At 60.2% G+C, this 55,367-nt stretch carries 60 protein-coding genes and 1 riboswitch (1 of these 61 running past the window's edge); of the genes, 28 read left to right on the top strand and 32 right to left on the bottom strand.

Annotation, left to right across the window (positions count from 1 at the left end; all coding sequences use genetic code 11):
• The 8 genes from nadD to sufT all read right to left on the bottom strand — a co-directional run.
• Window positions 1–122: the 5' portion of a nicotinate-nucleotide adenylyltransferase gene (gene nadD / locus WB650_RS03380; RefSeq protein ID WP_423959415.1), read on the bottom strand. It extends 517 nt beyond the left edge of the window; 122 of the gene's 639 nt are visible here — the first part of the coding sequence; the start codon lies at window positions 120–122; its stop codon lies off the left edge, out of view.
• A gap of 23 nt (window positions 123–145) precedes the next feature.
• Window positions 146–1,399, bottom strand: coding sequence for a glutamate-5-semialdehyde dehydrogenase (locus WB650_RS03375; protein WP_422304738.1), 1,254 nt, complete (start codon window positions 1,397–1,399; stop codon window positions 146–148).
• Between the two features lie 121 nt (window positions 1,400–1,520).
• The gene (gene proB, locus WB650_RS03370; protein WP_422304736.1) at window positions 1,521–2,666 is read right to left on the bottom strand and encodes a glutamate 5-kinase; all 1,146 of its coding nucleotides are present in this window, start codon (window positions 2,664–2,666) and stop codon (window positions 1,521–1,523) included.
• Window positions 2,647–3,666: a GTPase ObgE gene (gene obgE / locus WB650_RS03365; RefSeq protein ID WP_422304734.1), complete on the bottom strand. Its 1,020-nt coding sequence runs from the start codon at window positions 3,664–3,666 to the stop codon at window positions 2,647–2,649. The genes proB and obgE overlap by 20 nt, the downstream gene beginning before the upstream one ends.
• Before the next feature lie 28 nt (window positions 3,667–3,694).
• Window positions 3,695–4,723 carry an LLM class F420-dependent oxidoreductase gene (locus WB650_RS03360; protein ID WP_423959412.1) on the bottom strand — a complete coding sequence of 343 codons (1,029 nt, stop codon included), beginning with the start codon at window positions 4,721–4,723 and terminating at the stop codon, window positions 3,695–3,697.
• A 106-nt stretch (window positions 4,724–4,829) separates the two neighbouring features.
• Entirely contained in the window at window positions 4,830–5,111 is a 282-nt protein-coding gene (gene rpmA, locus WB650_RS03355; protein WP_422302027.1) for a 50S ribosomal protein L27, read from the bottom strand.
• A gap of 62 nt (window positions 5,112–5,173) precedes the next feature.
• Window positions 5,174–5,488, bottom strand: a complete 315-nt coding sequence (rplU, locus tag WB650_RS03350) for a 50S ribosomal protein L21 (protein ID WP_422302025.1) — start codon at window positions 5,486–5,488, stop codon at window positions 5,174–5,176.
• Window positions 5,489–5,922: 434 nt separating this feature from the next.
• On the bottom strand, window positions 5,923–6,462 hold the full coding sequence (sufT, locus tag WB650_RS03345) for a putative Fe-S cluster assembly protein SufT (RefSeq protein WP_423959409.1): 540 nt from the start codon (window positions 6,460–6,462) through the stop codon (window positions 5,923–5,925).
• Window positions 6,463–6,796: 334 nt separating this feature from the next.
• Here sufT and WB650_RS03340 point away from each other — a divergent pair, with 334 nt between their 5' ends.
• Window positions 6,797–8,695 carry an exonuclease domain-containing protein gene (locus WB650_RS03340; protein ID WP_422306126.1) on the top strand — a complete coding sequence of 633 codons (1,899 nt, stop codon included), beginning with the start codon at window positions 6,797–6,799 and terminating at the stop codon, window positions 8,693–8,695.
• A 69-nt stretch (window positions 8,696–8,764) separates the two neighbouring features.
• Here the strand turns inward: WB650_RS03340 and WB650_RS03335 are convergent, their stop codons facing one another.
• A complete protein-coding gene (locus WB650_RS03335) occupies window positions 8,765–12,487 on the bottom strand; it encodes a choice-of-anchor D domain-containing protein (protein WP_423959408.1) in 3,723 nt (1,240 codons plus the stop codon).
• Between the two features lie 222 nt (window positions 12,488–12,709).
• On the opposite strand from WB650_RS03335, the gene WB650_RS03330 reads away from it, so the two are divergent.
• Window positions 12,710–13,003, top strand: coding sequence for a type II toxin-antitoxin system Phd/YefM family antitoxin (locus WB650_RS03330; protein WP_422306122.1), 294 nt, complete (start codon window positions 12,710–12,712; stop codon window positions 13,001–13,003).
• 8 nt (window positions 13,004–13,011) lie between these two features.
• On the opposite strand, the gene WB650_RS03325 is transcribed toward WB650_RS03330, so the two are convergent.
• Both WB650_RS03325 and WB650_RS03320 read right to left on the bottom strand, forming a co-directional pair.
• Window positions 13,012–13,719: a dienelactone hydrolase family protein gene (locus WB650_RS03325; protein ID WP_422306120.1), complete on the bottom strand. Its 708-nt coding sequence runs from the start codon at window positions 13,717–13,719 to the stop codon at window positions 13,012–13,014.
• Window positions 13,720–13,768: 49 nt separating this feature from the next.
• Window positions 13,769–14,668: a tetratricopeptide repeat protein gene (locus WB650_RS03320; protein ID WP_422306118.1), complete on the bottom strand. Its 900-nt coding sequence runs from the start codon at window positions 14,666–14,668 to the stop codon at window positions 13,769–13,771.
• A gap of 232 nt (window positions 14,669–14,900) precedes the next feature.
• Between WB650_RS03320 and cofC the strand changes: the two genes are divergently transcribed.
• The 6 genes from cofC to WB650_RS03290 all read left to right on the top strand — a co-directional run bounded on the left by cofC (window position 14,901) and on the right by WB650_RS03290 (window position 19,333).
• A complete protein-coding gene (cofC, locus tag WB650_RS03315; RefSeq protein WP_422306116.1) occupies window positions 14,901–15,545 on the top strand; it encodes a 2-phospho-L-lactate guanylyltransferase in 645 nt (214 codons plus the stop codon).
• A gap of 17 nt (window positions 15,546–15,562) precedes the next feature.
• Window positions 15,563–16,339 carry an MlaE family ABC transporter permease gene (locus WB650_RS03310; protein WP_422306114.1) on the top strand — a complete coding sequence of 259 codons (777 nt, stop codon included), beginning with the start codon at window positions 15,563–15,565 and terminating at the stop codon, window positions 16,337–16,339.
• Window positions 16,340–16,367: 28 nt separating this feature from the next.
• On the top strand, window positions 16,368–17,195 hold the full coding sequence (locus tag WB650_RS03305; RefSeq protein WP_423959405.1) for an ABC transporter ATP-binding protein: 828 nt from the start codon (window positions 16,368–16,370) through the stop codon (window positions 17,193–17,195).
• Window positions 17,196–17,206: 11 nt separating this feature from the next.
• Window positions 17,207–17,749, top strand: coding sequence for an outer membrane lipid asymmetry maintenance protein MlaD (mlaD, locus tag WB650_RS03300; RefSeq protein WP_423959404.1), 543 nt, complete (start codon window positions 17,207–17,209; stop codon window positions 17,747–17,749).
• 56 nt (window positions 17,750–17,805) lie between these two features.
• Window positions 17,806–18,441 carry an MlaC/ttg2D family ABC transporter substrate-binding protein gene (locus WB650_RS03295; RefSeq protein WP_422303266.1) on the top strand — a complete coding sequence of 212 codons (636 nt, stop codon included), beginning with the start codon at window positions 17,806–17,808 and terminating at the stop codon, window positions 18,439–18,441.
• A 76-nt stretch (window positions 18,442–18,517) separates the two neighbouring features.
• On the top strand, window positions 18,518–19,333 hold the full coding sequence (locus WB650_RS03290) for an MlaA family lipoprotein (RefSeq protein WP_423959401.1): 816 nt from the start codon (window positions 18,518–18,520) through the stop codon (window positions 19,331–19,333).
• Window positions 19,334–19,585: 252 nt separating this feature from the next.
• Here WB650_RS03290 and lipA read toward each other — a convergent pair whose 3' ends face one another.
• From lipA to WB650_RS03260, 6 genes are all read right to left on the bottom strand, one after another.
• Window positions 19,586–20,446, bottom strand: coding sequence for a lipoyl synthase (gene lipA, locus WB650_RS03285; protein WP_423959399.1), 861 nt, complete (start codon window positions 20,444–20,446; stop codon window positions 19,586–19,588).
• Window positions 20,439–21,197 carry a lipoyl(octanoyl) transferase LipB gene (gene lipB, locus WB650_RS03280; RefSeq protein ID WP_423959397.1) on the bottom strand — a complete coding sequence of 253 codons (759 nt, stop codon included), beginning with the start codon at window positions 21,195–21,197 and terminating at the stop codon, window positions 20,439–20,441. The genes lipA and lipB overlap by 8 nt, the downstream gene beginning before the upstream one ends.
• A gap of 126 nt (window positions 21,198–21,323) precedes the next feature.
• A complete protein-coding gene (gene lpdA, locus WB650_RS03275; protein ID WP_422303262.1) occupies window positions 21,324–22,736 on the bottom strand; it encodes a dihydrolipoyl dehydrogenase in 1,413 nt (470 codons plus the stop codon).
• 230 nt (window positions 22,737–22,966) lie between these two features.
• Complete coding sequence (locus WB650_RS03270; protein WP_423959395.1) at window positions 22,967–23,572, bottom strand: hypothetical protein; 606 nt, start codon at window positions 23,570–23,572, stop codon at window positions 22,967–22,969.
• Window positions 23,565–24,317, bottom strand: coding sequence for a hypothetical protein (locus tag WB650_RS03265; RefSeq protein ID WP_422303296.1), 753 nt, complete (start codon window positions 24,315–24,317; stop codon window positions 23,565–23,567). Before WB650_RS03265 ends, WB650_RS03270 begins: the two co-directional genes overlap by 8 nt.
• 101 nt (window positions 24,318–24,418) lie before the next feature.
• A complete protein-coding gene (locus WB650_RS03260) occupies window positions 24,419–25,228 on the bottom strand; it encodes a hypothetical protein (protein ID WP_422303295.1) in 810 nt (269 codons plus the stop codon).
• 164 nt (window positions 25,229–25,392) lie between these two features.
• Between WB650_RS03260 and WB650_RS03255 the strand changes: the two genes are divergently transcribed.
• The 4 genes from WB650_RS03255 (at window position 25,393) to WB650_RS03240 (ending at window position 28,682) form a co-directional block, all read left to right on the top strand.
• Window positions 25,393–25,989 (top strand): TetR/AcrR family transcriptional regulator, encoded by a 597-nt coding sequence (locus WB650_RS03255; RefSeq protein ID WP_422303294.1) that lies wholly within the window; start codon window positions 25,393–25,395, stop codon window positions 25,987–25,989.
• A complete protein-coding gene (locus tag WB650_RS03250; RefSeq protein ID WP_423959393.1) occupies window positions 25,986–27,224 on the top strand; it encodes a serine hydrolase domain-containing protein in 1,239 nt (412 codons plus the stop codon). Before WB650_RS03255 ends, WB650_RS03250 begins: the two co-directional genes overlap by 4 nt.
• A 156-nt stretch (window positions 27,225–27,380) precedes the next feature.
• Complete coding sequence (locus WB650_RS03245) at window positions 27,381–28,121, top strand: DUF3313 domain-containing protein (protein ID WP_422303570.1); 741 nt, start codon at window positions 27,381–27,383, stop codon at window positions 28,119–28,121.
• A 75-nt stretch (window positions 28,122–28,196) separates the two neighbouring features.
• Entirely contained in the window at window positions 28,197–28,682 is a 486-nt protein-coding gene (locus tag WB650_RS03240) for a hypothetical protein (protein ID WP_423959391.1), read from the top strand.
• Window positions 28,683–28,695: 13 nt separating this feature from the next.
• Here WB650_RS03240 and WB650_RS03235 read toward each other — a convergent pair whose 3' ends face one another.
• From WB650_RS03235 to WB650_RS03215, 5 genes are all read right to left on the bottom strand, one after another.
• The gene (locus tag WB650_RS03235; RefSeq protein WP_423959389.1) at window positions 28,696–30,162 is read right to left on the bottom strand and encodes a dihydrolipoamide acetyltransferase family protein; all 1,467 of its coding nucleotides are present in this window, start codon (window positions 30,160–30,162) and stop codon (window positions 28,696–28,698) included.
• Between the two features lie 19 nt (window positions 30,163–30,181).
• Complete coding sequence (locus WB650_RS03230; RefSeq protein ID WP_422307082.1) at window positions 30,182–31,156, bottom strand: alpha-ketoacid dehydrogenase subunit beta; 975 nt, start codon at window positions 31,154–31,156, stop codon at window positions 30,182–30,184.
• Complete coding sequence (gene pdhA / locus WB650_RS03225) at window positions 31,156–32,169, bottom strand: pyruvate dehydrogenase (acetyl-transferring) E1 component subunit alpha (RefSeq protein WP_422307080.1); 1,014 nt, start codon at window positions 32,167–32,169, stop codon at window positions 31,156–31,158. The genes WB650_RS03230 and pdhA overlap by 1 nt, the downstream gene beginning before the upstream one ends.
• A gap of 113 nt (window positions 32,170–32,282) precedes the next feature.
• Entirely contained in the window at window positions 32,283–32,909 is a 627-nt protein-coding gene (locus tag WB650_RS03220) for a ribonuclease HII (protein WP_422307078.1), read from the bottom strand.
• Window positions 32,910–32,914: 5 nt separating this feature from the next.
• Window positions 32,915–33,454 (bottom strand): PH domain-containing protein, encoded by a 540-nt coding sequence (locus tag WB650_RS03215; RefSeq protein ID WP_422307076.1) that lies wholly within the window; start codon window positions 33,452–33,454, stop codon window positions 32,915–32,917.
• 252 nt (window positions 33,455–33,706) lie between these two features.
• Here WB650_RS03215 and WB650_RS03210 point away from each other — a divergent pair, with 252 nt between their 5' ends.
• From WB650_RS03210 to WB650_RS03195, 4 genes are all read left to right on the top strand, one after another.
• Window positions 33,707–34,555, top strand: a complete 849-nt coding sequence (locus tag WB650_RS03210) for an LLM class F420-dependent oxidoreductase (protein WP_422307074.1) — start codon at window positions 33,707–33,709, stop codon at window positions 34,553–34,555.
• Between the two features lie 282 nt (window positions 34,556–34,837).
• On the top strand, window positions 34,838–35,032 hold the full coding sequence (locus WB650_RS03205) for a helix-turn-helix domain-containing protein (protein ID WP_422297497.1): 195 nt from the start codon (window positions 34,838–34,840) through the stop codon (window positions 35,030–35,032).
• 144 nt (window positions 35,033–35,176) lie between these two features.
• Window positions 35,177–35,380, top strand: a complete 204-nt coding sequence (locus WB650_RS03200) for a hypothetical protein (RefSeq protein WP_422304311.1) — start codon at window positions 35,177–35,179, stop codon at window positions 35,378–35,380.
• Between the two features lie 141 nt (window positions 35,381–35,521).
• The gene (locus WB650_RS03195; protein ID WP_422304310.1) at window positions 35,522–36,274 is read left to right on the top strand and encodes a hypothetical protein; all 753 of its coding nucleotides are present in this window, start codon (window positions 35,522–35,524) and stop codon (window positions 36,272–36,274) included.
• Between the two features lie 268 nt (window positions 36,275–36,542).
• Here the strand turns inward: WB650_RS03195 and WB650_RS03190 are convergent, their stop codons facing one another.
• Window positions 36,543–38,327, bottom strand: coding sequence for an AMP-dependent synthetase/ligase (locus WB650_RS03190; RefSeq protein WP_422304309.1), 1,785 nt, complete (start codon window positions 38,325–38,327; stop codon window positions 36,543–36,545).
• 444 nt (window positions 38,328–38,771) lie between these two features.
• Between WB650_RS03190 and coxB the strand changes: the two genes are divergently transcribed.
• Genes coxB through WB650_RS03140 form a run of 10 tightly spaced genes read left to right on the top strand, consistent with a single transcriptional unit; the run spans window position 38,772 to window position 45,815 of the window.
• Window positions 38,772–39,437 carry a cytochrome c oxidase subunit II gene (coxB, locus tag WB650_RS03185; protein ID WP_422303753.1) on the top strand — a complete coding sequence of 222 codons (666 nt, stop codon included), beginning with the start codon at window positions 38,772–38,774 and terminating at the stop codon, window positions 39,435–39,437.
• Between the two features lie 44 nt (window positions 39,438–39,481).
• On the top strand, window positions 39,482–41,236 hold the full coding sequence (locus tag WB650_RS03180; protein ID WP_422303754.1) for a cytochrome c oxidase subunit I: 1,755 nt from the start codon (window positions 39,482–39,484) through the stop codon (window positions 41,234–41,236).
• Between the two features lie 21 nt (window positions 41,237–41,257).
• Window positions 41,258–42,247 carry a COX15/CtaA family protein gene (locus WB650_RS03175; RefSeq protein ID WP_423959384.1) on the top strand — a complete coding sequence of 330 codons (990 nt, stop codon included), beginning with the start codon at window positions 41,258–41,260 and terminating at the stop codon, window positions 42,245–42,247.
• Window positions 42,244–43,149 carry a heme o synthase gene (cyoE, locus tag WB650_RS03170; protein ID WP_422303756.1) on the top strand — a complete coding sequence of 302 codons (906 nt, stop codon included), beginning with the start codon at window positions 42,244–42,246 and terminating at the stop codon, window positions 43,147–43,149. The genes WB650_RS03175 and cyoE overlap by 4 nt, the downstream gene beginning before the upstream one ends.
• A gap of 9 nt (window positions 43,150–43,158) precedes the next feature.
• Window positions 43,159–43,284 (top strand): hypothetical protein, encoded by a 126-nt coding sequence (locus WB650_RS03165; RefSeq protein WP_422303757.1) that lies wholly within the window; start codon window positions 43,159–43,161, stop codon window positions 43,282–43,284.
• A gap of 1 nt (window position 43,285) precedes the next feature.
• Window positions 43,286–43,945, top strand: coding sequence for a cytochrome c oxidase subunit 3 (locus tag WB650_RS03160; RefSeq protein ID WP_422303758.1), 660 nt, complete (start codon window positions 43,286–43,288; stop codon window positions 43,943–43,945).
• 26 nt (window positions 43,946–43,971) lie between these two features.
• Window positions 43,972–44,214: a hypothetical protein gene (locus WB650_RS03155; protein WP_422303759.1), complete on the top strand. Its 243-nt coding sequence runs from the start codon at window positions 43,972–43,974 to the stop codon at window positions 44,212–44,214.
• Between the two features lie 53 nt (window positions 44,215–44,267).
• Window positions 44,268–44,891 carry a cytochrome c oxidase subunit 3 gene (locus WB650_RS03150; RefSeq protein ID WP_422303760.1) on the top strand — a complete coding sequence of 208 codons (624 nt, stop codon included), beginning with the start codon at window positions 44,268–44,270 and terminating at the stop codon, window positions 44,889–44,891.
• 45 nt (window positions 44,892–44,936) lie between these two features.
• Complete coding sequence (locus WB650_RS03145; RefSeq protein WP_422303761.1) at window positions 44,937–45,329, top strand: cytochrome C oxidase subunit IV family protein; 393 nt, start codon at window positions 44,937–44,939, stop codon at window positions 45,327–45,329.
• Window positions 45,330–45,344: 15 nt separating this feature from the next.
• Complete coding sequence (locus WB650_RS03140; RefSeq protein WP_422303762.1) at window positions 45,345–45,815, top strand: DUF420 domain-containing protein; 471 nt, start codon at window positions 45,345–45,347, stop codon at window positions 45,813–45,815.
• Window positions 45,816–45,917: 102 nt separating this feature from the next.
• Here the strand turns inward: WB650_RS03140 and WB650_RS03135 are convergent, their stop codons facing one another.
• The 9 genes from WB650_RS03135 to WB650_RS03095 all read right to left on the bottom strand — a co-directional run bounded on the left by WB650_RS03135 (window position 45,918) and on the right by WB650_RS03095 (window position 53,828).
• The gene (locus tag WB650_RS03135; protein WP_423959381.1) at window positions 45,918–46,529 is read right to left on the bottom strand and encodes a glutathione S-transferase family protein; all 612 of its coding nucleotides are present in this window, start codon (window positions 46,527–46,529) and stop codon (window positions 45,918–45,920) included.
• 249 nt (window positions 46,530–46,778) lie between these two features.
• Window positions 46,779–47,390: a glutathione S-transferase family protein gene (locus WB650_RS03130; RefSeq protein ID WP_422303766.1), complete on the bottom strand. Its 612-nt coding sequence runs from the start codon at window positions 47,388–47,390 to the stop codon at window positions 46,779–46,781.
• Between the two features lie 50 nt (window positions 47,391–47,440).
• A complete protein-coding gene (locus WB650_RS03125) occupies window positions 47,441–48,826 on the bottom strand; it encodes a phenylacetate--CoA ligase family protein (protein ID WP_422303767.1) in 1,386 nt (461 codons plus the stop codon).
• A gap of 32 nt (window positions 48,827–48,858) precedes the next feature.
• A complete protein-coding gene (locus tag WB650_RS03120) occupies window positions 48,859–49,275 on the bottom strand; it encodes a hypothetical protein (RefSeq protein WP_423959378.1) in 417 nt (138 codons plus the stop codon).
• Window positions 49,276–49,376: 101 nt separating this feature from the next.
• Complete coding sequence (locus WB650_RS03115) at window positions 49,377–50,162, bottom strand: alpha/beta fold hydrolase (protein ID WP_422301459.1); 786 nt, start codon at window positions 50,160–50,162, stop codon at window positions 49,377–49,379.
• Window positions 50,159–51,463, bottom strand: coding sequence for an LLM class flavin-dependent oxidoreductase (locus tag WB650_RS03110; RefSeq protein WP_422301457.1), 1,305 nt, complete (start codon window positions 51,461–51,463; stop codon window positions 50,159–50,161). Before WB650_RS03110 ends, WB650_RS03115 begins: the two co-directional genes overlap by 4 nt.
• Window positions 51,464–51,508: 45 nt before the next feature.
• Complete coding sequence (locus WB650_RS03105) at window positions 51,509–52,207, bottom strand: TetR/AcrR family transcriptional regulator (RefSeq protein ID WP_422301455.1); 699 nt, start codon at window positions 52,205–52,207, stop codon at window positions 51,509–51,511.
• 527 nt (window positions 52,208–52,734) lie between these two features.
• Entirely contained in the window at window positions 52,735–53,073 is a 339-nt protein-coding gene (locus WB650_RS03100; protein ID WP_423959376.1) for a hypothetical protein, read from the bottom strand.
• Between the two features lie 257 nt (window positions 53,074–53,330).
• Window positions 53,331–53,828, bottom strand: coding sequence for a DUF2321 domain-containing protein (locus WB650_RS03095; protein WP_422305919.1), 498 nt, complete (start codon window positions 53,826–53,828; stop codon window positions 53,331–53,333).
• Window positions 53,829–54,080: 252 nt separating this feature from the next.
• Between WB650_RS03095 and WB650_RS03090 the strand changes: the two genes are divergently transcribed.
• Window positions 54,081–54,773 carry a hypothetical protein gene (locus tag WB650_RS03090; protein WP_422305913.1) on the top strand — a complete coding sequence of 231 codons (693 nt, stop codon included), beginning with the start codon at window positions 54,081–54,083 and terminating at the stop codon, window positions 54,771–54,773.
• A gap of 98 nt (window positions 54,774–54,871) precedes the next feature.
• A riboswitch (cobalamin riboswitch) is annotated at window positions 54,872–55,035 on the top strand.
• A 122-nt stretch (window positions 55,036–55,157) separates the two neighbouring features.
• A partial coding sequence (locus tag WB650_RS03085; protein WP_423959374.1) for a hypothetical protein occupies window positions 55,158–55,367 on the top strand: 210 nt, incomplete at its 3' end.

Raw genomic sequence — 55,367 nt, 5'->3', positions numbered from 1 at the left:
GGCGACGCGGCCGGGATAAAATAGACCAGGTCGAGCTTCAGCGCCTCGCGAACTTCCTCGGCCGCGCGCAGATGCCCGAGATGAATCGGATTGAAACTGCCGCCGAACAAACCTACTCGCATTTGATTTTGATTTCGCGCCGCGTTCAGGCGCGGACTTGCCCGGTCCCGCGCAGCACGTACTTATACGTTGTCAACTCGTTGAGCCCCATCGGTCCGCGCGCGTGCAGCCGATTGGTCGAGATTCCTGTCTCAGCTCCGAACCCGAATTCGAAGCCGTCGGTGAAACGCGTCGACGCATTGACGTAAACCGTAGCCGAATCGACCTCCCGTTCAAAGCGCTCCGAAGTCTTCGCGTCATTAGTGACGATCGCGTCGGCAAGATGAGACCCGTGGCGCGCGATAAATTCGATCGCTTCGTCAACCGAATCCACGACTTTCACCGACAATATCAGGTCGAGATATTCCGTGTCCCAGTCTTCGTCAGTCGCAGTGCGCGCGGAGTTCACGTATTTGCGGGTCGCCTCGTCGCCGCGAATCTCGACCCCGGCTGCCGTCAATCGTGAGGCGAGCGCAGGCAGAAACCTTTCCGCGACTTCGCGATGCACGAGCAAATTTTCCATCGAATTGCAGACCGAAGGCCGCGAGCACTTTGCGTTGATACAAATTTCTTCCGCCATCGTCAGATCCGCCGCGCGATCGACGTAAGTGTGACATTTGCCATCGAAATGCGGCAGCAGCGGCACCTCCGATCCTTGCAGCGCGTCCTTCAACGCATTGCCGCCGCGCGGAATTATCAAATCGATCAGCTCGCGGCTGTGCTTCATTACCTGGATCACTTCGCGATCAGGATCGCGAATAAAAGTAGCGGCGTCGGGATTCAAGCCGGTTTCCCCGAGCGCACGCGCGATCAATCCCGCCAGGAATCCGTTGCTGCTGAGCGCCTCGCTGCCACCTCGCAGGACCACGGCGTTGCCGGACTTCAGCGTCAGCGCAGCCGCATCGACAGTGACGTTGGGGCGGGATTCGTAAATCATTGCGATCACGCCTATCGGCACCCTGATCTTTTCTATCTTCAGGCCATTGGGTCGCGTCCATTTCTCGATCGCAGTGCCGACCGGATCGTCGAGCGCCGCGACTTGAAAGACGCCCGCGGCCATCGCCTCGATACGCTCGTCGTCGAGTGTGAGGCGCTCGACGAACGCGCCGCCGCGTCCGCTTTTGCGCGCACGCTCGAGGTCAGTCGCGTTTGCGCGAACGATTTCCGCGCGCGAACCGCGAATCGTATCAGCCAGCCGCCGCAGAAAATCATTTTTCTCCGCAGTGGTCGCAAGCGCCATCCGTTGCGCCGCCGCCCGCGCGCGCCTCAGCGCAGCAATAGTATCGGCCTCAGCATTCATCCAACTTCGAGAATATATCCCGACTACATTCAAATAAACTCGACGCCTAGGTTCCAAATACCGGGTGCAGGGGTCACCCCTGCCCAAGGAAGCGTGAAACACAGGCGGGTTTCACATTAAATCAATTGATTTCTTTCATCAGCACGAAATTATCGCGATGGATAATTTCGTCGGCAACTTTATAGCCGAGCAGAGTCGGAATCTCAGTCGAGCGCCTGCCCGCCACTTTCAGCACATCCGATGCCGGATAATTCACCAGCCCGCGGCCGAACTCGACGCCGTCGGGATCGAGCAGGCTCACGCAATCGCCGCCGCCGAAGTCTCCGCGCACTTCCTTCACGCCCGACGGTAACAGCGAGCGTCCGCGATTGCGCAGCGCGTCGGCGGCGCCTTTGTCGACCGCGAGCGATCCCGCGGGCCGCAGCGCGAACGCGATCCAATGTTTTCGGCTCTTGAGCCGTACCCCCGCCGGCACGATCAACGTGCCCGCTTCGCGCGTGGGATCCAGCGCGGCGGTGACGATTCCGGCTTCGCGTCCTCGCGCGATAATCACGGCGATTCCTGCGCGCGCCGCCTGCCGCGCCGCCTTCAACTTCGTTGCCATCCCGCCGACTCCAAGAGGACCGGCCTTCTCGGCCACCAGCCCGCGCATCTCGGCTTCGGGATCGTTGATCACAGGAATCAATCGCGCGTCCTCGCGCTTGCGAGGGTCGCCGGTCAGGACGCCGTCGACATCGCTCAAAATAATCAGGAGACCAGCTTGCACCAGGCTCGCGACCAGCGACGACAGCACGTCGTTGTCGCCGAGGCGGATTTCTTCGACCGCGACGGTATCGTTCTCGTTGACGATCGGAATCACGCCCGCACCGAGCAGTTCAGTGATCGTTTGAGTCGCATTCTGACGTCGCCGGCGCTCCGCCAAATCCTGATGCGTCAGCAAAATCTGCGCGATACTGCGGCCGTGACCTTCGAAGGCACGCGCCCACGCCGACATCAGATCGATCTGCCCGGTAGCGGCGGCAGCTTGCCGCGCCGCGATCGTCGCGCCTTGCAGTTTCGAGAGTCGCGCACGTCCCGCAGCGACCGCGCCCGACGTGACGATAACGATTTCCTGTCCCGCGCGAACCGCGGACTCGATCTGCGCCGCGAGCTGCTCGATCACGTCGATACGCAGGCCGTCGACGTCCGACAACACGGCGCTGCCGACCTTGATCACGACGCGGCGCGCTCGTGCGACGGTCGATTCCTTATAGTTCAGTTGGGACATGCGCCGGCTGCTCTATCGTATGAAGTATTCGCGCGATCGATCCGACCAGCGGCGCAAGTTTCTCGCTCTTATCCGCCGAGATCGGAAACACTTCGAGGCCGGTGAGCTTGCGTAGCTTGCGGACGATCTTGGTCACCTCGGGCGCCGTGAGGAGATCGATCTTGTTGAGTGCGACCAGCGCGAGCCGCTCAGCGAGCATCGGATCGAATGCCGCAATCTCGGCGCGCACCGTCGTAAACGCCGCCGCAGGATCGTCCGCAGCGTCGAGCACATAGACAATCAGCCGCGTGCGCATGATATGCCGCAGAAAACGAATCCCGAGCCCGAGCCCCTTGTGCGCTCCTTCGATCAGCCCGGGAATATCGGCGAGCGTGAAACTCTCCGCGTCGGAAATCGACACGCGGCCGATATTGGGCGCGAGCGTGGTGAAAGGGTAGGGCGCGATCTTCGGTCGCGCCGCGCTGAGCGCGGTCAGCAGCGTCGATTTGCCGGCGTTCGGAAGTCCCACCAGGCCGGCCTCCGCGACCAGCCGCAGCTCCATCCGAATCCATCGCTGCTCGCCCGCGGTTCCCGGAGTCGCGATTCGCGGCGATCGGCGCGTCGACGACGCGAAATGCATATTGCCGGTGCCGCCTTCGCCGCCCTGCGCGATCACCGCCGTCTCACCCGGCATCACGAGGTCCGCGAGCGTCGCGCCGCTTTCCTCATCGAACACGATCGTGCCGGGCGGGACTCGCACGACGATGTCGTCGGCGCCGTGTCCGTATTGTTCCTTGCCGCGGCCCGGCTCGCCGTCTTTTGCGATCAGCCGCGGCTGATATTTAAAATCGAGCAGCGTGGACAGGCCTTCATCGACCTGGAAGATTACGCTGCCGCCGCGACCGCCGTTGCCGCCCGCCGGTCCGCCGAACGGCCGATACTTCTCGCGCAGAAACGCGATCGCACCGTCGCCGCCCTTCCCGGCGTGCACGAATACCCTGGCTTCATCGATAAATCGCATTTTTCAGGGTCTGTTCGCGTGGCGAAACCTACAGACATATTTCCGCGAGCGCGCGGACCGTGTTGATATCGCCGGTGCCTATCAGCATCGTCTTTACCGGCGACGCCTTCCACGCCTTGAGCCGGTCTGCGATTCGCTCGCGATTTCCGACCAGCGCGACCTCGTCGACCAGCTTGTCCGGCACCATCGCCATCGCCTCGGCCTTCTTGCCCGCGAGGAACGCGTCCTGGATTTTTCCCGCGACGTCTTCGTAGCCGAGCCGCTTGGCGTAATCGTTGTAGAAATTTTTCGAGCGTGCGCCCATCCCGCCGATGTACAGCGCGAGCATCCCTTTCACCGGCATCCGGCACTTCTCGACGTCCGGCCCCATGATACAGGTGACGAACGGCGCGACGTCGAAATTGTCGAGGCTCTTTTTGCCGCCGGTCTTCGCGAAGCCTTCCTTGAGCGGCGCGTCATAGATGTCCCATCGCTCCGGATTCATCCAGACCGGGATAACGCCGTCGGCAATTTCACCGGCGAGCGCGATTCCCTTGGGACTGATCGACGCGGTGTAAATCGGCATGTCCTTGCGCCCGTGCAGGATACTCTTGAGCGGCTTGCCGAGACCCGACGCGCCGGGCCCGGTATATGGTATGTCGAATTCCTTGCCGTGATGCTCGACGGGAACTTCGCGCGCGAGAATCGTGCGGACGATCTCGATGTACTCACGCGTGCGCTGCAGCGGCTTGCCGTACGACACGCCGTGCCAGCCTTCGACCACCTGCGGTCCCGAAGGCCCGATACCCAGGATGAAGCGGCCGCCCGACAGCGCGTCGATCGTCATCGCGGTCATCGCAGTCATCGCTGGCGTGCGCCCCGGCATCTGCATGATCCCGGTGCCGAGCCGGATCTTTTTGGTCATCGCGCCGATCCACGCCAGCGGCGTGATCGCGTCGGAGCCGTACGCCTCCGCGGTCCACACTGAGTCGAAGCCGGCGCGCTCGGCCTCGAGAATCGTGTCCATCGGCAGGCCCATCTGCGCGCCCGAATAACCGGAGAGTAAACCTAATCGCATCGAAATTTCCTCCATCGCGGAAATATCCGCGTTACGTATCGTTCAAAACAAAGAAGCCCTACGGCAATGCCGCAGGGCTTCAGCTAAAATCTCGCTGGATAACGATCTACGCAGACGCCCCTGCGGTATCACCGGCGGGGAGCGGCTCGACGCTCACTTGCCGCTTCTCACCCTTCGGCTCGTACTTAACCACACCGTCGATGAGCGCGTAAATCGTGTAGTCGCGGCCAAGCCCGACGTTGCGGCCCGGATGCACCCGAGTGCCGCATTGACGGACGAGGATATTGCCGGCCTTGACGGTCTGGCCCGCGTAAATCTTGATACCACGACGCTGGCCCGGACTGTCGCGGCCATTGCGCGTCGAACCCTGTCCTTTTTTGTGCGCCACGCAGTGTCTCCTGGGATGAGCGGCCTTCCGGGCCGCAGTTCAGTGAAAAAATCTCGAGACGACTATGCGCCCGCGGAAATTTCCTCGATTTTGAGAACGGTCAGTTCCTGGCGATGCCCGCGCTTTCGCCGATAGTTCTTGCGGCGCTTTTTCTTGAACACGATTATCTTGGTGCCACGCGGCTGCTGGACGATTTTCGCCGTCACCGACGCGCCCGCGACCACCGGAGTGCCGACCTTGGGCGCATCGCCGCCGACCGCGAGCACCTGGTCAAGTGAGATAGCCGCGCCAACCTCGCCGGCGAGCCGCTCGACCGTAATCTGGTCGCCGACGCCGACGCGGTACTGTTTTCCGCCTGTCTTTATTATTGCAAACATCGATATGCCGAACGAACACAATTATCGGACGCAGTCAGGCAAGTCAACGCGCCCGGGTGGTTGCGAGCAGTGTGAGGTTTTTGAACCGCCTTCAAATCTTGGCGTTCAGATCCCGCGGGCCCTTTAGCTCTGCTACCTCTTTCTCCAGCGCTGCAAGTTTCTGGTTGGTCTCCCCTTGAAATCTGCCGTAACCCAACACGAAATCGACAATACAAATCGCGACCATGATCCAAATGAAAACCGTCCAGTGTGCCCTTAACCATGATTCGAGTCCCCTGACGGATACGGGAACATTTGCCGGATCAAGGAATATAACTGTGAAGCAAATGAAAGCAGTCGAACAGATCAATACAAAGTAAGCATCGCGATAGAATGGTTTCCTGCTCGCCACCTTCAGAATTTCGCTAGTTTAGCAATTACGGGCCTTTGCGAAGTCAGTCGATCCCCAGCCGTTCGCGGCCCTCAGGCGAGATCATCTGCGGAGTCCACGGCGGATCCCACACCAAATCGACGTCGGCCTCCGACACTCCCGGCAGGCTCATAATCTTGTGGCGCGCGTCGGTTGCGATCGAGGCGCCCATGCCGCAGCCTTGCGCCGTCAGCGTCATCTTGACTTCGACTTTCTTGGTGCCGTCATCGGCGTCCTTCACTTCCATGCCATAGACGAGGCCGAGGTCGACGATATTAACGGGAATCTCGGGATCGAAGCAGGTCTTGAGCTGCTCCCAGACCATCGCTTCGAGGTCGCCACCGCCGGAAGCCGACACGACGCCGGCGTCTGCCGGCGTTTTGCCGAGTGCGTCGGCATCTTTGCCCGCGACGCGGAACAGCCCGCCGTACGCGGGAACTTGCAGGGTAAAGGTTCCGCCGAGCGATTGCGTGATAAAGGCCTCGAGGCCCTTTTCGAGCATCATCTTGTTTCCGGCCGGGACCTGGACGCCTTCGATTTCGCGGGCCAATTCAACGCGTTCCATATGACGAATACCTTCCTTGTCAGACCTGCCTATTCTAACCACCCGATCCCCTTGTGTCATCCCAACGAGCGTGTGACGTGGCACTGGCTTCAGTCTGTGACTCTTGTTTGGAAACATAGACCAGAAAATCACAGGCTAAAGCCTGTGCCACCAAAACCGCGTTTTCCTATCACTGGGTGCAGAGCCTGTCCTGAGCGAAGCCGAAGGAGGTCACCCCTGCCGAAGGAAGCTTGAAACCCACCGCGGGTTTCACATTCAATTTAGTGAATTCCTCTCTGGGTTTGCTGTTGCGGCACTCTCCTGCTAAAGCGAAGAAAGGACGAAGGAGGCGGCGGTGGAGGAAGCGGTAATACCGGGCGGGAATCAGGCTCAATTCGGGCTTTCGGCCAAGCAGAAGCTTTATCATTTCCTGTGCTCGCGGCCGGCTGGCGCGGAGGCGGGCGAGCTGATCGGGCTGTTGCTCAGCGGGGTCGGTTCTGACCCTGAACTGGGTGCGCGGTTGGTTCGCCAGATTCTCGACGGCGATCCGAATTTCATCTTCGATGCGGACACGGCGCAGTGGCGACTTGCGCAGAGCGATCGCCTCCGCGTCGAACTCGACCAGGCCGAGTTCACGGTGGTTGATCTCGAAACCACCGGAGGCCGCATCGGTCCCGGCAATATCATTGAAATCGGCGCCTACCGGATGGTCGGTAAGCGGCTGACCGAGACCTTCTCGCAACTGGTTCGACCGCAAGGCGGTGTCGTGCCGCGGTTTATCACGGGGCTGACGTCGATTACGACCGAGATGATTTGCGAGGCGCCGCCTATTGAGCACGTGCTGCCGGCGTTTCGCGAGTTCCTGGGCGACCGCGTGATGGTCGCGCACAACGCGGCCTTCGATTTTGGATTTCTCGATTTTGAATTTCGCCGAATTTTTGGAATCGGGCTCAGCAACCCGGTGCTGTGCACCCTCCGGATGGCGCGACGGTTCATGCCGTCGCTCAAGCGTCGCCGGCTCGATCTGCTGGCGAGACATTTCGGACTCTCGCAAGAGGGACGGCATCGCGGCCTCGGCGACGCGCGGATGGCCGCGGAGATACTGTCGATTTTTCTCGAGATGGCGCAGCGGATGGGAATCACGCGGCTTGATCGCCTGCTCGACGACCATCATCGCGGAATCGCGGGTAAACGTATCGAGCGCCACGTATCGCCGGAAGAAATTGCGGTGCTTCCGCATTCGCCCGGGGTCTACCTGATGCGCAATGAGCGCGGCGACCTGCTGTATATCGGAAAGGCGCGGCGGCTCCGGGAGCGGGTGAGCGCGTACTTCTCGGCGTCGGTGCGGGCCAAGACGGCCGAGCTAATCTCGCACGTTTACAAAATCGAGACGCGAGTGACGCGCTCGCCGCTCGAGGCGGCGCTTGACGAGGCGCGGCTGATTCGCGAGCTGAAACCGCCGTACAACAGGATGCTCAAGTCGGCGGCGCCGGCGTTCTTCATCAAGGTGGATCTGATGGACGAGTTTCCGCGCGTCACGCTCTCGACCAAGATGAGCGCGCGGCGCGGCGTGATGCATCTGGGGCCATTCGTCGGGCGCCGCGGTATCGAGCTTTCGGTACGCGCGCTGTCGCGGATTCTCGGGCTGCGCACATGCGGCGGCAAGCTCGCGCCGAGCGAGGAGGTTTCGCCGTGCATCTACGGGCAGATGGGCCACTGCACCGCACCGTGCAACATGAGTATCGACGGTGACGGCTATGCGGAGCGGGTTCGTCGCGCGGTGAGTTTTTTGCGCGGGCGCAGCGGGCCGATTCTTGGCGAACTCGCGAGGGCGCGCGATCAGGCCGCGGCGGCGATGCGCTTCGAGGAGGCTGCCCGCTTTCGGCATCATCTCGAAGCACTGACGACGTTGGCACATCGCGCGAGCCGTCTAAGCGAAGTGGTGACGGAGAACAATCTCGTGATCGTGACCGGCGAGGGCGGCGATCGCGCCGCGCACGTCGTGCTGTCGGGAAGGCTCGCGATGACGCGGCGGCTGAAGAGTGAAGAGGCGGTGACTGAGGTGCGCGAGTGCGTCGCGGCGAACTACGAGCGCTACAAGTTGAAAGCGGTCGAGCGGGGCGAGCTCGAAGAGATGTCTATCGTCGCGCGATGGCTCCGGGAGCGCGCGTCCGACGAGGGGCGTCTCATATATTTAAACGGTCCGTATCTGGATCCGCTTGCGCTGCGGATGAGCGGGCAACCTAACCCCTAACCCCTAACCCAGGTGGAAGGGGAACAAGAAAAAAGGCGTTCCCTCGGGGAAGCGGAATAGTCGCGCGATTTATTTTTTGGGCTGAGTACCTATTCCGCTCAGGCTGACAGGGCTCGGCGAGTTGTCGGCGTTACTCCTGATAGTGAGCGTGCCGCCGCGCGTGCCCAGCGCCGTGGGCTTGAACGTTGCGCTCACTGAGCATTTGGACTTGGGGCCGAGCGTCGCGCCGCATCCGTTCACTATCGCGAAATCGCCACTGGCAACGATGCTCGAAAACGTGACGGGCGTGGTCTTGCTCTTGTTCGCGATCGTGATCTTTTTGGGTTTGCTGACCGCGTCATTTCCGAACACGACTTTGCCGAGTTTGACAGCGTGCGGCGATACATCGAGTGCGAACGGGACGGTAGTCGCAGTCGGGGTCGCGGTGGGAGTCAACGTCGGGGTGGGAGTGGATGTCGCCGTGGCAGTCGCAGTGCGAGTTGGGGTCGCGGACGAGACCGGAGTGCGTACCGCGGAAGGCGTCCCAGTCGGTGTCGCGGTCGAAGTTGTCGTTGCGGTCGCGGTGGCAGTCGCCGTGGCCGTCGCAGTAGATGAGGCCGTCGCAGTCGCAGTCTGAGTCGCAGATGCGGTAGCGGTTGTAGTCGCGGTCGCGGTGGAGGTCGCCGTTGCGGTGCTCGATGCGGTCTGAGTCACAGTTGCGGTGACAGTCGCCGTCGGAGTCGCGGTAGATGTGCCGGTGCTGGACGCCGTCGCGGTCGCGGTTGATGTCGCAGTGACAGTCGCCGTAGACGTCGGGGTACCAGTCGCGCCGGTCGTCGTAGCCGTCGAGGTTGACGTCAAGGTCGCCGTCGGCGTCGAAGTGCTGCTCGCTGTCGCCGTACTGGTTGGCGTCACGGTGCTGGTCGCGGTGGTCGAGGCAGACGCGGTCTGAGTCGGGGTTGCGGTGCGCGACGCGGTGGTCGTTGGCGTCGCAGTAGCCGCTGGAGTTGCGGTGGCGGTTGCGGTCGATGATGTCGTCGCGGTGGCGGTCCGCGATGCGGTCTGAGTTGCAGTTGCCGTTCGTGACGCACTTGCGGTCGCAGTCGCGGTGGTGGTCGGTGTGGACCCGGTCGCCGTCGCGCTGGCGGTCGGCGACGGGCCTGTGTACGGCACAATCGGCTGGTCGAAACGCAGCACGCGGTTGTTGTTCTGGTCGGCGACGTACAGGTTGCCAGGAGAATCCATCGCAACGCCGCTCGGCTGGCACATCGCGGTTGCGCTGGGCGCGGGGTCGCCGGGTGCGGAGTCGGCGCATACGCTGCTGGAGAAATCGGTGCCGGCCGCACCTTGTCCGAGCACCTGGTCCGCGGTGACGTCGCCCGCGCCGCTGGCCGCGTTGTACGCCGCCAATGGTTGATTGTATTCGAGCACGCGATTGTTGACCGCGTCGGCGACTAACAGGTTGCCCAGAGCGTCGAGGCTGACATCGGTGGGATCGCATATTCCGGTAGCGCTCGGCGCCGGCGCCCCGGCCGAACTGGCGCACACGCCGGTCGTGAAACTCGTGCTGCTGACGCCCTGGCCGAAAACGCGATCCGCGGTCGTATCACCCGCGCCTGTGACCGGATTGAACACCGCCAGCGGCTGGTTGAATTCGAGCACGCGCGAGTTGTCCCGGTCCGCGACGAACAGATCGCCGCTCGAGTCGGTAATCAGCCCGCGCGGATCGCATAGCGAGTCCGCATTTACGCCGTCGCCGTTGCACGACTGGGTGGTGAAGATTCCGCCCTGTCCGAAGACCTTGTCGGCGGCCGTATCGCCGCTATTGAACTCGAGCACGCGACTGTTGTCGGTATCGGAAACGTACAGATTGCCCGCCGTGTCGACCGTCACTCCTTCAGGAAAGCACATCGACTGGCTGCTGATAGTGCTGGTGCCGAAGTTGCAGCCGATAGTCGTGAAGCTGCCGTTCTGTCCCCAGACGTGGCTCGCGCTTTGGCCGACGATCGGCGAGGAAATCGCGAACGGGGTGAGGTATTCGAGCACGCGATTGTCGTTCACGTCGGCCACGTACAGATTGCCCGAACTGTCCACCGCCACGCCCACCGGATTGCACAGGCTGTCCGCGCCGACGCCGCTGAAATCGCCCACGGCCACGCCGTCGTTGCATCCGACCGAGCGCGCGTCGGGCTGTCCGATAACGATATCGGCGGGGCTGCCGTTAACGAAGCCGGCGGCGTTGCTCCATCCGAGGACGCGATTATTGTTGGTGTCGGCGACGTAGAGGCGGTTGAGTCCGCCGCTGGAATCGATCGCGACTCCGGCCGGAGCCTGCAGTGCGGCCGCAGTCGGATTGTTGATTCCGTCGTGAAACAAATCGGCTTGTCCGAGTACCAAATTGGCAATCGGAGGAGACGACACTGGATTCGCGTAAAAGAGGACGCGGCTGTTCGACGCGTCCGCGATCAACACGTCGCCGGGACCGTCAACCGCGACTCCGTCCGGCTGGCATAGCACGGCGCCGCTGGGAGAAATCTCGCTGCCGACGCCGCCGCAGACCGCAGCGGTGAAGCTGCCGTTCTGTCCGAAGACGACGTCCGCAGTTACGTCGCCCGCGCTGCCCGGCGTGCCGGGCGTTCCACCGCCGCCCGCGATCGGGTTGAGATATTCGAGCACGCGACTGTTGTTGATGTCGGTCACGAACAAGTCGCCACTGCTGTCCAGCGCCATGCCGCTCAAATCGCAGATTCCGTCGGCACTGGGCGCGGGATTGCCGGAAATGCCGTCGTAGCATACGACGGCGGTAAAATCGGTTCCGCTCGAGCCCTGGCCGAAGACGCGGTCCGCGGTTACGTCGCCGGCTCCCGTCTGGACATCGGGCGCGGCCAGCGGCTGATTGAATTCGATAACGCGATGATCGCCGTCGTCGCCGACGTACACGTTGCCGGCGCCGTCGACCGCCACCGACAACGGATTGCACATCCCGACGTCAGACGCGCTGCCGCTGTTGAGATCGCACGCGTCGCCCGCGAAATTGGTCCCGCTCGCGCCTTGTCCAAACACGAGTTCCGCGACGGTATCTCCCGCTCCGGTTATCGGATTGAACGCGGCCAGCGGCTGATTGAATTCGAGCACGCGATGATTGCCCGAGTCGGCAACGTAAAGATTGTTGCTGGAATCGGAGGCGACGCCCTGCGGAAAACACAAGCCCGCGGCGGTCTGCGCACAAATCGTCCGGGTGAAGCTGCCACCTTGTCCGAACACGACGTTCGCCGCAAAGCCGACGCTGATCGCCTGCGCGAACGGCTGATTGTATTCGAGCACTCGATTGTTGCTCGTGTCAGCCACGTAGAGATTGCCGTTGTCGTCAACCGCCACCCCACCGGGCAGGCACAGACTGTCCGGGCCAAGGCCGGCGACGTCTGCAGTCGCGATGCCGTTGTTGCATTGCGTGGTGCGAAAATCAGGCTGGCCGATCTCGAGATCCGCATTCTGACCGTTGACGAAACTGGGGGCGTCGTTCCATCCGAGGATGCGGTTATTGCTGCCGTCGACTACGTACAGATGCTCGGGCGTGCTGCTCAGGTCGACCGCCATCTGGCTCGGTGAATCGAGGCTCGCCGCACCAGTGTTGTTGATGCCGTTGTGCGAGAAGTCGATTTGCCCGAGCACCGCATCCGCGATGTTATCGCCGGTCGCGGCAGGCGACGCCGTCACCATGAATACGGCGACGAGCGATACCAACGCGATCGTGCTGATACGAAGATGAGAACTTATACGCGACGGTTTTTGCGCACTGGTGCTGTTTTCCATGAGCCGCCGCACAATCGATCCGAATCAGCACGGCCGGGAGACATGGGACCAGTGTGGTGCCCGCAGGATCGCGAAGTAAGTAGGGTGACGACGTGCGCCTAAACATAGCGCAGCGCACACGGCGCAGAGCGCCGCGGGGTATGGTGGCTGTCATTTGGAGAATGAGGCAGCTGGCGAGCGAGGTTGCCGAGTGACCATTCTCAATCATAGAATCAGATAATCATGAAATCGGAAATTTCAGCCACTGAAGCAGCTCGGCGATTTTCAGAAGTCGTCAACCGTGTGCGGTATCGCAACGAGATGTTCGTCGTAAAACGAGGCGGCGTGCCAGTCTGCGAGATAGTCCCGGTTTCAACTAAGAGCTTTACCGGGCGTGAATTGGTCGGACTGCTGCGCTCCCTGCCTCAGCCGGGAAACAAATATCTGGACGCGGTCGAAAAGCATGTCCGAAGGCAGCCGAAGACTCAGAAACCTAAGCGACGAAAATCCGGGGCCTCGAGGACAGTAAGGATCTAGCAGCCGAATCACCCTTTCAAATTTGCGGCGAACAGCTTGAGCGTTCGCTCCCACGCGTCTTTTGCTTCCTCGGGACGATAGACGTCGGCGCGCGTGTCGTTGAAAAATCCGTGCGAGCATCCTTTGTAGATCTTGACCTCGCCCTGCTTGTTGAATTTCTTCAGCGCCGCTATCAGACGCTCGACGTCGGCGCGTTGGATCCATCCGTCGTTCTCGCCGTAGGCGTAAAAAATCGGACAGTTCAGGCGCTCAAGTTTTTCGTCCGCCGGAATTTCGCCGTAGAACGGCGCCGCGGCCGATATCTCCTTGCTCTCGCACGGCAACAGCAACGCGTAGCTGCCACCCATGCAGAACCCGGTGATACCGATGCGCGTCGAATGCGTCTGCTTTTGCGCACGCAGCCATTCGACCGTGGTTTGGAGATCCGCGATGCCGTCTGCCTTGTTGAGGCCACCCATCAGACGCGCGGCTTCGTTGGGATCGGTCGCGACCTTGTGACCCTGGCGCGAGTACAGGTCCGGCGCGATCGCGAAATATCCTTCACGTGCCAGCCGGCGCGCGATGTCGCGGATGTGCTCGTTCAGCCCCCACCATTCCTGCACCACGATTACCGCCGGCGACGTCTCCGCCGAAGCCGGTTCGGCAACATACGACTTGAGCGCGCAAGCGCGCCCCGGATAGGTCACTTCCCGCGTGACGATATCTCCCTTAGCCATCACCCATCACCTCGAAAACAAAAATTGTCCCCCATGACAGTACCAGCATCTACTCGGCGGCCGACACTGGGATGAACCCCGTCGTGCCGTTCTTGAGCCTGATCTGTAGATAGTCGCCGGCGATGCCGGTGACGTGGACGTACTTCTTGCGCCGCACCTGCCCGATGGTAGAGCTGGTCTCATCCGGATTCTGATATACCGGCGAATTTTTGGTTAGCAGGAAAAGCTTGTTGAGCGGCTTAACCTGCGGAGCGGCTCCTGCCGCTGGCGGTGCCGACGCGGTCGTCGTATCTGGTTGCACCGGCGGCGTGGTACCGGCCGTGGTCGCGGCCGGCGCCGGCATCAGCTTGGCATCGAGTGCGCGCACTTCGTCGAACTCCGCGTTGGCTTCGGTCGCGCGGCCCGGTTCCGTCGCCAGCAGATTCGCCAGCGCCAGATGCGCCTTCGCATCCTTGGGGCTGAGTCCGATCGCGGTGCGAATTTGATCCTCGGCCGCCGCGGTCTTGCCTTCGAGCCTGAGTATCTCGCCCAAATCGAGATGGTAATCTGCCCGGTCGGGCTCGAGCGCCACTGCGGCGCGGTACTGATTTTCCGCAAGGCCGCGTTCATTCTGATCGTTATACAGATTGCCGAGCGCGACGTGGGTCGCCGCGTTTTTCGGATCGATTTCGAGCACCTTCATGAACTCGATTTGCGCGTCAGATGGCTTGTGCTCGAATACGTAAAGATTGCCGAGCGCGATATGCACGCGCGGGTCGTTCGGCGCGATCTTCGCCGCTTCCTGGTAGTCCGTTTCGGCCTCGGACAGCTTGGTCGATTGCATCGCCGCGTCGCCCGCCGACAGGTAATCGTCGACGGACTTGTGATGGCATCCGGTTCCAATCAGGACTATCGCGGCGACCGCGGCTATTGCCCAGGTCCGGGCGGGGTTGGTTCGTTTCAGGTTCATCAGGGTACGGTCCTCCCAGACCAATGCGCCTTCAGATCGAGCAATGATCGGACCAGCGCCGGAAAAATCTACAATTTATGTTGAATCGCGCAGAGAAACTTAGTCAAGCCTTCACCGCCGGTCGCAACCGCGGGCGCGAAGCGGGTAACTTTTACCGTGCCGGTCCTGAATTCCTAAACTAACGCAGGTTTCCCGTTGGATGCTCGCGTTGGTTAGGTTATAAAGAAACGCCGTGCGCTTCATCCTGATTGCCGCCAAGCAACTCGAATTCGCCAAGACCCGGCTCGCGCCAGCTCTGCCGTCCGGCGAGCGCCGCGCGCTGGCGGAGGCGATGTTTCGCGACGTGCTGGCGGCCTCGCTCGCTGCCACTGCCGCCGACCACGTCGCCGTGGTTACGTCCGACCCGGCGCTGCTCGCGATGGCGCGCGCGGCAGGCGCGCTGCTCATCGACGAAGAATTCCCGCGCGGTCTCAACGTCGCTGTCGCGCTCGGCATCTCGGCATTGATTGCCCACGGTGCACGAACGGTTTGCACGGTGCTCTCCGACATCCCGCTCACCACCGCCGAAGATATCGACGCGGTGTTTGACGCGATGCCCGCCGGGCGCGGCGCGGTGCTGGTGCCCTCGCGCGACTTCTCCGGGACCAACATCATATGCCGCTCGCCCGCCGACGCCGTCCCGACCCGGTTCGGCCGCATGAGCCTGGTGCGCCATCTGGACGATTGCCGGACTGCCGACGTTCCAGCTAGAGTGCTGCGACTGGCGCGGCCAGCGCTGGATCTCGACGTGATCGCCGATCTCGCCGAGTTCGAGCGCGCGGGAACTGCCACCCATACACAAAGCCAGCTGGCCCGGCTCGGAATTGCCCACCACTAAAAATTGAAAAAAGCCTGATGTCGATCGTTGAAATGATTGAGCGGCTCGGCGCTGTTGTGCTCGACGGCATCGTCGACCTCGGCGACTTCGTCCTTTTTCTGCTGTACTCGGTCCTTTATGTTTTCGTCCCGCCGTACAAGCCGCGGCTGTGGGTCAGGCAGATACGGATAATCGGCGCCGATTCGCTCTTCCTGATCATTCTGATCGGCGGCTTCACCGGCATGGTGCTCGGCCTGCAGGGCTACAATACGCTGCGCCGCTTCGGGTCCGAGGGTGCGCTTGGTACTGTTGTCGCTCTCGTGCTCGTGCGCGAGCTGGGCCCGGTCCTGGCCTCTATCATGCTCACCGCGCGCGCCGGCTCCGCGATGGCCGCAGAGCTCGGCTCGATGCAGGCCACCGAGCAGATCGACGCACTCACCGTAATGGCCATCAACCCGGTGCAGTACCTGGTCTCGCCCCGAATGATCGCGGGCGTGTTCAGTTTTCCGCTGCTGACCGCGATATTCGATGTGATTGGAATCTTCGGCGGCTACATGATCGGGGTCGGCCTGCTCGGCGCGCCCTCAGGTCCGTACTTCAACGGTATCGCCGCTAACATGACCGGCCACGACATCATGATCAGTCTCTACAAGGGCCTGGTATTCGGCGTGGTCGTAATGTGGGTCTGTTGCTACAAGGGATATCACGCCGAACGGATGGCGACGGGCGTCAGCCGCGCCACCACTGAAGCCGTCGTGTTGTCGAGCGTCCTGATTCTGGCGTTCGACTATTTTCTTGGGTCAATCCTTTTGTGAAACGCATGCCGACTCGATTTGATCAATCATGAGCCAACCTGAAATCAACCTTCGCGAAGCCGGTGCACAAACTCGGGATACTGCCCGCGCCGGCAACGCAATCGAAGTGCGCGACCTGCGCAAGCGCTTCGGCCAGCAGCAGGTGCTCGACGGCGTCACCCTCGATTTCCCGGCCGGCCAGATTACGACCATCGTCGGCCCCAGCGGCTCCGGCAAGACCGTTCTGCTCAAGCATCTTAACCTGCTGCTGCGGCCTGACGCGGGCACCATCGTGATCGACGGCGTCGACGTGACCAAAATCAGCGGACGATCGCTGGACGCCGTGCGCGAAAAACTCGGAATGCTCTTTCAGTCCGGCGCACTCTTCGATTCGATGTCGGTTTTCGACAACGTCGCTTTCCCGCTGGTCGAGAAAACCGACCTCAGTCGCGAGGAGATCGCCGCGCGCGTCCGCGAAACGCTGAAAGCGGTCGGACTCGAGGGTATGGACGATAAGTTCCCATCGCAATTGAGCGGTGGGATGCAAAAACGTGCCGCTTTGGCCCGCGCATTGGTGCACCGCCCGAAAATTCTCATGCTCGACGAGCCGACCACCGGCCTCGATCCCACTCGCACCGCAGCGATTCATCAACTCATCCGGCGTACGCAGGAAAATTTTCACCTGACCGTCGTAATGGTCAGTCACGACGTGCCCGAGGTCTTCAAGGTTTCCGACCACGTCGCGTTTCTCCATAATGGCCGCACTCGTCTCAACGGCACAGTGGCCGAGGTGATGGCGGCCGACGACGAGGTCTTCAAGCGCTTTCTGGCTGGCAAAGCATCCGGCGAGGAGAACGAAGCAGCCCTCGAGGGCTGAGACGAAAACTTATGTACGCAAGTCGAACCACGCAGCTCATCGTCGGGATTTTCGCGATTCTCGGAATTGTCGCGCTGGCGGTTCTGTCGCTATCGCTCGGCAAGATCTCGCTGTTCCCTCCACCGGGGTACACCCTCTATGCAAGTTTCGATAATATTTCAGGCTTGAAAGTCGGTGACCAGGTTCAACTTGCCGGCGTTCAGATCGGTAAAGTTGTGAATATCGGAATCAAGGATTATCGCGCGCAAGTCGCAATGCGAATAAACGATGGCGTGAAGATCGATGATCAAGCAATCGCGGCGATCAAGACCAGCGGAATAATCGGAGACAAATATGTTTCTATCCAGCTCGGCCCTGGCGATCATTACCTCGCGGATGGTGACACGATTCAGCAAACCCAGTCGGCCTTCGTGCTCGAGGACGCGATCGGCCAGTTGATAAATAATTCCGGCAGTAGCAACAGCAGCAATAACGGCAACAGCGTCAACAGCGGCAACTCAAACTGTAACTGCTCGGACACAACAGCGAAGAAGCCTGAAAAATCGGCCAAATGACCGGACAACGCGAGAAAGCAGGAAATATGATGACGTCAAATTCCACCCTTCGAACTATGCAACTGCCTCGACGCGCGATCGTGATGCTTACCGTCGCCGCCGCGCTCGTCGTCAGCCTTGCGCCGTCCCGATTCATTGCGCCAGCCTGGGCCGATGATCCGATGTCCGTCGTAAAAACCACCGTCAACCAGGCTCTCGAGGTACTCCGCGACAGGAGTACTCCGCTCGCTCAGCGCCAGGACAAGCTGCGCCAGATAGTCGCCGCAAGCTTCGATTTCAGAGAAATGGCGAAGTCGGCCCTCGGCTACCATTGGAAGGAGCTCACCCCCGCTCAGCAGGAAGAGTTCACCAATGCCTTCGTGGCCTTTATCGAAGATTCCTACCTGAGCAAGATTAACGACTACAGCGGCCAGCAGGTAAACTTCCTGCGTGTCACCAACGACGGCCCTCAATATGCCCAGGTCAACACCGATATCGTCGAGCCCAAGGGCGAGCCTATCCACGTGAATTACCGCTTGCTGCAAGAGAACGGCACCTGGAAGATCTACGACGTCACGGTCGACGCAATCAGCATCATCGCGAACTACCGCAATCAGTTTAATCGCGTGATGAACAGCAAGGGGTACGCAACTCTAATCGCCGATTTGAAGGCTAAACAAGCGGCCCTGGCGGCAAGTCTCGCCAACCACTAGCAAGTATGGATTCGTCGCGGCCGGAAAGATAACCTTGATCAGAAGAATTCAGGACGGTAACGCCATGGAGAGGCAAATGACATCTGGTCCGAAACAAATCGAAAAGGCAGGCGCGCTATGGATGATGCTCGCATCGTCAATGCTCGCGGTCGTTTCGTTTGCGACTCCGGCATTGAGCCAGGACGTCGCGCCACTGTCGCAGAATCCGGCCGCACAGTCGGCGGCTGCCGTACAACCCCCGCCGGGCGAGAACCAGGGCGTCACCCCCGATCCGTTGTCCGGGTTCAATGAGCCGATGTTCACCTTCAACCTGAAGCTCGATGATTGGGTGCTGCGGCCGGTAGCCAAGGGATACTCGTTCATTGCGCCGGAGCCCGTGCGCGAGGGCGTCGGCCGGTTCTTCGACAACGTTCGCGTTATCCCGCGGTTCGCCAATAACCTGTTCCAGCTCAAGCTGGCCGAGGCCAGCACTGAAGTTGCTCGCTTCGGAATCAACTCGACCATCGGATTGGCGGGCTTCTTCGATCCTGCCCAGGAACTGTTCGGACTCGAAGAGCATCCCAACGATTTCGGCCTAACGATTCGCTACTACAACATCCCGACCGGACCGTACGTCATGCTACCGTTCTTTGGCCCTTCGACGGTTGGCGACACGATCGGGCTGGTGGCAGACGGCGCGATGAATCCGATGGACTACCTGCTTCCGACCTGGATAACGATCGTCGTGAACACCGGCCAGCGCGCAGCAGAAGCGGTGAACTACCGCTCATTGCATATGAACCAGTTCGAGGAAGCCGATCGCTACGCGGTTGATCTTTACGGCGCCGTCCAGGACGCATACCTGCAGACGCGCGATCATGAGGTCAAAAAGCTCCACGAGGAGCAGTGGTAAGCTGAAAGCCCGAACATAATTCGCAACAAACACGCCGCGGAACTAAACCTCCCGCGGCGTTTATTTTTGCTGTAGTCAGCAAACTCGCGATCAGCGAGCTGTAAGCTGCTTCCCCGTCCCGCAATGCGAACGACTCAGCCTCTCTCTGTCCCCCCTTTCCACTGTGGAAAGGGGGCGAGGGGGATAGGACAGGACAAGGCGATTTCCGGTCCCCCTTCCCACGATGGGAAGGGGCTAGGGGTTAGGTTGCCGTCAGACGTGCTCCCATGCGTGATACGAACTCCGCACCAGCGGCCCCGACTCCACATGATGGAACCCCATCGCGAGCGCCGCGGTCTTGATCTCCGCGAACTCCGCCGGCGGCACGTATCGCGCCACTGGAATATGATCCGCTGACGGCCGCAGATACTGTCCGAGCGTCAGGATGTCGCACTCGACGTCGCGCAGGTCGCGAATCACCTCGAGCAGTTGATCGTTGGTCTCGCCGAGCCCGAGCATCACCCCCGCCTTGGTGAACATCGGCTTGCCGAGTCCGCGCGCGACGTCCTTCGCATGACGAATCACGTCGAGCGATCGCTGATAGTTCCCACCCGGCCGAACTGAACGATACAGGCTCGGCACGGTTTCGATATTGTGGTTGTAAATATCGATTGGCGATTCCACCACCGTCTCTACGCTGGCGAACACGCCCTGGAAGTCGGGCACCAGCACCTCGACGCGCGCCGGCTCCGGATTCGCTTTGATCGCATCTGCAGTAGCCGCGAAATGCGCCGCGCCGCCGTCGGGCAGATCGTCGCGATCGACCGAGGTTACGACCACGTGCTGCAATCCCAGGCGCGCCACCGCCTCTGCGATCCGCCGTGGCTCGTCGGCGTCGAGCGGACGCACTTTGCCGTGCGCGACTGCGCAGTATGGGCAATTCCGCGTGCACACGTCGCCCATCAGCATGAAGGTGGCCGTGCGATGCGAAAAGCATTCGCCGATATTCGGGCAGCAAGCCTCCTGGCAAACCGAATGCAGCTTGAGCTCGCCGAGAATCGCCTTGGTCCGAAAATACTCGGGCGACACCGGCGCACGAACCTTAATCCAGTCTGGATGCTTCCGTTCAGCCATCGGTTGTCACTGAATGAGGCGCAAGCTCTGCATCGGATATGCGCGAAATGATTTCATCGTAAAGGAATATTCGCGCGAAACTCTCGCGCATTACGCCGGCGAACTCGCGCACCGACACCGCGCGATTGGTGATTTCGCAAACCGAAGTCATGCGGCATCCCTCGATCCCGCACGGCACGATCGAATCGAAGTAGCGGAGATCGGTGGATACGTTAAGGGCGAAGCCATGCCACGTAGTCCAGTGCCGGATGCCCACGCCAATCGACGCGATCTTGCGCGCGCCGACCCACACGCCCGTCATCCCATCACGCCGCCCGGCTTCGATTCCAATTTTCGCGAGCGCATCGATCATCGCCGCCTCGAGACTGCGCAGGTACTTGGTAACGTCGCGCTCGCGCCCTTCGAGTTTTAGAATCGGATAGCCGATCAACTGCCCGGGCCCGTGATATGTGACTTCCCCGCCGCGCGACACCCGCCGAATCGGCACAGCTTGAGTGTTGCCGACAATAAACCGCTCATCCGCCCCGCGTCCAAGCGTGAACACATGCGGATGCTCCATCATCAGAAGCGTGTCGCCGACGCTCCCCTCAATCCGCGCCGCCAACATCGCAGTCTGGATCGCGAGCGCGTCGTCATAATCGACCATCCCCGTCTCCGCAACTGCTAGCGCCCCGCGCCCATTCGACTGACTCTCGCGATTGTCCTTCTTCCCACTTGGGAAGGGCGCGGTCTTTCTGTCCCCCCTTTCCATTGTGGAAAGGGGGTGAGGGGGATAGGACACGTCAAGACGACGCCTTTCCTGTTCCCCTTCCCACGACGGGAACGGGTCAGGGGTCAGGTTCCGCTTGCTCGATTCTTGTGTCATCCGAAGCAGCCGCTAGAAGTCTATCGCTTCCCCATCCGCCGCCAAAGCCGCCTGCATGATAGCCTCGGACATCGTCGGATGCGGATGCGCCGTCTTGCCGATTTCCGTGACCGTAGTCTCGAGCGCCTTGCCGAGCACGACTTCCGAAATGATATCGGTGGCGGCGTGTCCGATAATCTGGCATCCGATCACTTCGCCGTATTCCTTGGTCGCGACGATTTTCACAAACCCCGCCGTCTCGCCAATCGCAACCGCCTTGCCCATCGCACGAAACGGAATCTTGCCGACCTTCACCTCGATCCCACGCGCCTTCGCCTCCGCCTCGCTGAGTCCCACTGTCGCAACCTCCGGCTCGCAGTAAATACATCCCGGAATCGCGAGCAGGTCGAAGCCGGGCTCGCGCACCCCAGCCATTATTTCCACCGCCGCGATCCCCTCGGAGCTCGCCTTGTGCGCCAGCAGCGGCGGCCGAATCACGTCGCCAATCGAGTAGATACTCGGCACGCTGGTCTGGAACGAATCGTTCACCTTGATAAACCCGCCGCGCTCCAGTTCGATCCCAAGCTTCTCGAGTCCGAAGTTCATGCTGAGCGGCGTGCGCCCGACCGCGACCAGCACCACCTCGGCCTCGACCGATTTTTCGGCGCCCTCCGCATTCACAGCGACCGACCACAGCTCACCCTTGCGCGCCATCGACTTGTAGCCATGCCCCAACATCACCGTGATTCCCCGCTTGACGAACGCGCGGCGCAACTCCTCGGCAACTTCCGCGTCGAACCCCGGCAGCATCTGCTTTTCCAGCTCGACCATCGTAACCTTCGCGCCAAACGCGCTGTAGAAATATCCGAACTCGGCGCCAATCGCGCCCGCGCCAATCACCACCACGCTCGCGGGCATCTTGTCGAGCACCAGCGCTTCGTGGCTGGTCACGACGCCGTCGCCAACTTTCATCTCCGGAAACAATTTCTCGGCGGAGCCCGCCGCAATCAGAATGCGCTCGCCCTCGAGCGTGGCCGCAGCCGGCGCCGCCTTCCCTTCGACTTGGCGGAGCGCAACAGAATGCGGCCCGGTAACGACCGCGTCCGCCTCGAAGTAGTCAATTTTGTTTTTACGAAAAAGGTAAAGGACGCCCTTGGACAGCTTCTCGGCCGCCGCCCGCGACCGCGCAATCACTTTGGAGAAATCAAACCGAACCTCGCCCGTCTCGATCCCGTGCTCTTTCGCCGCCCCGCGAATCGTATCCATCGCGCCGGCGGAGTTGAGCAGCGCCTTGGAAGGAATACACCCCCAATTGAGGCACACCCCGCCAGGCCGATCGCGCTCAATCACCGCCACGCGCATCTTCAACTGCGCCGCCCGAATCGCGGCAACATATCCCCCAGGGCCAGAACCAATCACAACCAGGTCATACCGAGAATTTTCCAAGATGATGAAGTCCTCTAAAAGTTTCGTTCACAATATTATTCCCCTAATGAGACCATCGAGTAAGGGCAGCCCGCAGTCCTCCGCTTTTCGTTTTGTGTCATTCAGAGCGAAGCGAAGAATCCCGGATATGGCTTCTCTCTATTGGGGAGTGGCAGCCGCGGCGCCAGTGGAAGTACAATACCGGGTTTCCATAATTCTTTGATGCTGCGACTGGTCGAAACAGTACGGGGTTACAGGTATTGCCGCACGATGCGCAGTTGGTTCTCCAACGCGGCATGGCGCTGCTGGTCGATCAGCGCATAATCGATCATGTCTATCAAGTGATCTTTTCCTTTTCGGATCAAGATTGCGGTCACGAGCACCTTCCGCAAAATATCAAGGGTTTCTACAAGCAAATTAGCAACGGGCTTGTACCAGTCATCGAGCTTTTTGTTTTTCTTGTAAGAAAGACGATCACCGTGAGCGAATGTGCTCCGGACACCGTAAGCGTCCTTAAGTACACGGTTTACATGAATGGCGTCGTCTCCAAAGAAGGAAAGCAATTTGGCCGCACGTACCCGAAGTTTGTACGCGAGCTCTAAGTTTTCGTTTATGAGGACCGCTTCGAGAGCCATCACGGCTTGAGCGATTTTTTCCTCTAGCAGCCCGGGCCGAGTAAGTGCGGCACTATACCGTTCGAAGGCGATCGCAAGGTGATCGGATTCAGTATTTGGATTCGACGAGAAATCAGGTGGAACGCAGGAATCCATCCGATTCCAAAAGGACTCAAGTTTTTGTCGATCTTGAGAATTGATCTTACCGACATGGTTAACGATTTCATGCGGTCCATTATGCATCGTCCAGCTCGCGGGCATGAACAAGGATTCCGAAAACTGTCGCATGCAGATCCACTTCACACTGGCGACGCAGAACAGGCGCAGAACGGCGATCGCCCGCGTCACCTCCCCGCTGGATGTCATTGGCGTTCAGTCCGATTCGTTCAATTCGCATAATTGCGGAAGCATTTGAAGAACCGAATGTGATGTCGAGATCCATCTCCCTTTCGAAGTCAGCCGTCACTGGCCGACGGAGAGTTATACCCTCTGCTAATTCGATGTGCTCCATCTGAAGCATGATCCCTTGTAGTTCGATCTCCGCTCCATACGTCACGGGTTTGCCGCTGAGCTCGTCAAGAAACATTGAGACAAGAGAATCGATCGTTCGTCGAGAGGCTCCTTCGGGTTCCAGAATTGTCCTAGTCATGGAAGACAGGAATTGGCTCAGATGTTGTTTTGCGAGGTCGATGCCAAAGGTAGAAGCTAGCAGCACTATGACGGCATTGTATTCCTCCGTTTGACTCGCCGCCTGTGCGGCAGCCGAAGCCGCAAATGCCCAAGTCTTCGCCAGTTTGGTTTCGGAGCGGCGGCCACCTTTCAAGATGCCATTGTCATCGATCTGTAGCGGCGCAACCAACTTCCAGCGAGTTTGTGGCACCTCTGAGGGGACGACCGTCCCTGCTGCCAAGCCTTTTCGTAGCTCGTCGGAGACTCTCGCCAAGAGCACGTCTAGCGCTGTTCGTACTGTGTTGGGCTTGTCAATCATAACGCGTCGAATCGTTCGGAGTTCACAGATTCAAGATTCGTGTCCTCAATTCGTGTCCTCAATTAGAGCAACGAGTAAAAGAGGTCCCCTCGGAGAAAAGCTTACTTCCGCGGAATCGGCGCTTCCGCCCACGACTGTTGCGTCATTATAAACGGGTCTGGCGAGACGCTTATCTCTCCGCGGAACGGCCAGTCCAGCGCGATGATCATCACGATTATTAGCCCAAGCGTCGCGGCGAGCGTCGCCGTCATCGCCAGATGCATCCCGAAGTGTTCGTAGCCGAAGAAATAAGTATAGGCGGTCGTGATCGCCGCACCAAAAAACACGATCGCCCAGATGACGCCCGGGATATGCCCTTGAACTGCCGACAGCCTCGCGCTGCGAGCGTCGTAAAGCTCGTTCCACGTCTTGAGCATCTCAGCTTCGATCACCGCCTCGCCCGAATTCTGCGGATGTATCGTCGCGATCGCCGTTGCCAGGTCGCGCAGCGGCTTCCATCCCTGGTCGGGCGTTTTGCCGGTCCGCTGGATCGGCCATTCGACCCCGATGACGACGCTCACATACTTCGCGAGCGCGTCGCGAATCTCCTGCCCCTTCGCATCCGGCAAACCGGCGGTATCGAGGTACATCCCGCCGGCATAGTCCGATTCGTTCTCGACGATATCCGACGCCCTGCTGAAGGATTCCCACGTGGCGATTGCGATAAACGCCAGCAGCACCGCGTACAGCACGCCGACGATTGCAAAGGTGAATCCAGCCAGGTCGTTATGAGCCCGCCGCAGTTTCACATGGACCAATTGATGGAAAATCAGCAGCCCGCCGCATCCAACGATCACAAACACCGCGACCACGATCGGTCCCCACAACCAGGTCGGGTTGTTATAAATCCAGTCGACGATCATTCCCCGCATTAGAGCATCGCATAAGGGTGAGCGCTATTGGGTGGCTTCCGGCGAGCAAGCAATTCTGATGTTGACACCGCTTACATCAGCAGGTAATGTGAGCGCCAACAACATCGATTGGAGAGTGCAGCTCGGAAGATCGCTCTTATCATCACGGGAACCTGCGCGAGGCTTTGATCGCTGCCGCCGCGAAGCAGATCGAGGAAATCGGCTTCGAGGCCTTGTCGCTGCGCGATCTGGCCGCGTCGCTCGGCGTCTCGCGCGCCGCGCCGTACCGGCATTTTGCCGATCGCCGGGAGCTGCTCGCCGCGATCGCTGCCGACGGATTCAGGCATCTGCAAAGCGCAGCTCTTGCCGCGATTGCCAAGAATCGGATGCCGTCTGCGCGCCTGGCCGCTGGAGCGCGGGCATACCTCGCCTTCGCGGCGCGACGCCCGCAACTGTTTCGGCTGATGTTTGTTTCCCATTTGCTCACTGCGGACGACCCGCGCGATCCGTCGCTAGTCCAGGTCGCCAACAGCTTTCATCAACGGTTCGAAGCTCTCATCGCGGAGACCTGCGCCGCGCGCGACCAGAAGACGATCAAGGCCGCCGCGCTGACGTTCTGGTCGATTCTGCATGGCTTCGCGCTCTTGCGGATGGGCAAACGGCTCATGCCTTTCATGATCGGGCCGTTGACCGAAACCGATCTGCGCGAGGCGGTCCTCGATGCGGCGACGGCGATTCCATTCTCGATCCGATCCAAAAAGGCGAGGAGTAAAGCAACTTGATTTCTGCAAATCGTCGCCCATTCCTCGCGCTGTTACTAAGCCTGGCAGGCTGCCTGATATTCGCCGCCTCCGCCAGTGCGGCTCCATGGACGCAACCGGGATTTCTCTATCGCTATTTCGTGTGGGGCGCGCAGTTTCCGTTCACATCGCGTTCCGACGATTACAAGCGTTATGGGTATCACCCGATCGACAAGGGGCCGGATGCGTATCACTTCGCGCCGGGCAACCGCAATGCGGTTCCGGATACTGTCGAATATAAGGAAGGCGATGCGGTCGAGCGTGTCGCGCTGTTTGAGCTGCTCCGCTCGACCGGCACTCATGCGTTCATAGTTATCAGAGACAACAAGGTCCTATACGAGGACTACTTCAACGGCTATGCGCGCGACTCACTTTGCACAGCATGGTCGGTATCGAAGTCCGTCACCTCGGCGCTCGTCGGAATAGCTATCGCCGAGCGTTATATCAAGAGTCTCGACGATCCTATCACCAATTACCTGCCCGAACTGAAGGATCAGGGCTTCGATCCCATCACGATCAGAAATCTCCTGACTATGGGATCGGGAATTCAATACAGGATAGGCTTTTTCCCCTGGGACGAATTTGTGCTGGCTGGCTACTATCCTGATCTTCGACAGCTACTCCTGTCCGATCTGAAGATCATGGAACCTCCGGGGCAGTCTTTTCACTACAACAACTTCAACGTCGAACTACTGGGCTTGATCCTCGAACGGACTACTCATCGCCCGCCTAGCCAGTATCTTCAGGAGAAGATCTGGGAGCCCATCGGTATGGAATATCCCGCCACCTGGAGTATCGACAGTGAACAGGACGGCTTCGAGCTAACACCTATACTGCTCAACGCCAGGGCTATCGACCTGGCCAAGTTCGGACGGCTGTACTTGAACAACGGCAAGTGGAACGGCAAGCAGATCGTTCCGGACAATTGGGCGGCCGAGTCCACGGTCAGAGATCCGAATGACCATCGTCCATGGGAGACGTTCTCTCGATGGCAGGACAACGGTGGCTACTACAAGTACCTTTGGTGGGGCGTTTCGCAGGGGAAGGGCGACTACAGCTATATGGGCATCGGCACCTACGGTCAGTTCATCTTCGTCTCGCCAAAGACGAAGGTCGTGATCGTGCGAACCGCAGACAAGGACGGAATCGACCCGCCTTACTGGCGCGAGGTCTTTCAGCATATCGCGGATCACGTCGACGAGAATTATCGTCGCTGAACCTCGAATGACGGATGATCGCCATTGAGCGAGCACCAGCGCCGTATTGTACCAAAGTACAATCGAAGGGGATCAACCTATCCTGTAAGATTTGCCCGATTTTTAAGTCTCGGGTGCAATCATTTTGGCAGAGTCACTATTAGGAAGGAGATTGTGATGATGAACAGTGTGCGAAACAGAATGTTGGCCGGCGTGGCCGCCGCGGCTCTCGCGGCGGCGCTCCTGGCGTCGGGATGCTCGACGACCGTCGAGAGCCAGCCGTCCGCGGCGAAGGCGCTCCAGTCGGGCGGTCCTCTACCTAGCGCAGTGACGGGATTCCTCGGCCCCGACGCGTCCAAGCTGGCTCCGGGACCGGAGGGCGGTGCCGCGCTGGCTTGGATAAATCCCAACGTCCAGTGGGCTAGCTACACCAAGATACAGTTGATGCCGGTTGAGTTCTGGGCGGCTGCCGATTCGAAAGTATCGCAGGCGGATCAGGCAGTGCTGACTGAATACTTCTACAACGCGCTGCAGACCAACCTCTCCAAGAGCTTCACCCTGGTCGATCAGCCGGGCCCCGGCGTGATGACTTTGCACGTAGCCCTGATGGACGCGACCACTGCCGTCCCCGGCCTTCGCACCGTCTCGGTAATCGTCCCGCAAGCTCGCGTGCTAAACATGGCGCAGTCGCTCGCGACTGACAGCTACGCGTTCGTAGGATCCGCCGAAGCCGAAATGAAGGTGACCGATTCTGTCAGCGGTGAGCTGCTGGCCGAGGCTGTCGATCAGCGCGCAGGCGGCATGGGACTCAAGAGTGCGGCTTCATTCAAATGGGGCGACGCACAGAACGCGATGGACTACTGGGCGCAGAAGATTCCGAATCGCCTTTCCCAGTTGCAAGGGAAGACCACCAACTAACGACCGATCGCGCGGTGAATAGCGGGCGTCCCAATGCGGGGCGCCCGCGATGTAGACTCACCGCGAGGGTCACGAATGCATCCAACCGGTGTGGGCACATGGACTGGAGACTGGGCATGGAGTCTGCCCTTGATCGTCCTGACAGTCGTCATTCACGTCTGCGGCCTGGCGGTCATCGGCGAAAGCGTCGTCAAAGTCCTGGCCGAGTCCGTCGATCGCCGCAGGTTCATGTTCAAGTTCGCAGTCGTGATGGCCATAACATCTCTGCTCGCGACCATCCTTCATGGAATCGAAGCTGCTATCTGGGCGGCCGCTTACTGGTTTCTAGACGCACTGCCCGACGCGCGGACCGCGATGCTCTACTCGATCAGCGCGATGACGAGTTACGGTCACGCCGCGTTGTTCTTGAAAGATCGCTGGCAACTGATGGGCGCGCTGGAGGCTCTGAACGGCATGTTGCTGTTCGGGCTCACTACCGCGTTTCTGTTCGCAATGATCCAACGAGTATGGCCGATCGGCAGCCGAGACCATCATCGCGATCGTCAGCAGGGAAGCGGCTAGCTGACCTGATCGCTCACAGCAGCAGGCTAGACGGATTCTCGAGGAAGCGCTTCAGCTCCTGCAGGAAGCGGCCGGCGACGACGCCGTCAACGATGCGATGATCGAACGATCCCGTCATCATCATCGTCTTGCCGACTGCGAGCTGTCCGTTGCGCACGACGGGCCGGTCCTTGATCGCGCTCACTGCGAGAATCGCAGCCTGCGGCGGAACGATCACGGCGGCGAAGTGCTCGATGCCGAGCATGCCCATGTTGGAGATCGAGAAGGTCGCGCCTGACAGTTCGTCCGAGGTGAAACCGCCGCGGCTCGACTTGGCGACGAGGCGATGCGCCGCGCGCGAGATTTCGAGCAGCGACAGCCGCTCGCATCCATGAATCACCGGCAGGATCAAACCGTCCTCGACCGCGACCGCGACGCCGATGTTGACGTTCGGATGAATGACGATGCCATCGTCTTCGTAGCTCGCGTTGATGCGCGGATAACGCCCGAGCGCGAGCGCGCACGCCTTCACGATGATGTCGTTGTAGGTGACGGTTTCCTCGAACAGCTCGGTCGCTTCGAGCGAGTCCTTCAAGCGCACCGCGTCTTCCATCGCAACTTCGACCGTGACGTAGAAGTGCGGGATCTCGCGCTTCGACAAGGCCATCCGCTTCGCAATCGTCTTGCGCATCGCGGACAGTTCCTCGCGCGAGCCGGGCGCGCCCTCGCGCGGCGACACCAGCCGGCGGAACTTGAACAGCTGTTGCTCGCGCAGGAAGTTGTCGACGTCGCGCTTGGTCACGCGCCCGTCGGGACCAGTGCCGCGAACGTGCGTGATGTCGATGCCGGCTTCTTCGGCGGCGCGGCGCGCGAGCGGAGAGGCGCGCAGCTTGTGGCCGTCGCCAGCCTCGTCGTCAACCGCTGGCTTAGGCGGCTCAGGACGCGGCGGCGGCGCCGCAATCGCGGTTGGCGCGGCAGAGAGGTTCGCGGACATAGCAGGATGCACGTGCAAATCGCCCGCGGATCCATCGGTGACGACAGCAGCCGGCGAGATAGGCTTCCGGGCCGGCTCTTTCTTCTCGGCGGCTTTCGGCTTGATCGCGACCGGCTTGGGCACATCCGGAGTCGCGGCCGCTTCGGCGCCCGGATTCTCCATCGCATCAAGTGTGGCCGGCTTTTCGTCAGACTGGGCTCGCGATTTGGACTCGCCAGTCGCCGCGGCTTTGGCGTCGGACTTGGCTTGAGGTTTGGATTCCTTCGCGCCCGCAGATTTCATCAGCGCGATCACTGCACCGACCGGCGCGCTCTCACCTTCGTTCAATTTGATTTGGTCGAGCACGCCCTCTTCGAACGACTCGAGCACCATGTCGGCCTTGTCGGTCTCGACTTCGGCAATCGCCTCGCCGCGCGCGATCTTGTCGCCCGGATGCTTGAGCCATCGGAGGATCTTTCCCTCCTCCATCGTATCCGAGAGCTTGGGCATCGTGATTTCGTTGCTCATGATTTCCCGCCCTGGGGTCTTAGGTCAGTTGCTCCGCCGCCTTCACTATGTCACCCGCGCTCGGCAGCGAAGCGTGCTCGAGATGCTTGTTGTACGGCATCGGGCTGTCGAGCGCGGCGACGCGGACCACGGGCGCGTCCAGCGAATCGAATGCGGCCTCGTGAATCTGCGCCGCGATCTCGGCGCCGGCGCCACCGGTGCGCCATCCTTCGTAGGCTACGATTGCGCGGCCGGTTTTCTTAACCGACGCGATGACGGTCTCCATGTCGAGCGGGTTTAGCGTTCGCAGATCAACTATCTCCGCGTCGATGCCGGAGTTCTCGAGGACTTCAGCCGCTGCGATCGCGTCGTATACGCACTTCGAGTAAGTGACTATAGTCACATCCTTACCCTCGCGAATTACATTTGCCTTGCCGAACGGCACCAGGTACTCGGGATCTTCGGGGACCTCGCCCTTCACACCATACAGCGACTCGTGTTCGAGGAAGACCACCGGATCGACCTGTCGAATCGCGGTTTTCAGCAGTCCTTTGGCGTCAGCGGGCGTAGCTGGGATGACGACGCGGAGCCCGGGACAGTGGAGGAAATACGCTTCGAGGCTCTGGCTGTGCTGCGCGCCCAGCTGATGGCCTCCGCCCTGTGGAGCGCGAATGACTACTGGCACATTAGCCTTGCCGCCAAACATGAAGTGTATTTTGGCAGCGCTATTGACTATTTGATCCATAGCCAGCAGCCCGAAGTTGATAGTCATCAATTCTACTACTGGTTTCAGCCCGCCCATCGCAGCGCCGATGCCTGCGCCGACAATAGTCAGTTCCGAAATCGGGGTGTCGCGCACGCGCTTCTCCCCGTAAACCGCGAGCAGGCCGTCAGTGACCTTGAACGCGCCGCCGAAGTAGCCGACTTCCTCGCCCATGATGAAGACCCGCTCGTCGCGATCGAGTTCCTCACGCAGGGCCTGATTCAATGCTTCGCGGTACGTGATTTGCGCCATCACTTATCCTCGGACGCGTACACGCCCTTGCCCAGTTCATCCATCGAGGGCTCGGGCGATTCGTCGGCGAACTTGACCGCGTCATCGATAGTCGCGGCGACTTCATTCTCGACTTCGGTGAGCTTCGATTCGGTCGCGCGCTTTTCGGTCAGCAGGCGGCGTCGCAGATTCTTGATCGGGTCGCGCTCCTGCCAGATCCTTTCCTCGCGCTTCGAGCGATACTCCGCAGGATCGGACATCGAATGACCGCGGAAGCGGTACGTCACCGCCTCGATCAACGACGGTCCGTCACCGGCGCGCGCACGAGCGACCGCCTCCATCGTCGCGCCGTAAACGTCGAGCACGTCCATCCCGTCCACCCGCACGCCCGGCATCTTGTACGGCTCGGCAAAACGGTAGAGCTCCTCCTGGCTGATCGCGTTCTGGACCAGAGTGCCCATCCCGTAAAAGTTGTTCTCACAGATGAAAACCAGCGGCAGCTTCCACAGCGACGCCATGTTCAGCGTCTCGTGAAACGCGCCTTGCGGAAGTGCGCCGTCCCCAAAGAAGCAGCAGACGACCTCGGGGCCTTCGTTGTAGCTGACCGCGAGGGCGAGGCCGCATGCGATCGGCAATCCGCCGCCGACGATCGCGTATCCGCCCATGAAGCGCAGGTCCTGATCGAACAGATGCATCGATCCGCCGCGTCCATGCGAGATGCCGGTGGACTTGCCGAACAACTCGGCCATCACGAGGCGCGGGTCGGCGCCCTTGGCGAGGCAGTGCCCGTGCTCGCGATAGGTCGAGACGACGTAGTCTTTGTCGTAGAGCGCGTAGATCGAGCCGACCGCGACAGCCTCCTCGCCGGCATAGAGATGACAGAAGCCGGTGATTTTGCCGCGGCTGTACATCTCGGCGGTCTTCTCTTCGAAGCGCCGGATGAGCGTCATGCGTCGATAGAGGTCGAGCAGCTGACTCTCGTGAAGAGTCAGCAGCGCGTGCTGAGCAGTATGCTTGTCGCGTTCGAGTGCCATCGTGGTTTAAGCGTAACCCGATCGGAGATAGTGGTAAACCGTAGTCAACATTAATGCAGTTGGAGGAACTTTGATTGAAAGTGAAAAACTGGGTTTCGTCAAGCGGAGCGATATCAAAATAGAAGGCGCTGCGCCGATGCTGCCACTGGCCAGAATGATCGGCGATGGATTGGCGATGGGCCGAGCTTGATCAGCAATTGCATGTGCTCGTTGGTGCAGTAGCCCTTGTGTTGCGCGAAACCGTAGCCGGGATATTGGCCGTCGAGGTCCACCATCATGCGGTCGCGTGTGACCTTGGCGATGATCGACGCGGCTGCGATACAGAAGCTCTTGCGATCGCCGCCCACGATTTTGGTTTGCGGCAGTTCGAGGCGGGGAATCAAGCGACCATCAACCAGCACGTGGCCGGGCGTGAGCCCCAGGGCTTCGAGCGCACGGCGGCTCGCGGACATCGTCGCCCAAAAGATGTTGAGACGATCGATCTCATTCACTTCGGCAACTCCGATTCCGACCGCGATTGCCTGCTCGCGAATCGGGGTAAACAGCTCCTCGCGCTGCTCGTGCGTCAATTGCTTCGAGTCGTGCACGCCGCGGATGAACGTCTCCGGCGCGAAGACGACCGCGGCCGCGACCACCGGACCCGCCATCGGACCGACGCCCGCTTCGTCGACGCCGGCTACCGCCTCGATGCCGACTTTCCACAGCCGTCGTTCGTAGCGCAGGTCTGGTCGCTTGCTCATCGCGCTTACGCCATCCGTTTAAGCCGCGCTTTGCGAATCGTTTCGGCGGCGAGATCGGGATCCTGGATGTCGTTGAGACGGATAGCGTAGTCGGCGCTGGCGGCCGACGCGATCGTGATGTCGCCGAGTCCGAACATCCGTTGAAAGACGCGCTTGTCGACTTCCACCGACCGGATGTCCGCCAGTTCCATCTCGCGCCGGCGCGACGCGACCAGCCCGCGCTTTTCGATGAGCCGATCGGAAGTCAGGCTCCAGTTGACGGTTCGCGCGCGAATCATCGTGACCAGCCACGTCAGCACGCCGAGCGCGACTACTACGAATGCCGCCTGGATCGGTTGAAATTTGACGTAGAGCAGGCGGCCGCCGGCCGCGATCAGAATCCCGCCGACCAGGAATCCGTTGGCGTAGTACCATAGCGAGGGGCGGAACGTGGCCAGCGCGTACTCGCGAACTGCAGACGGCTTGGGCGCGAACAGCCGCGTACCGCATCGAGAGCAGAACGCCGCGCCTTGCTGATTTTCGTTACCGCACTGGGGACATCTCATCGCACGCCCGCCTCATCCGCCTCATCGGAAAGAGTCGTAGTCGATGCGATTATGAAGACGGGTGATACGCCGCGTCAATGCAGGGGTAACTTCTGCACCAAGGATTAAGAAGACCCAGGTCGCAGGTCTTCTCCCTCTTCGAACTATTTTTGTGTCATTCTGAGCGAAGCGAAGAAACCCGGAGCCGCGCTCGACGCGGCAGTGTTCTCGGCGCCTTGCGACTAGTACTGACGATACGTAGAAGGTGAAAAAATGAAATTCGGACTATTCGGAATCAACAATGGACCGTGTGCGTTTCCAAAATGCGCCGCTGCCGTCGCGCGCGCGGCCGAAGACGCTGGCTTCGAAAGCGTCTGGACGGGCGAGCATGTGATACTGCCCGACCCGCAGGCGCCGCCGTCCCCAGTGGCTGCCGACTACCCGATGCTCGATCCTGCGATCTCGCTCGCGTTCGTCGCAGCGCATACGACCAGGATTCGGCTCGGCACCGGTATCATCATATTGCCGCAGCGCAACCCGGTGGTGCTCGCCAAAGAACTAGCGTCGACTGACGTGTTGTCCAACGGGCGGCTGATTTTCGGAATCGGCGTCGGATACCTGAAGCCGGAGTTCGACGCGATCGGTGCACCCTTCGATCACAAAGGAGCGCGCTCCGAGGAATGGCTCGCGGCGATGATCGCGTTGTGGTCGATGCCGAAGCCGGAGTTCAGCGGCAAATGGATTTCGTTCAAGGGCGTCAACGCGATGCCGCGCCCGGTGCAGCAGCCGCATCCCGAGATAGTGTTCGGCGGGCATACCAGGGAGGCATTCAGCCGGGCCGCGCGCCTCGCCCACGGATGGTACGGGTTCGCGCAGGACCTCGACGGTACCGCGAAGTGCGTCGAGGGTTTGCGGACGGCGTGCAAGGCGGCGAACCGTCGCTTCGAGGACGTGGAGATAAGCATCACGCCAAGTCCGCGAGTGAAGGTCACAAGCGACACCGCGAAGCGCTACGCCGACCTCGGCGTGAGCCGGCTGATTTTGCTGCAACGCGGCGCCGACGAAGCGGCGCTGCTCGATGGCGTCCGTGAGGTCGCGCGCGAGCTGATCGGCAAGGTTTAACTCGCAGTTAACGGGACTCTGGGCAGTCAGAATGGGACAACAAGCGTCCCAGGAACGCGACGGAGAGCATTGATACGTCGCGTTGATGGCGCGACTGTCATTTTTCGGTCGTAGTGGCAAAATCCTACCGTCTGCGGCATCCAATCGCAGTCGCAGACCGCTTTATTCGTGTGACATTTCGATTCGCAGTCTCTCGGCACGCAACTTGCGATTAGGCTCCTCAAAGGTCGCTTGAGTAATCGGGCGAGACCATAAACAGGATTTGAGGAGGGGAACTGAGAGATGTTGAAAAACGACAGCAGTCACGTACTGACGGTCAAGGAACTCTCTGACTATCTGAAGGTTCATCCTTCGACGATATATCGGCAGCTCAAGCGCGGACGGCTACCGGCGTTCAAGGTCGGCAGCGACTGGCGCTTCAATATCGAATCGATCGACCGATGGCGTCTCGAGCAGGATGCATTCAAAGAGATGTAGAACTGCCGGGCGCGTGTAGCGGGGGGAAAGGGGCGCTGGGGGAGAAGAGGGGAGTCACGCAGAGGGCGTCCGCCAGGACGCCCGGCGTGGCTAATTTCCGGACCCCGCGCGCGAAGTCGAGCGGGCGAGCGTGGAGGAGAGATTATGCGTTTAACTATTGTAGCAGGATTGATCTTGGGCGCGTCGCTGGCAGTTCAGTCGATGCTCAACAGTTACGCCAGGGCAAAAGCCGGTCCTGCGGCGACCGCGGTCCGCGTCCACGTCCACGAAGTCGCCCCATGGTACATCGCGAATGGCGCCGTGCCTGGCGCGGCGCGTCTTGCAGGCATCATCGTAGGATCAACCTGAACTGATCACCTATCTGCGATTGTTCCTCTTCCCTCGAGGGTGAAGGGGATAGGGGTGAGGTTCTTCGAATCGAGCAGGATACTGGTGCCACACAACACGACAAAGTAGCGTACTCGGAATCGGCAATCTGGCCGATCACCAATGCTCGGCTTCTCTCCGAAACTGCCAGTTAACGAAAAAGAGCGGCGGTGGGTCGACGAGGGTTTCGCCCGACTCGAAGCGATGCTCGGTCGTAATCGCCTGCTCGAAGCAAAAGTCGTCATTCCCGATGCTAAACACTTCCCCGACGCATTCGACAGAAGCGAGGCCTCAGTGGAAAAGCTGGTCCATCGAGTCTGCGAATACATGCATATCGATCGGACTCGCATCAAGCTGGAGATATTTCCCGATGAGGCAGAGGAGCTCCGCGAGAATTCGCTTTGGAGCATACAAACAAATCGGCCCGCTGGTATCTACTTCGGCCACGAATCGGTGATGGATGAAGACGGCAAAGCCGTCATTGCGCTCAAAAGCTCGGTGCTGAAAGATCCGATAGTTCTGGTGGCGACGATCGCGCACGAACTCGGCCACTTAATTCTTATTGGCGACGGGCATTTGGATAGGAGCACGGCCGATCATGAACCGATGACCGATCTGCTGACGGTTTTCCTCGGACTAGGAATATTCAGCGCGAATTCCGCCGCGCGATTCAATCATCATGATCACGGTGGCGGATGGCACAGCTGGTCGATGCGGCGGCTCGGCTATCTGACGCAGGGAGTTTACGGATACGCGCTCGCGAAGTTCGCGGCCGAGCGCGGCGAGATTAAGCCCGAATGGACGCAGCATCTTTCGACGAACGTCCGCGTATATTTCAAGCGCTCAACCGCCTGGCTGGCGAAGAATGCGAAGTGAGACCGCGCCCTCACGCGCTTGGTCTTAGCCTGAAGTTCAAATCCGATCGGCCGAAAGCCGGACAGAGAACCGCACAAAAGCCCTCTGCCCTCCGCGGGCACTGCGCTGGATTCAAACAACCTAACCCCTTCCCGAGCGGGAAGGGGAACCGGATTCATCGGATCTTAAGCTGATCGAGAGCAAAGTAGTGCGCTGCGCGCAACTTTGCGATTGACACTGGGTGCAGGGGTCACCCCTGCCTCGGGGGCGGGGCGAGGAGCCCCGCGTCTCAATCCCCGTACATCGAATCAATCTGATCCTTGAAGTGCGCCTGCACGACCTTGCGCCGCACTTTTAGCGACGGCGTCAGCTCCCCGTTTTCCTGCGTGAGCGGCGGGACTATCGTGAAGGTCGCGATCGCCTCGACGTCGGAGAGTTGCTTGTTGATCTCGCGAATCCGCCCCTGAACGAACGTCTTCAACTCTTTCGATTTCCCGAGCGCGTCCGTGTTCTTCGGATCCAGGTTGTTCTCTTTCAAAAAATCCACGAGATTTTCGTAGTCCGGCACGACCAGTGCGGCGAGATGCTTGCGGCGATCGCCGATCACACACGCTTGGCTGATGAATTTGTCTCCCGTCAGTTTGCTCTCGACGTACGCGGGCGAAATATTCTTGCCGCCCGACAGCACGATAATTTCTTTCTTGCGATCTGTGATCGAGATGTATCCCTCGACGTCGATCTTCGCGATGTCGCCGGTATGCAGCCATCCGTTTTCGTCGATCGCTTCCTTCGTCTCTGCCTCGAGCTTGTAGTAGCCCTTCATTATATTCGGGCCGCGCAGCAGCAACTCGCCGTCCGGCGCGGTCTCGACCTGGATGCGTTTTAACGGCAGTCCCACCGTGCCGATTCGAGTTCTGCCGTTGTGCAGATTCACCGCGACCACAGGAGACGCCTCGGTCAGGCCGTAGCCTTCGACGATTGGAACTTCGGCGGCCGACAGGAACCGGTTGATCTCCGTCGGCAGCGGCGCACCGCCGGAAATAAGGTAGCGGATCCGATTTCCAAAAATCGCGCGCACTCGCGCAAAGACCAACCGCCTGAACACCGCCATCGAGATCGCGAGCAGTGGCGGAAGCGGCTTCCCGCGATTGCGATACTCTGCCGCCTGCTCGCCGGCGTTGAGCGCCATTTTGAATAATCGCTGACGCATCGGCGGCGAAGTCTCGACCGTGCGCATCACGCGACTGTGGATCACTTCGAGCAGGCGCGGCACCGTGAGCACTACCGTCGGCTGGACCTCGGTCAGGTTCGACGCGATCTGCCCCAGGCTTTCGGCAAACGCGATCGTTCCTCCCGCCATCGCGACCGTGTAGTAGCCCGCCGTCCGCTCGAACGAGTGCGCGATCGGCAGATGCGACAGCGTCATGTCAGTGTCGTTGAGACCGAGCGCTGCCAGCGAGTCCTCCGCATTGGCAAGCAGGTTGCCGTGCGAGAGCATCACGCCTTTCGAGACGCCTGTGGTGCCCGACGTATAGATGATCGTCGCGAGGTCGTCGCTGCTGCCCTCGACAATCGCCGCCGGCGCCTCGGCACTTAGCGACGCCGCGGTCATGACGGCCGGCGTTCCATTCGCGGCGGGCGCGGATTCCGCTCCGCGATGCATGGCGACAACTGCGGTGACCTCGGGAATCGACGCGCTGATGCCGAGAATCTTCTTGACCATCTCGGGACCGTTGGCCGCGATCACCTTCGCGCCCGAGTCGCTGATGACATGCGCAGTCTCTTCAAGTCCGCTGGTCGTGTAGAGCGGCACCACGATCGCGCCGAGCCCGAGCACTGCCTGATCGACCACGATCCATTCGGGGCAATTGTCCGAGAGGATGGCGACGCGATCTCCCGGCCGCACTCCGAGACCGAGCAGGCCGGCGCGCAGTTTTCCCGCGGCCTCCGAAACGTCGCTCCACGAATGGTCGGTCCAGACCTTGTCGCGCTTGTCCTTAAGGAACGCGCGCGCGCCGTACTTCTGGGCCTGCGCCTCGAAGTTTTGCGAAAGGGTCGCCACGCGATCAGGCATAAGAAACCAAGACCTCCTGTTCCTCAACTAGCGTTTGTAGCTCAAACATTTGATGCCGCCAATCGTGCGACACCATGTCATCCTGACGAAGCGAGCAACGCGAGCGGTAGGAAGGATCTCGGACAGCTTCGCGTCCAGCGAAGCCGGTACCGGTTTCGAAAATCGCGCAGCGCTCCTTAGATTTGTGCGCGCATCGACCCTTCGATCCTCCGTTCGCGAACCGCTTGAAATTGCTGGCGAAATATGAGCGTCATGTCGTGGTTGATTAAGCGCAGGTTGCGGCGGTGGACAAGGATTTTTCATTTCACTAATCGTGGTGCTGACGGGCATAATCGCACCGAATTCATGAATCGCAACGCGTTGGCAGTTGGTATCAGCCGCCCTGATCGGCGCGGCGACGCTCGTCCGTTATTCGCACGTTGATAGCGCAGAGGTGACGCTTCGATGCTCGAGCATCTGTATTTTCCGCACGACATCTCGACCTTCGGTCCCAGGATCGATTTTCTCTTCGAGCTGATTTTCTGGATCGTGCTGGTCGTCTGGATCGCCGTGATGATCGCGATGGTGGTCTTCATGGTCCGCTATCGCACCCGGCCCGGCCGCAAGGCGGAATATATCGAAGGTAATTCCCGTCTCGAGATAATCTGGACCACCGCCACCACGGTCATCCTGATCACCCTGGCTATCATGAGCCGCTCGACCTGGGCCGACATCAAGGAGCATGGGCCGCCGGGCGACGTGTTCTACAAGGTGAACGCCAAACAGTTCAACTGGGAAATCACCTACCCGGGACCCGACGGAAAATTCGGCAAGGGCGAACTCGAGATGGACAACGAGTTGCACGTGCCGGTCAACAAGGTCGTACGGATCGATCTGACGTCGAAGGACGTCATTCACAGCTTCTTCGTCCCCAATATGCGCCTCAAGCAGGACGCCGTTCCGGGACGCCTCATTCACGTGTGGTTCGAGGCAACCGAAGTGGGGCAATACGAAATTCCATGCGCGGAGCTTTGCGGCTTCGGGCATTCCGGGATGAAAGGCAATCTGACAGTGCAGTCGGAAGAGGATTACGAGAAGTGGCTCAAAGACGAGTATCAGCAGAACAAGTAATGCCCGCACTCACCGGCCATGTCCCCGGAAGGAGCTAGTCGAAGATGAGTAGCACGGCAGCGGTTGCGGCACACGGCGCTCACGCTGAGCATCATCAGCTCAGCTTCATGCGCACGTATATTTTTTCCGAAGATCACAAAATGATCGGCCGCCAGTTCCTGTTCATGGCGCTCTTCATGATGTCGATCGGCGGCCTGATGGCGATGCTGATGCGGTGGGAACTCGCGTTTCCCGAAACCGCGGTCCCCGGTTTCCACTGGGTGCCCGAGCCGTTCATGTACGACGGCGCGATTCCGCCTAACACCTACAATGCGATGTTCACGATGCACGCCACCATCATGATCTTCTTCGTGGTGATGCCGATCCTGGTCGGATGCTTCGGCAACTTTCTCATCCCGCTGATGATCGGCGCGCGCGACATGGCGTTCCCCAAGCTCAACATGCTCTCGTTCTGGGTCGGCGCCGTCGCCGGCGTGATCATGCTGTCGTCGTTCTTCGTGACCGGCGGACCCGCAGCCGCGGGCTGGACGTCGTATGCTCCACTCAGCGCAGTGCCGATATATACGGGCGTCGATTGGGGCCAGGACTTGTGGTGCATCAGCATCATCGTGCTCGGCGCGTCGTCGCTGATGGGCTCGATCAACTACATCACCACCATCATCAACATGCGCACCAAGGGCATGTACTTCTTTCGCATGCCGCTGGTGATCTGGTCACTGTTCATCACCGCTATTCTGCTGCTGCTGGCGCTGCCGGTGCTGACCACCGCGCTCGCGCTGCTGCTATTCGATCGCATGGGCGGCACGCATTTCTTCCTGCCCGCGGGCGGCGGCGAGCCGCTCCTGTGGCAGCATCTGTTCTGGTTCTTTGGCCATCCCGAGGTCTACATCATGATCCTGCCCGCGATGGGCATCTCCTCGGAAATCATCTCGGTGTTTTCGCGCAAGCCGATCTTCGGCTACCGCGCGATGGCGTATGCGATGATCGCGATCGCGTTCCTGTCGTGGGTCGTCTGGGGCCATCATATGTTTCAGTCGGGGATGGACCCTGCGCTCGGCAGCAGCTTCATGATCACGACGATGATCATCGGAGTGCCGTCCGCGATTAAAACCTTCAACTGGCTCGGTACGCTCTACAAGGGCAACATCCACTACACCGCTGCGATGATGAACGCGCTGGCGTTCGTCGCGATGTTCGTGATCGGCGGCCTGTCGGGAATCTGGATGGCCTCGACTCCTGTCGACATGTACATCCACGATACCTACTTCATCGTCGCCCACATTCATTACGTACTATTCGGCGGTAGCCTGTTCGGCATCTTCGCCGGCGTGACCTACTGGTATCCGAAGATGTTTGGCCACATGATGAGCGAGAAGCTGGCCAAGGTTCATTTCTGGATCACCTTCGTCGCCTTCAACTGCACCTTCTTCCCGATGCATATCCTCGGGATGGCGGGCCACATGCGCCGTATCTACAATCCGCAGCAGTACGATTTCCTGAAGCCGATCATTCCGATCAACGAATTTATTTCGATCAGCGCGTTCGTGCTCGGCGCCGCGCAGTTCCTGTTCCTCGCGAACATAATCTACAGCTACTGGTGGGGCGAGAAGGCCACCGAGAATCCGTGGCACGCGAATACGCTGGAGTGGACAACGCCGTCGCCGCCGCCGCATGGCAACTGGCCCGGCCCGGTGCCGGTCGTTTACCGTGGACCGTACGAGTACAGCTCGCCCGAGGTCGCGGAGGACTACCTGCCGCAATCGCAGTTGATTGAACACACGACGGCCGCGGCGGACTAGTCAGTCGAATAGCCAGTAATGATGAATCAGTCGCCAACTGAGGTTGAGAAGGCGCGCGGACTGCATCGCTTTGCGGTGCTGACTGCGGGCGCCACCTTCTGCCTCATCTTCGTCGGCGGACTCGTCACCTCGACCGGCTCCGCGCTCGCCGTTCCCGACTGGCCATTGGCGTTCGGCAAACTGATCCCAGCGTGGCAGGGCGGCATTCGTTTCGAATTCGGTCATCGCCTCGCTGCCGGAACCGTCGTCGTGCTCACACTCGTACTGATGGCGTGGGCATGGCGCGCCGAACCCCGCCGATGGGTCCGCAAACTCGTCATGCTCGCGTTCGGGCTGATCATCGTGCAGGCCGTCCTCGGCGGAATCACCGTGCTGTTCGAATTGCCGCTTGCGATCGCGGTCACGCACGCCGCGACGGCGCAGGCGCTGTTCTGCCTGATGGTATCGATCGCCATCTTCACCAATCCGCGCTGGGAAACCAGGCCGCACGTCGACGATCCGCCGTCGAGAATCCCGCTGACGACGCTCGCTGTCGCGACCACCGCTATCATCTATATGCAGATTCTGGTCGGCGCGCTGATGCGCCACATGAGCGCCGGACTTGTGATTCCCGATTTTCCGCTTTCCTTCGGCTACGTAATTCCGCCGTACTGGAACGAGTTCATCGCGGTTAATTTTGCGCACCGATGCGGCGCGGTCGTCGTCACGGCGATGGTGTTGTGGACGGTCGTGCGCGTGCTCCGGACCCATCGCGAGGTCGTCGCGCTCCGACGTCCCGCGCTCGGCCTGTTCATCCTGCTGGTCGTGCAAATTTGTCTAGGCGCGATCACAATCTGGAGCGGCCGGATGGTGATTCCGACCACCAGCCACGTCGCCGTCGGCGCTGGCGTCCTCGCGACCAGCCTCACGCTGACACTTCGCGCATATCACATTCTCGGTGCGCCGAACCGCGCGCATGCGATCGAGTCGCGCGCGTCTTCGCGCGTAATCGAACGGCAGGTGACCGCGTGAACGCCAAAGTCGCGCTCGCCGAATCCGCAATCACGCTGCCGCGCGGCCGCGTGAGCGATTACTTCGAGCTGACCAAGCCCCGCGTCGTCCTGATGGTGCTCGTCACGACCCTCGCCGGTTTCTATCTCGGCGGTCGCGCCGGCTTCGACATTACCCTCGCGCTGAACCTGCTGGCGGGCACTGCCCTGGCGGCGGGCGGAACGCTCGCACTCAATGAATACGTCGAGCGCGACACCGACGCGATGATGGATCGCACCCGCAATCGTCCGCTGCCCGACATGCGGATGCGTCCGGCGGAAGCGCTGACGTTCGGCGTGCTCGCGACCGTTGCCGGCTTCCTCTACCTGACGTTCGCGACCAACCTGCTTTGCGCAACGGTGACCGCCGCAATCACGATCATCTACCTCGGCGTGTACACTCCGCTGAAGCGCTACACCTGGATGTGCAATATCGTCGGCGCAATTCCGGGCGCGCTCCCGCCCGTGGCAGGATGGGCCGCGGCGCGCGGCGCGCTCAGTTGGGAGCCGATAGTACTGTTCGCGATCATGTTCCTGTGGCAGTTGCCGCACACGATGGCAGTTGCGCGGCTTTATCGCACCGACTACGAACGCGCCGGCATCCACCTGCTCCCGGAAGACAACATCCGCGGCGGAAATGCTTCGAATCCGATCGTCATCGCGGGAAGCCTCGGACTTATCGCCATCGGAATCATTCCGACCATGCTCGGCTATGCCGGAATCCCGTACCTGGTAATCGCATCGGCGATGGGTGTCTGGATGCTGGCGTTTGGAATCACGATGGTGCGTTCGCCCGGCAATTCGAAAGCGGCGCGCCGGTTGCTGCTCGCGTCCATCGTATATTTGCCAATCGTTTTGTTAGTACTCGTTCTGGATCGCGTGTGAGTAATCGAAATGCCTACGCTGGTTACGCGCGAAGAGCGCAAAGAAGAAATCTGGCGGACGCTGAAAATTCTGATCGGCGTCATGGTGCTGCTGGTAACGATCTCGGTCGTGACGATCATAGTGAAGCATCATTGATATGGCGTTCGGAATGACAGCCTCGACCGCGAAAGTGCGCCCGTTGGTGGTGCCGCTTCGTCGCGGCCGAACCTCTGACTCTGGCTCTGGTGGCGATCAGGTCGAACGGCCGTTCATCAGCAGCGCGATGATCGCGGTCATGATGGTCATCGCGTCGGAGATGATGCTGTTCAGCGGACTCATCGGCACCTTTCTCGTCTACCGCATGTCCTCCGCCTTCTGGCCGCCGCCTTCCTTGCCGAGACTTCCGATCGAAGTCACCTGGGTGAACACCGTCGTGCTGCTCTCGAGCGCGGTCACGATGACTCTCGCGATCCGCGCGGTGCATCGGAGCCGCCAGCGCCTGACGCGCCGCTATCTGCTGGCAACGCTCGTGCTGGGACTGACGTTCCTCGCCGTGCAAGGTAGCGAATGGGTGCGCCTCGTCGCGCACGGCCTGACGATGTCGAGCAGCATGTACGGCGGCACCTTCTATCTGCTGATCGGATGCCATGGAGCGCACGTTACCGCCGGTGTCATCTGGCTCACGTGCGTCGTGTGGTTTGCGATGAGCGGCAGGTACAACGCGCGCAACGCCCACGCGATTGAGCTGTGCGCCGTGTATTGGTATTTCGTCTGCGCAGTCTGGCCGCTCCTGTTTGGGCTGGTATATCTAATGTAGCTCGGCGGAATTGAAAGATGAGGACCATGAAAAATAAAAAATTTACCGCTGCCGCCATCGCGAGTGCGATGATCACCGCGGCTCCGCGGCTCGCGAACGCGTGCGCGACGTGCGGGCTCGCCGACGGCGATCAGGCACTCCATGCCTACAAGACCAGCGTGGTGTTCATGCTGGCATCGCCGTACGCGGCGTTCATCGCGATCGGCGGGGTTACTTACTTCTTTTATCGGCGATCGACACGCCAGGATCCGAATTCAGATACCAAGTAGTCAATTCCAATGAATACTGACTATAGCCATTTGTCCCAAAGAGGAAGGTTGCGATGAGCGAGGCCGCTGCAGTAGACACCCACGATCACAGCACGGTGCAGGCCGACCAGTTAGAACCGTCGCTTACGCCGGGAAATCTCGGCAAGCTCGGGATGTGGTCGTTCCTGGCCGGCGACGCGATGACGTTCGGCGCCGCAATCGCCGCGTACGGCGCGCTGCGCATCGGCAATCCGAACTGGCCGTCGCCCGCCGTCTTTCTCGGCATCACCACCACCGCTGTCATGACGTTCATCCTGATCTGCTCGAGCGTCACCATGGTCGAGGCGCTCAGCTCGATCCAGACCGGCAGGATGGCGCGCTATCGCAACTTCATGGCGCTGACCGTTCTCGGCGGCCTCGTGTTCCTCGGGATGCAGGCGTTCGAGTGGCATCACCTGCTCGGCGAAAAAGGAATGTCGATCAAGGTCGACCTGTTCGACGCCACGTTCTTCCTCCTGACCGGCTTTCACGGCTGTCACGTTTTCGGCGGCGTCGTCTACAACAGCGTGCTGCTGATTCGCGGCATGACCGGCAAGCTGACGCCGGCCAAAGCGAACCTGGTCGAGATCGCGGGGCTGTACTGGCATTTCGTCGACCTGGTGTGGATCCTGATCTTCACGTTCATCTACCTGATTTAGCGCGAGCGTTTTTCAACGATCACGGCGGGAGAAAAAATTTAAACCATGACGACGCAAGCTGCGATTTCAGGACATCCGGCCGAGCATAGCGGGCCGAACTACATTGCGGTTTTCATCTACCTTTCGGTGCTGACCGCGATCGAGCTGGGCGTTTATGCGATGGGCCTGCCGCAAGTCGCCAAGGTCGGCCTGCTGGTTGCTCTTGCGTGGGCGAAAGCCGTGCTGGTCGCGATGTACTTCATGCATCTCGCGATGGAAAAGAAGGCGCTCGCAATCATCGCGATAATCCCGGTGATACTCGTCACGTTCCTATGCTTCATGCTGCTGCCGGATCTGACGACGCGGATGTGGACGCGGTACGATCATCCTCGCCCCGTTACGAGTCCCGCCGAGATGGGCGCGCATCCGGTCGCGCCGCCACCGATGCAAACGCCGTAGTTTGGCGAGGCTGGATTGGATTCCTATCATTCGCTGGCCCCCCTCAACGCGTTCCTGAACGGATGCGCCGCGATCCTGCTGCTCGCGGGATTCATCTTCATCAAGAAGAGATGGGTGCGGGCGCATCGCGCGTGCATGATCAGCGCGATGGGTTTCTCCGCCGTCTTCCTGACTTCGTATCTCGTCTTCCACTATAACGTCGGCAACGTGCGCTTCAGCGGCGAAGGATGGGTCCGCTCGCTGTACTTCTCGATCCTGATTCCGCACGTGATCCTGGCCGGGGTGATCGTACCGCTCGCGATCACGACGATTTGGTTCGCGCTCCGCGGCAACTTCCGCCGTCATCGCGGAATCGCGCGATGGACCTGGCCTCTATGGATGTACGTCTCGGTCACGGGCGTGATCGTGTACCTGATGCTCTACCAGATGTACACGCCGATCTACCCGATGCCCGCCACAGCCTACGCCCAATCCGTTCTAAAATAATCCGGTCCCCCTTCCTTCGAGGAAAGAGGTGGCAAATAAACCCGGTCCCCCTTCCCGCTCGGGAAGGGGTTAGGGGTTGGGTTGCTCGCATCAATCGTGATGCTACGCCTTCGCGCTCGGCCTACTCGATACCGCCTGATGCCATCGCGCGAGGTTCTTTTGATTCTCCTGAATTCGGATTTGCGTGGTGCGCCCGAAATCGATTCCGATCAACGCGGTGATATCCGCAATCGTGTAGCGCGGTCCTGCGATGAACTCGCGATCTGCCAGCACCGTGTCGAGCCATTCCAATCGCTTGATCACCGCGTTCTTACAAACCTCGCCATATTCCTTGACCTGCGGGATGCGTCCCTTGAAGAAGTCGCTGGTGTTGCGGAACGATCCCGCCGCCATCGACAGCACTTCGAACTCCATCCGCCGATTCCACATCTCGACGACAGCTTTGTCCTTCGCGTCGACGCCCATCAGCGGTGGCTCGGGCTTGATGTCCTCGAAGTAGCGGCAAATCGCGACCGACTCGGCGATATGCGTTTCGTCGTCGAGTTCGAGCACCGGTAGCCCGCCCATCGGATTGATCTTCAGGAACTCAGGCTTGCGATTGTCCGCAGTCGCGATATTGACCTGCTCGAAGGGAACATTGTTGATGCCTTTCTCCGCGAGAAAAACGCGAACGCGGCGTGGATTCGGGGCTCCAGTAAAATCGTAAATTTTCATAGTTGCAATTTAAAACTGTCAGCGCCAATCGTCAACCGCTTTTCACATCGTTGTCATTCAGAGCCGCTGCGGCGAAGAATCCCGGCGACACTGTGCGGTCGAGCACTGCCCCGGGATTCTTCGCTCCGCAGACTCCGCTCTGAATGACACGTGCTGCGGCCTGGCGACCCGTTCGCGTTGCGATCGCGGCGCCCCTGTAACCCATTCTTTGTGTCATTCAGAGCCGCTGCGGCGAAGAATCCCGGGTCCTCACGCCTTTGCGCTTGGACGGCTCGATACCGACTGATGCCATCGCGCGAGATTCTTCAGCGCCGGGTCGACCGCGACGCCCGCCATCTGCGCGGCGAAATCGACCGCGACTTCGGCGGTGATATCCGCGATCGTGAAGCGGTCGCCGGCGATAAATGATTTGTTGCCGATCTGTGCGTCGAGCCATTGCAACTGTTGCCTGGTGGTCTCGCGCTGTGTTTCGCCATATTCGGGAAACTGCTTGAGCCGCGCCTTGAACAACTCATTCGTATGCTGGAACGCTCGTCCAGCGGCGCCGAACAAGCCGAGCTCGACTCGCCGGTTCCACATTTCGATTTCAGCTTGCTCGCGGCTGTTCTTGCCCATCAGGTTGGGTTCCGGATGCAAGCTTTCGAGGTAGCGGCAAATCGCGACCGATTCCGCCAGGTGAGTTCCGTCGTCCAGTTCCATCACCGGCAGGCCGCCTGCGGGATTCTTCTTGAGCATCTCGGGCGTGCGGTTCTGGCCGCTGAAAATGTCGACCTGCTCGGTCGGAATCTTGAGTCCTTTTTCCGCTACGAAAATTCTGAGTCGTCGAGGATTAGGAGCGAGAGCAAAGTCATAAATTTTCATAATGGTTGCAATCTAAAGCCGGCCGCACGTTCGCGTCAACCGTGAATCGTTTACAGCGTGCGACGCCGATCGATCACGCGGCGTGCCTTGAATTCGGTGCGGGGCAGGGTGCCGGGCGCTGAGAGATGGATTCGCGGCCGCAGTTCGCATTGTCGGATAACTTCAGCTTCGAGCCGAACGCGGAGCTCGTTCGCATATGTTTCACCGACGGGAACTGAGGTCTCGACGACGATCGTGAAAGCGTCCATCACGCCCTCGGTCTCGAGCACGATTTGGAACTCGTTGCCGAGCGCGTCGAACCCGCGCACGATTTCCTCGATGACGCTCGGAAAGAGTTTGAGGCCACGAATGTTGAGCATGTCGTCGGCGCGTCCGTTGAAGCCGCCGCGAGCGCGCGCGAAGGTTCGACCGCATGCGCACTTGCCGTAGTCGAAGGTCGCGAAGTCGCCGACCAGGAATCGCAGTTGCGGCGATCCCTCCGAGTTGAGGTTGGTCACCACCGTCAATCCACGCGCGCCCGGCGGCACCGGCTCGAACGTGTCGGGATCGACCAGCTCCCAGATCTGCAAATCCTCCTGAACGTGAGTCGCGATCGGATCGCGCTTGAGTCCTTCACGGCAGGTGAACGCCCATCCTGCCGGCACCGCTTCGGTGCATCCGTAAACGTCGTGCAGCTCGGCGTTCCAGGTTTCCTCGATTCGCCGCCGCGTCGATGCGATCCCGGAGGCCGGCTCGCCGCCGCAAATAATCTTGGTGATCGAGCTGGCGGCGGGATCGCCACCCGCCTCGCGCATCGCGCCTGCGAGATGAAGGGAGTACGACGGCGTCGCGACCAGGATCGTGGGCCGGTAGAGGTCGATCATCTGCAGGCGGCGCTCGGTCGGCACGCCGCCGGGCACGACCGCGACCTTCATCAGGTTGAACGCGTGATGAATCGACCAGAAGAACACGTGCGGATTGTAGTTGGTGCAGGTGAGAGCGCTCTCGCCCGCGCGCACGCCCATCGCATACAACGCGCGCGCGCTGGTCCTCGCCCACAACTCGGCGTCGAGCGCGGTGTAGCGAAACGATCGCGGCGTCGCGGTCGTGCCCGAGGTCGAAAATATCATCCAGCCGCGCTCGCGCCAGGTGCGGTCGTCGATCGGCGTGTAGGTTCCCCACGGCCGATGCGCCGCGACGTCGCGCGCCATCTCGTCTTTGGTGGTGACGGGGAACTTCGGGAGATCGGCGAGCGTCCTGAGGTCGGCAGGCTTGAGCTTCGCGGCTTTGAACTTTGCGCGATAGAACGGGCTGTGCTCGTAGAGGTACGGAAGCATCGCGGCGAGCTTTTCATCCTGGATATCGCGAATACGCTCGCGCGAGGCGCATTCGAACTGCGGCGCCCAAAGCCGCTTGCTCGCAGGCTCGCGCATCGCGCGCCCGAATTTCTCGAGCACGCCGATCCATCGATCTCGCGAGTTGAGTTTCTTCAGCTTAGACGCTCGCGATGGTAAGCGAGATAAATCGCGGTGCCGACCGATCCGGTCAGCGAAAGGAACAGATACATCACTATGAAACTCTTGGTCGGCGGCGGCAGTTGATGGAGCGACCAGAACAAGACCATGTTCGCAGGCACGTAGAACGCATACACGAACGAGAGCGGCAAGACCCACGCTCGCAGGTTCCAGATGCCGTACGCGTAGATGAGAAGTATGATCCCGAAGATCGGGCCGAGTATGAGGTTGTGCGCGACGCCGTGGAACTTGTGGCCCAGAACCACCAACCCGCCGACAGCGGGATTGTTGACGTACTGAAGCGGCTTGGTGAAATCGGAGAGTGCGAGCAGCAGGAACAGCACAGTCATCACTGTGAGGAACCATCCCCGTCGAGCGATTTTACTTGCCATGCGCGGGACGGTAATCGCGTGCGCACTCAGATTCAAGCCGTGAAAAGAAACGGCCGGAGCCATCGAGGCTCCGGCCGCCCTTCGATCTATTCAGTTGGCGCTCACCCCTTCAGAAATTTCCGGATCGCGCTCACGAGTGCTTCCTGCTGCTCGTACATCACCATGTGGCCCGCGTTCTTGATCAGTTCGAGCTTGCAGTTCTTGATCCTGCTGGTGAACTCCTTGGCGTAGACCGGCGGGATCAGCTTGTCGTCGTCGCCCCACAGCAGGAGCGTCGGCGCTTGAATCCGATAGGCACGCTTCTTGAGCCCGCGATCTGGAATCGGCCACAGAAATTTGCTCGCCGTCGCAAACCGCTTCACGCGCTCGACGTACATCACCTCGAGCGCTTTGAAGTCCGTCGGTATCGCGGTCATCATCTGCGCCGCGGGTGAGTTGGGATCGTGGAATAGCAGCGGCGCAATCTCGGTCAGCTGCGCGGCGAACAGGTCGGCAATCGGCGCGTCGTCGATCCAGAAACCGGCCGGCGCTATCAGCACGAGCTTCTTTGCGCGATGCACGTCGAAGGCCGCCACTTCCGCCGCGAGCATCCCGCCCATCGAATGGCCGACGATATTGGCAGTCGGGATGCCGAGCTCATCCATCAGCTCATGAAAGAACAGGACGGCGTCGGCGATGTCGTCGATATGCTCGTTGCCGGTCGACTCCGCGTAGCCGGGAAATTGCGGCGCGTAGACTTTGAAGGTCTTGCCGAGCTCCTCGAGGAACGGCTCGACCGGCATCAGGCCGCCCGCGCCGTGGATGAACAGGAGCGGCTCGCCGCTGCTCCCGTAGGTTTGCATCTCGAGCGAGAACTTTCCGTTTAGAAGTTTCTGAGTCGTAATCATTTCGCGCTCCGAGCCTCCGCCGAGGCCGACGCAGAGGCGCGCACGGTGCCGTTGGTTTCCGCCTTTTGGAAATGGACCGGTGCCGGCTTCGCGAAATCCGCTTGCGGCAGATCACGCTTGGGCGACCAGCGATCCTCGAAGTCGGTCCACAGGTCGCGCATATACGGCATGACCTCGGTGGCGAACAGGTTGGTGCTCTTGCGCACCAGCTCCGGCGGCATCGATCCGATTTGCTGCAGTATCATCAGATGCCCGCAGTTGAGCGACTTCATCGCCTCGCGCAGACGCTCGCGCACCGTCTTCGGCGATCCCGCGATCACATAGCCCTGATCGATGAAGTCCTTCCATTTCAGGCCCTCGCGACGCATCGCAGCCTGGTCGCCGACCTGGCCGAGAATTCCCGCCTTGATCGTCTTCACCGTGCGATAGCCCGGCGCATCGGCGAAGCCGTTATAGACGTGCAGGCACCGGTTGTAGAAGTAATCCATGTGCGGCGCGTAATCCTTCTCCGCCTGCTCGTCGGTCTCCGACACGGCGACGACCTGCGCGAAGCCGAGGCTGTAAGGATTCAGCTCCTTGCCCTTCTTCGCCATCACTTCCCAATAGCCGTCGGAAACTTTCTTGCCCGCGATATACCCGAAGTAGGAAAGGAAGCTGTACTGGTAATCGTGGTCGGCGCAGAAGTCGTAGGTCTCGACCGATCCGCCGCCGGGAATCCAGATCGGCGGATGCGGCTGCTGGAGCGGCTTCGGCCACAGGTTCACGTAACGCAGCTTGGTATACTTGCCGTTGAACGAGAACACGTCCTTGGCCTCCCACGCCTTGATGATCAGATCGTGAGCCTCGTAATACTTCTCGCGAATCGTCGCGGGAACTTCGCCGTAGCAGAAGTTGGTATCCATCGAAGTGCCGACCGGGAAGCCGGCGATCAGTCGTCCGCCCGAGATCACGTCGAGCATCGCGAATTCCTCGGCGACGCGAATCGGCGGATTGTAAAGCGCGATCGAGTTGCCGAGCACCACCAGGTTGGCGTTGCGCGTGCGGCGGGTGAGCGCCGCCGCCATGATATTCGGCGACGGCATCAGCCCGTACGCATTCTGATGATGCTCGTTGACGCCCAGCCCGTCGAAGCCCATCGAGTCGGCGTATTCAAGCTGATCGAGGTAGTCGTTGTAGAGGCGATGGCCAACTTTGGGATCGTACAAATCGCGCGGGATATCGACCCACACGCTGTGATACTTTTCCTTGAAGTCCTCAGGCAGGAACCGATACGGCATCAGATGGAACCAGGTAAATTTCATAACTCGTTCTCCTTTGTGATCGTTGTCGTCCTATGCCGGTCGCGATCACGCGGACGGGCGGACGCCGACCTCTTCTAAATTTGTTTCCCCGCTAGTCCTGGCGCGCGACTTAATTCGCGCGCGGTTCATCACTCTGCTTCTGCTCGCTTTTCTTCTCACACTCAGTTGCGAGGCGGCCAGATGCGACTCGAGTGCCTCGTCGACAAAATGCTCGGGGTTGAGGCCGGTGACGTCGCGGAAGAAATTCCCGTCGCCCATCAACATGAATGCGCCGTTCATGCTCGCCCATACCACAGCGGCCGTCTTGCGCGGGCCCATCGAGTTGGCGATCACGCCGCCTTCGAACGCGCGCCTGATAGTGCCTTCCCAGAGTCCGAAAATCTCGTGGCTCAAATCCATCACGCGCTGAAAGTTGCGTTTTTCAATATTACGTTTCAGGCGCTGGTGGAGTTGCGAAAACACCACCGAATGCTGCGACAGAAAGATCTCGCGCGATTCGCGCAGATAGTCGAGATATGCGGTCGCAATCGCCTTAAGCTCGTCGAGCGGCTCCAGCCGCCGCGCGAAGATTCCGAGATAGCGCGCGCGAAGCTGCTCCGCGCGATCAGCGATCAGATTCAGATAAAGGTCGTCGCGCGAGGAGTAGTAAAGGTAGATAGTCCCGACCGCAACCTCGGCCTCGCGCGCAACCATTTCGATAGTCGCGCCTTCGAGCCCGTGCTTGGCAAAAACTTTGGCCGCCACCGCGTGAGGATAGCCTGCCCGCGCGCATGCCGCTCCCGCCGATGCCGCTCCTGAACGCCCATCAGCTAAGAATTCCCCGCAATGAATGAAGATTCATATTCTGAACTCAACCTCATAGCGCGATCGCTGAAAACTGTCAAACCTCGGAGGATGGGTCTGATTCCCCGTTCCAGATGAAAAGGGATTAGGGGGAGAGGATGACAGGCTGACGTATCTGGTTCCCCTTTTCCATTTTGGAAAGAGGCCAGATGGATAGGATGGACTAGGCCGACGTATCTGATTCCACCTTTCGATTTTGGAAAGGGGCCGTGGGGATAGGACGACGAGGGCGAGATGCCTGATCCCCCCTTTCCATTTGGAAAGGGGGTTAGGGGGATAGGACACCCGCGTCCGGCTCCCTCCCTGATTCCGCTTCCCCGTTCTCACCAGTGAGAACGGGGAAGCGGAAGGCGGGAGTAGGAAATCGCGCTGTCCTAACCCCCCTCACCCCTTTCCAGATGGAAAGGGGGAACAGGCAAGGACGCCTGCTAATCATCCCGCGCCCCAGACCGTTTCAACATTCGAAAAAGAAAAAGGACGGACCAGCCAACCGCAGCGAACGTGAGCGCGTTCGCTGCAGCCCACTCCCCGTAAGTGACCAGCATGTCTGCCGCCATCCGCCGATCCTCGAGTGCGATCTCTCCTAAAGAGCGCGGCCACTGCGAAACCAGCCATTCCGACGTCTGCACTTCCAAATGAAAGTGCTGCACCGACAAAAAGAAAATCGGCGGCGCCAACGATCCAATCAGCGCACAAACCAACAGGACCGTTCTCGCGATTTTCATTCGTGATGCTGCGACGATCGAGTAGGCGGATTGTATACTCATCCCGAGCGCGCGGCTTCATCACAGCTCGTGCTACCCAATTCTTTGTGTCATTCAGAGCCGCCGCGGCGAAGAATCCCGAATCTTTTTCTTCCCCTCTCCCAGGATGGGAGAGGATCGAAGGTGAGGGTCCGATTGCAGCGCGCATCTTCCGCGCGCGATTCAAGATTCTTTGCGACGCTCGATTCGGCCCGAGCTAAGGCTACTGGAGTTGAGGGAACCCAGAATTGCCTTCTCTGCACTGAGTCTCAGCCCTGCACTCAGGGACCCCCGATTTGGCGCCGTGCACCCTCTGCAGCCAGGGTATAGAGTATGTGCTTGAGCCCGTCGGATAGGAGCTTACGACTGCCCTTCAAGGTGATCCGCTGGAATCGTGCGATAGCAACCGGAGTACCGGGGCCTTCTCTAAACAGACTTGGAACGCTTTCCACGAGTGCATTTCGCTCATCGTCAGAAAGTTCAACTGTCTCTATTGCGAGCTTGCGAGTCTCGTCAATCGCTAGTCGAGTCCAGGGATAGGCCGTGCCACAGTTCCCGCAGTATGCCTTAAGGTACTTTTGTTTCGACATAGCAATGAGGGGCATTGCGCCAGGAATCGGTGCTTTACAGGAACCACAATGGTTCGTTGTCGCCCTCCCGCAAGTTTCGCAAAAGTTTGTGTTGAACTGCGGTCGTAAGCGGAAGCTCGGATTGATCACGTGGCCAGTTAGGCAGATCTGCGCGATATCTCGCCGCTCCTCCTGCTCATCATCACTCATCCAACTGGTCATCGGACCGATCCTCCAATTGTGCGTCTCATCCCAAAGCCTATGCGAGCGTTCCGGAATTTAAACGTCGGGCTTTCATCCTATCCAGTATATCACTGTCGGCCGCCGATCTCTTGTTCGGGGGCTGGGACATGAACAGAGGGCGTGGACGCCTCCGACCAGAATTCTTCCATACCTCTCTCCGAGTTCAGGGATGAACTGTTCATCCTTATGCCACCCCACAAATTGTGTGACGGATCATCTATGAACAATACTCACCCCAATCCCGACTCGCCCGAAGCACTCGACACCGCACTGCCCGCGCTTTCGCCGCGACAGCTCGCCGCTCGTCGCGCTAACGCCCTCAAATCTACCGGCCCGCGCACATCCGAAGGCAAAGAGACCGCCCGCCTCAACGCGCTCAAGCACGGATTTTTTTCGTGCGACGTCGTCAATTCAGAACTCGACGGCTCCGCTCGCGTAGACGAGTTCAACGCGATGCTCGATGCCCTGCTCGAAGAGTTTAAGCCGGAATCCGTCCACGAGCGCATGATGATCGATGAGCTCGCAGCATGCTGCTGGCGCATCCGCCGATTACTCCGCTACGAATGTCGCGAAACGTGGTCCGATGAGGACGAGGCCCGCCGCGCCGCCAGGACTGAAACCCCCAGCGAGGCGATAGCATCCATCATGGGCTACGATCGGCAAGCCGCCCGTCAGCGCACCGCGCGCAAGTTCCGCCGCGCCGGACTGGACGTCTTCTCCCTGCCGTGCGATTCCGACATCGATAAAATCGTCCGTTACGAAAGACTCATCAAGCGCAACCTGTACCGCGCGCTGTACACTCTCGAGCGCATCCGCGCCGCACGCCGCCAGTCTGCATCATCCGACCCAAATCAATCATCGCCGGCATCACTCAGTCACGAGCGTGAACTGCTTGACGAAAACAAATTTTGACGGAACGAAGCTACCGGTAGAGCCCGGCCATCGCTCAACCACAACGGGTGGTATGAAATTGCTCCTCTCAGACCAATCTGCCCGTCAGAACTGCGCTCAAGAAAACCGGTTGACTTGGCTGGCGAGGCGGGTAATGTGCTTGAGAATTCGTCCGGGGAAGCCGGTGAGAGACCGGCGCTGCCCCGCAACTGTGAGCTGGGCGCCGCTTAGGAAATCGCGGCGCTCGTCGAGTCAGGCGACCGGGCGAATCGATGGAGCCGTGAGAACCTTCGCGGGTGAGGGAGGCTTCGGGACGCACGCAGATCCGTCGGCACCTATCCAGCCGGCGGTCCGTCGCTCCTGGCCACTTCCATTTTTAATCGCGAAGTTCAGGCCGAAGCGACGTTGGAAGACGAACAGTACAAACCGCAATTTTCAAATGATGCGAGCGTGCCGCGCTCGCGGCGCCATGTCGCGTCGTTTGCAGCGTCGATCGTTGCTCATGCGGCGGTCGTCGCGATGATCGTGTGCTTCGCATCGCCGCTCGCGCGAGGGCATAGCGAGTGGGTGCTCGCGTATCTGGTCGAGGGCGCAGATGGCGGCGGCGCAGATGGC

The organism is Binatus sp. (SeqCode) (assembly GCF_049584895.1).
Taxonomy (GTDB): domain Bacteria; phylum Desulfobacterota; class Binatia; order Binatales; family Binataceae; genus Binatus.
This window is presented reverse-complemented; position numbering and strand designations above follow the sequence as displayed.

What these genes read in the sequence shown, in the direction of transcription:
- WB650_RS03375 (WP_422304738.1), bottom strand. Translation starts at nt 1,399, where the DNA reads ATGAATGCTGAGGCCGATACTATTGCTGCGCTGAGGCGCGCGCGGGCG.
- proB (WP_422304736.1), bottom strand. Translation starts at nt 2,666, where the DNA reads ATGTCCCAACTGAACTATAAGGAATCGACCGTCGCACGAGCGCGCCGC.
- obgE (WP_422304734.1), bottom strand. Translation starts at nt 3,666, where the DNA reads ATGCGATTTATCGATGAAGCCAGGGTATTCGTGCACGCCGGGAAGGGC.
- WB650_RS03360 (WP_423959412.1), bottom strand. Translation starts at nt 4,723, where the DNA reads ATGCGATTAGGTTTACTCTCCGGTTATTCGGGCGCGCAGATGGGCCTG.
- rplU (WP_422302025.1), bottom strand. Translation starts at nt 5,488, where the DNA reads ATGTTTGCAATAATAAAGACAGGCGGAAAACAGTACCGCGTCGGCGTC.
- sufT (WP_423959409.1), bottom strand. Translation starts at nt 6,462, where the DNA reads ATGGAACGCGTTGAATTGGCCCGCGAAATCGAAGGCGTCCAGGTCCCG.
- WB650_RS03335 (WP_423959408.1), bottom strand. Translation starts at nt 12,487, where the DNA reads ATGGAAAACAGCACCAGTGCGCAAAAACCGTCGCGTATAAGTTCTCAT.
- WB650_RS03330 (WP_422306122.1), top strand. Translation starts at nt 12,710, where the DNA reads ATGAAATCGGAAATTTCAGCCACTGAAGCAGCTCGGCGATTTTCAGAA.
- WB650_RS03325 (WP_422306120.1), bottom strand. Translation starts at nt 13,719, where the DNA reads ATGGCTAAGGGAGATATCGTCACGCGGGAAGTGACCTATCCGGGGCGC.
- WB650_RS03320 (WP_422306118.1), bottom strand. Translation starts at nt 14,668, where the DNA reads ATGAACCTGAAACGAACCAACCCCGCCCGGACCTGGGCAATAGCCGCG.
- WB650_RS03310 (WP_422306114.1), top strand. Translation starts at nt 15,563, where the DNA reads ATGTCGATCGTTGAAATGATTGAGCGGCTCGGCGCTGTTGTGCTCGAC.
- WB650_RS03305 (WP_423959405.1), top strand. Translation starts at nt 16,368, where the DNA reads ATGAGCCAACCTGAAATCAACCTTCGCGAAGCCGGTGCACAAACTCGG.
- mlaD (WP_423959404.1), top strand. Translation starts at nt 17,207, where the DNA reads ATGTACGCAAGTCGAACCACGCAGCTCATCGTCGGGATTTTCGCGATT.
- WB650_RS03295 (WP_422303266.1), top strand. Translation starts at nt 17,806, where the DNA reads ATGCAACTGCCTCGACGCGCGATCGTGATGCTTACCGTCGCCGCCGCG.
- WB650_RS03290 (WP_423959401.1), top strand. Translation starts at nt 18,518, where the DNA reads ATGACATCTGGTCCGAAACAAATCGAAAAGGCAGGCGCGCTATGGATG.
- lipA (WP_423959399.1), bottom strand. Translation starts at nt 20,446, where the DNA reads ATGGCTGAACGGAAGCATCCAGACTGGATTAAGGTTCGTGCGCCGGTG.
- lipB (WP_423959397.1), bottom strand. Translation starts at nt 21,197, where the DNA reads ATGGAAAGGGGGGACAGAAAGACCGCGCCCTTCCCAAGTGGGAAGAAG.
- WB650_RS03270 (WP_423959395.1), bottom strand. Translation starts at nt 23,572, where the DNA reads ATGCATAATGGACCGCATGAAATCGTTAACCATGTCGGTAAGATCAAT.
- WB650_RS03265 (WP_422303296.1), bottom strand. Translation starts at nt 24,317, where the DNA reads ATGATTGACAAGCCCAACACAGTACGAACAGCGCTAGACGTGCTCTTG.
- WB650_RS03260 (WP_422303295.1), bottom strand. Translation starts at nt 25,228, where the DNA reads ATGCGGGGAATGATCGTCGACTGGATTTATAACAACCCGACCTGGTTG.
- WB650_RS03245 (WP_422303570.1), top strand. Translation starts at nt 27,381, where the DNA reads ATGATGAACAGTGTGCGAAACAGAATGTTGGCCGGCGTGGCCGCCGCG.
- WB650_RS03240 (WP_423959391.1), top strand. Translation starts at nt 28,197, where the DNA reads ATGCATCCAACCGGTGTGGGCACATGGACTGGAGACTGGGCATGGAGT.
- WB650_RS03235 (WP_423959389.1), bottom strand. Translation starts at nt 30,162, where the DNA reads ATGAGCAACGAAATCACGATGCCCAAGCTCTCGGATACGATGGAGGAG.
- WB650_RS03230 (WP_422307082.1), bottom strand. Translation starts at nt 31,156, where the DNA reads ATGGCGCAAATCACGTACCGCGAAGCATTGAATCAGGCCCTGCGTGAG.
- pdhA (WP_422307080.1), bottom strand. Translation starts at nt 32,169, where the DNA reads ATGGCACTCGAACGCGACAAGCATACTGCTCAGCACGCGCTGCTGACT.
- WB650_RS03220 (WP_422307078.1), bottom strand. Translation starts at nt 32,909, where the DNA reads ATGAGCAAGCGACCAGACCTGCGCTACGAACGACGGCTGTGGAAAGTC.
- WB650_RS03215 (WP_422307076.1), bottom strand. Translation starts at nt 33,454, where the DNA reads ATGAGATGTCCCCAGTGCGGTAACGAAAATCAGCAAGGCGCGGCGTTC.
- WB650_RS03210 (WP_422307074.1), top strand. Translation starts at nt 33,707, where the DNA reads ATGAAATTCGGACTATTCGGAATCAACAATGGACCGTGTGCGTTTCCA.
- WB650_RS03205 (WP_422297497.1), top strand. Translation starts at nt 34,838, where the DNA reads ATGTTGAAAAACGACAGCAGTCACGTACTGACGGTCAAGGAACTCTCT.
- WB650_RS03200 (WP_422304311.1), top strand. Translation starts at nt 35,177, where the DNA reads ATGCGTTTAACTATTGTAGCAGGATTGATCTTGGGCGCGTCGCTGGCA.
- WB650_RS03195 (WP_422304310.1), top strand. Translation starts at nt 35,522, where the DNA reads ATGCTCGGCTTCTCTCCGAAACTGCCAGTTAACGAAAAAGAGCGGCGG.
- WB650_RS03190 (WP_422304309.1), bottom strand. Translation starts at nt 38,327, where the DNA reads ATGCCTGATCGCGTGGCGACCCTTTCGCAAAACTTCGAGGCGCAGGCC.
- coxB (WP_422303753.1), top strand. Translation starts at nt 38,772, where the DNA reads ATGCTCGAGCATCTGTATTTTCCGCACGACATCTCGACCTTCGGTCCC.
- WB650_RS03180 (WP_422303754.1), top strand. Translation starts at nt 39,482, where the DNA reads ATGAGTAGCACGGCAGCGGTTGCGGCACACGGCGCTCACGCTGAGCAT.
- WB650_RS03175 (WP_423959384.1), top strand. Translation starts at nt 41,258, where the DNA reads ATGAATCAGTCGCCAACTGAGGTTGAGAAGGCGCGCGGACTGCATCGC.
- WB650_RS03165 (WP_422303757.1), top strand. Translation starts at nt 43,159, where the DNA reads ATGCCTACGCTGGTTACGCGCGAAGAGCGCAAAGAAGAAATCTGGCGG.
- WB650_RS03160 (WP_422303758.1), top strand. Translation starts at nt 43,286, where the DNA reads ATGGCGTTCGGAATGACAGCCTCGACCGCGAAAGTGCGCCCGTTGGTG.
- WB650_RS03155 (WP_422303759.1), top strand. Translation starts at nt 43,972, where the DNA reads ATGAAAAATAAAAAATTTACCGCTGCCGCCATCGCGAGTGCGATGATC.
- WB650_RS03150 (WP_422303760.1), top strand. Translation starts at nt 44,268, where the DNA reads ATGAGCGAGGCCGCTGCAGTAGACACCCACGATCACAGCACGGTGCAG.
- WB650_RS03145 (WP_422303761.1), top strand. Translation starts at nt 44,937, where the DNA reads ATGACGACGCAAGCTGCGATTTCAGGACATCCGGCCGAGCATAGCGGG.
- WB650_RS03135 (WP_423959381.1), bottom strand. Translation starts at nt 46,529, where the DNA reads ATGAAAATTTACGATTTTACTGGAGCCCCGAATCCACGCCGCGTTCGC.
- WB650_RS03130 (WP_422303766.1), bottom strand. Translation starts at nt 47,390, where the DNA reads ATGAAAATTTATGACTTTGCTCTCGCTCCTAATCCTCGACGACTCAGA.
- WB650_RS03120 (WP_423959378.1), bottom strand. Translation starts at nt 49,275, where the DNA reads ATGGCAAGTAAAATCGCTCGACGGGGATGGTTCCTCACAGTGATGACT.
- WB650_RS03115 (WP_422301459.1), bottom strand. Translation starts at nt 50,162, where the DNA reads ATGATTACGACTCAGAAACTTCTAAACGGAAAGTTCTCGCTCGAGATG.
- WB650_RS03110 (WP_422301457.1), bottom strand. Translation starts at nt 51,463, where the DNA reads ATGAAATTTACCTGGTTCCATCTGATGCCGTATCGGTTCCTGCCTGAG.
- WB650_RS03100 (WP_423959376.1), bottom strand. Translation starts at nt 53,073, where the DNA reads ATGAGTATACAATCCGCCTACTCGATCGTCGCAGCATCACGAATGAAA.
- WB650_RS03095 (WP_422305919.1), bottom strand. Translation starts at nt 53,828, where the DNA reads ATGAGTGATGATGAGCAGGAGGAGCGGCGAGATATCGCGCAGATCTGC.
- WB650_RS03090 (WP_422305913.1), top strand. Translation starts at nt 54,081, where the DNA reads ATGAACAATACTCACCCCAATCCCGACTCGCCCGAAGCACTCGACACC.